This is a genomic window from Nocardia grenadensis (assembly GCF_050942415.1).
GTDB classification, from domain to species: Bacteria; Actinomycetota; Actinomycetes; order Mycobacteriales; family Mycobacteriaceae; genus Nocardia; species Nocardia grenadensis.
Map to the genome: position 1 here is coordinate 3,720,569 of NZ_CP192054.1, position 57,671 is coordinate 3,778,239.

The 57,671-nt window shown below is 68.5% G+C and carries 41 protein-coding genes and 1 pseudogene (2 of these 42 running past the window's edge); 14 read left to right on the forward strand and 28 right to left on the reverse strand.

The window, feature by feature from the left end:
• Nucleotides 1–10,526: the 3' portion of an amino acid adenylation domain-containing protein gene (locus tag ACQPYS_RS16985; protein ID WP_433490133.1), read on the forward strand. The gene continues 6,688 nt to the left of window position 1, outside the view; 10,526 of the gene's 17,214 nt are visible here — the last part of the coding sequence; the start codon falls outside the window, past its left edge; it ends in the stop codon at nt 10,524–10,526.
• On the forward strand, nt 10,523–11,245 hold the full coding sequence (locus ACQPYS_RS16990) for a DUF6875 domain-containing protein (RefSeq protein ID WP_063034878.1): 723 nt from the start codon (nt 10,523–10,525) through the stop codon (nt 11,243–11,245). Before ACQPYS_RS16985 ends, ACQPYS_RS16990 begins: the two co-directional genes overlap by 4 nt.
• A 33-nt stretch (nt 11,246–11,278) precedes the next feature.
• Here ACQPYS_RS16990 and ACQPYS_RS16995 read toward each other — a convergent pair whose 3' ends face one another.
• Nucleotides 11,279–12,184 carry an SAM-dependent methyltransferase gene (locus tag ACQPYS_RS16995; protein ID WP_433490134.1) on the reverse strand — a complete coding sequence of 302 codons (906 nt, stop codon included), beginning with the start codon at nt 12,182–12,184 and terminating at the stop codon, nt 11,279–11,281.
• A 260-nt stretch (nt 12,185–12,444) separates the two neighbouring features.
• Complete coding sequence (locus tag ACQPYS_RS17000; protein ID WP_433490135.1) at nt 12,445–13,860, reverse strand: bifunctional lysylphosphatidylglycerol flippase/synthetase MprF; 1,416 nt, start codon at nt 13,858–13,860, stop codon at nt 12,445–12,447.
• Between the two features lie 499 nt (nt 13,861–14,359).
• On the opposite strand from ACQPYS_RS17000, the gene ACQPYS_RS17005 reads away from it, so the two are divergent.
• Both ACQPYS_RS17005 and ACQPYS_RS17010 read left to right on the forward strand, forming a co-directional pair.
• Nucleotides 14,360–14,536: a hypothetical protein gene (locus ACQPYS_RS17005; protein WP_157107112.1), complete on the forward strand. Its 177-nt coding sequence runs from the start codon at nt 14,360–14,362 to the stop codon at nt 14,534–14,536.
• Nucleotides 14,536–15,696, forward strand: a complete 1,161-nt coding sequence (locus ACQPYS_RS17010) for an AI-2E family transporter (RefSeq protein ID WP_433490136.1) — start codon at nt 14,536–14,538, stop codon at nt 15,694–15,696. Before ACQPYS_RS17005 ends, ACQPYS_RS17010 begins: the two co-directional genes overlap by 1 nt.
• Nucleotides 15,697–15,741: 45 nt before the next feature.
• On the opposite strand, the gene ACQPYS_RS17015 is transcribed toward ACQPYS_RS17010, so the two are convergent.
• The 3 genes and pseudogenes from ACQPYS_RS17015 to ACQPYS_RS17025 all read right to left on the reverse strand — a co-directional run.
• Nucleotides 15,742–16,437 carry a cupin domain-containing protein gene (locus ACQPYS_RS17015; RefSeq protein ID WP_063034882.1) on the reverse strand — a complete coding sequence of 232 codons (696 nt, stop codon included), beginning with the start codon at nt 16,435–16,437 and terminating at the stop codon, nt 15,742–15,744.
• Nucleotides 16,438–16,454: 17 nt separating this feature from the next.
• Nucleotides 16,455–16,838 carry a hypothetical protein gene (locus ACQPYS_RS17020; RefSeq protein ID WP_431937769.1) on the reverse strand — a complete coding sequence of 128 codons (384 nt, stop codon included), beginning with the start codon at nt 16,836–16,838 and terminating at the stop codon, nt 16,455–16,457.
• Between the two features lie 160 nt (nt 16,839–16,998).
• Nucleotides 16,999–21,630 (reverse strand): annotated as a pseudogene (locus ACQPYS_RS17025) (HAD-IC family P-type ATPase); the annotation flags it as partial.
• Nucleotides 21,631–21,812: 182 nt separating this feature from the next.
• On the opposite strand from ACQPYS_RS17025, the gene ACQPYS_RS17030 reads away from it, so the two are divergent.
• From ACQPYS_RS17030 to ACQPYS_RS17040, 3 genes are all read left to right on the forward strand, one after another.
• Nucleotides 21,813–21,944, forward strand: coding sequence for a hypothetical protein (locus tag ACQPYS_RS17030; RefSeq protein WP_433490137.1), 132 nt, complete (start codon nt 21,813–21,815; stop codon nt 21,942–21,944).
• Nucleotides 21,945–22,178: 234 nt separating this feature from the next.
• Nucleotides 22,179–22,610, forward strand: coding sequence for an SRPBCC domain-containing protein (locus ACQPYS_RS17035; RefSeq protein ID WP_063034885.1), 432 nt, complete (start codon nt 22,179–22,181; stop codon nt 22,608–22,610).
• On the forward strand, nt 22,600–22,938 hold the full coding sequence (locus ACQPYS_RS17040) for an ArsR/SmtB family transcription factor (protein ID WP_063034886.1): 339 nt from the start codon (nt 22,600–22,602) through the stop codon (nt 22,936–22,938). The genes ACQPYS_RS17035 and ACQPYS_RS17040 overlap by 11 nt, the downstream gene beginning before the upstream one ends.
• A gap of 140 nt (nt 22,939–23,078) precedes the next feature.
• Here ACQPYS_RS17040 and ACQPYS_RS17045 read toward each other — a convergent pair whose 3' ends face one another.
• The 7 genes from ACQPYS_RS17045 to mvaD form a co-directional block, all read right to left on the reverse strand.
• Nucleotides 23,079–24,173, reverse strand: coding sequence for a phosphomevalonate kinase (locus ACQPYS_RS17045; protein ID WP_433490138.1), 1,095 nt, complete (start codon nt 24,171–24,173; stop codon nt 23,079–23,081).
• Nucleotides 24,174–24,289: 116 nt separating this feature from the next.
• Nucleotides 24,290–24,517 (reverse strand): acyl carrier protein, encoded by a 228-nt coding sequence (locus ACQPYS_RS17050; RefSeq protein ID WP_063034888.1) that lies wholly within the window; start codon nt 24,515–24,517, stop codon nt 24,290–24,292.
• The gene (locus ACQPYS_RS17055; protein ID WP_433490139.1) at nt 24,518–25,480 is read right to left on the reverse strand and encodes a ketoacyl-ACP synthase III; all 963 of its coding nucleotides are present in this window, start codon (nt 25,478–25,480) and stop codon (nt 24,518–24,520) included.
• 26 nt (nt 25,481–25,506) lie between these two features.
• Nucleotides 25,507–26,679: a hydroxymethylglutaryl-CoA synthase gene (locus ACQPYS_RS17060; protein WP_433490140.1), complete on the reverse strand. Its 1,173-nt coding sequence runs from the start codon at nt 26,677–26,679 to the stop codon at nt 25,507–25,509.
• A gap of 20 nt (nt 26,680–26,699) precedes the next feature.
• The gene (locus tag ACQPYS_RS17065; protein ID WP_063034891.1) at nt 26,700–27,740 is read right to left on the reverse strand and encodes a hydroxymethylglutaryl-CoA reductase; all 1,041 of its coding nucleotides are present in this window, start codon (nt 27,738–27,740) and stop codon (nt 26,700–26,702) included.
• An 8-nt stretch (nt 27,741–27,748) separates the two neighbouring features.
• Nucleotides 27,749–28,909 (reverse strand): type 2 isopentenyl-diphosphate Delta-isomerase, encoded by a 1,161-nt coding sequence (gene fni / locus ACQPYS_RS17070; protein ID WP_433490141.1) that lies wholly within the window; start codon nt 28,907–28,909, stop codon nt 27,749–27,751.
• A 39-nt stretch (nt 28,910–28,948) separates the two neighbouring features.
• Nucleotides 28,949–29,992: a diphosphomevalonate decarboxylase gene (mvaD, locus tag ACQPYS_RS17075; protein ID WP_433490142.1), complete on the reverse strand. Its 1,044-nt coding sequence runs from the start codon at nt 29,990–29,992 to the stop codon at nt 28,949–28,951.
• 534 nt (nt 29,993–30,526) lie between these two features.
• On the opposite strand from mvaD, the gene ACQPYS_RS17080 reads away from it, so the two are divergent.
• A complete protein-coding gene (locus ACQPYS_RS17080; protein ID WP_431937761.1) occupies nt 30,527–31,546 on the forward strand; it encodes a polyprenyl synthetase family protein in 1,020 nt (339 codons plus the stop codon).
• A 5-nt stretch (nt 31,547–31,551) separates the two neighbouring features.
• On the opposite strand, the gene ribA is transcribed toward ACQPYS_RS17080, so the two are convergent.
• On the reverse strand, nt 31,552–32,163 hold the full coding sequence (ribA, locus tag ACQPYS_RS17085) for a GTP cyclohydrolase II RibA (protein ID WP_433490143.1): 612 nt from the start codon (nt 32,161–32,163) through the stop codon (nt 31,552–31,554).
• 530 nt (nt 32,164–32,693) lie between these two features.
• Here ribA and ACQPYS_RS17090 point away from each other — a divergent pair.
• The 5 genes from ACQPYS_RS17090 (at nt 32,694) to ACQPYS_RS17110 (ending at nt 38,995) form a co-directional block, all read left to right on the forward strand.
• Nucleotides 32,694–33,869, forward strand: a complete 1,176-nt coding sequence (locus tag ACQPYS_RS17090; protein WP_433490144.1) for a hypothetical protein — start codon at nt 32,694–32,696, stop codon at nt 33,867–33,869.
• Nucleotides 33,870–34,357: 488 nt separating this feature from the next.
• A complete protein-coding gene (locus ACQPYS_RS17095; RefSeq protein ID WP_433490145.1) occupies nt 34,358–35,557 on the forward strand; it encodes a hypothetical protein in 1,200 nt (399 codons plus the stop codon).
• A gap of 164 nt (nt 35,558–35,721) precedes the next feature.
• Complete coding sequence (gene mvk / locus ACQPYS_RS17100) at nt 35,722–36,702, forward strand: mevalonate kinase (RefSeq protein ID WP_433490146.1); 981 nt, start codon at nt 35,722–35,724, stop codon at nt 36,700–36,702.
• 357 nt (nt 36,703–37,059) lie between these two features.
• On the forward strand, nt 37,060–37,821 hold the full coding sequence (locus ACQPYS_RS17105; protein WP_431937756.1) for a squalene/phytoene synthase family protein: 762 nt from the start codon (nt 37,060–37,062) through the stop codon (nt 37,819–37,821).
• 73 nt (nt 37,822–37,894) lie between these two features.
• Nucleotides 37,895–38,995: a terpene synthase family protein gene (locus tag ACQPYS_RS17110; RefSeq protein WP_431937755.1), complete on the forward strand. Its 1,101-nt coding sequence runs from the start codon at nt 37,895–37,897 to the stop codon at nt 38,993–38,995.
• Between the two features lie 199 nt (nt 38,996–39,194).
• Here the strand turns inward: ACQPYS_RS17110 and ACQPYS_RS17115 are convergent, their stop codons facing one another.
• The gene (locus ACQPYS_RS17115; protein WP_433490147.1) at nt 39,195–40,217 is read right to left on the reverse strand and encodes a terpene synthase family protein; all 1,023 of its coding nucleotides are present in this window, start codon (nt 40,215–40,217) and stop codon (nt 39,195–39,197) included.
• A 726-nt stretch (nt 40,218–40,943) separates the two neighbouring features.
• Here ACQPYS_RS17115 and ACQPYS_RS17120 point away from each other — a divergent pair.
• On the forward strand, nt 40,944–42,326 hold the full coding sequence (locus tag ACQPYS_RS17120; RefSeq protein WP_433490148.1) for a lipase family protein: 1,383 nt from the start codon (nt 40,944–40,946) through the stop codon (nt 42,324–42,326).
• Nucleotides 42,327–42,334: 8 nt separating this feature from the next.
• Here ACQPYS_RS17120 and ACQPYS_RS17125 read toward each other — a convergent pair whose 3' ends face one another.
• The 14 genes from ACQPYS_RS17125 to ACQPYS_RS17190 all read right to left on the reverse strand — a co-directional run.
• Nucleotides 42,335–43,243: an IS5 family transposase gene (locus ACQPYS_RS17125; protein ID WP_433490149.1), complete on the reverse strand. Its 909-nt coding sequence runs from the start codon at nt 43,241–43,243 to the stop codon at nt 42,335–42,337.
• 223 nt (nt 43,244–43,466) lie between these two features.
• On the reverse strand, nt 43,467–44,621 hold the full coding sequence (locus tag ACQPYS_RS17130) for a branched-chain amino acid ABC transporter permease (protein WP_433490150.1): 1,155 nt from the start codon (nt 44,619–44,621) through the stop codon (nt 43,467–43,469).
• Entirely contained in the window at nt 44,618–45,502 is an 885-nt protein-coding gene (locus ACQPYS_RS17135; RefSeq protein ID WP_063035003.1) for a branched-chain amino acid ABC transporter permease, read from the reverse strand. The genes ACQPYS_RS17130 and ACQPYS_RS17135 overlap by 4 nt, the downstream gene beginning before the upstream one ends.
• A 17-nt stretch (nt 45,503–45,519) precedes the next feature.
• Nucleotides 45,520–46,227, reverse strand: a complete 708-nt coding sequence (locus ACQPYS_RS17140) for an ABC transporter ATP-binding protein (protein WP_431937750.1) — start codon at nt 46,225–46,227, stop codon at nt 45,520–45,522.
• Nucleotides 46,224–47,024, reverse strand: a complete 801-nt coding sequence (locus ACQPYS_RS17145; RefSeq protein ID WP_063034904.1) for an ABC transporter ATP-binding protein — start codon at nt 47,022–47,024, stop codon at nt 46,224–46,226. The genes ACQPYS_RS17140 and ACQPYS_RS17145 overlap by 4 nt, the downstream gene beginning before the upstream one ends.
• On the reverse strand, nt 47,021–48,256 hold the full coding sequence (locus tag ACQPYS_RS17150) for an ABC transporter substrate-binding protein (RefSeq protein WP_433490151.1): 1,236 nt from the start codon (nt 48,254–48,256) through the stop codon (nt 47,021–47,023). The genes ACQPYS_RS17145 and ACQPYS_RS17150 overlap by 4 nt, the downstream gene beginning before the upstream one ends.
• A gap of 1,017 nt (nt 48,257–49,273) precedes the next feature.
• Nucleotides 49,274–50,326, reverse strand: a complete 1,053-nt coding sequence (locus ACQPYS_RS17155; protein WP_433490152.1) for an alpha/beta hydrolase — start codon at nt 50,324–50,326, stop codon at nt 49,274–49,276.
• Between the two features lie 999 nt (nt 50,327–51,325).
• Nucleotides 51,326–52,903, reverse strand: coding sequence for an MFS transporter (locus ACQPYS_RS17160; protein WP_433490153.1), 1,578 nt, complete (start codon nt 52,901–52,903; stop codon nt 51,326–51,328).
• Nucleotides 52,900–53,970, reverse strand: coding sequence for an ABC transporter substrate-binding protein (locus ACQPYS_RS17165; RefSeq protein ID WP_433490154.1), 1,071 nt, complete (start codon nt 53,968–53,970; stop codon nt 52,900–52,902). Before ACQPYS_RS17165 ends, ACQPYS_RS17160 begins: the two co-directional genes overlap by 4 nt.
• A 28-nt stretch (nt 53,971–53,998) precedes the next feature.
• Nucleotides 53,999–54,727, reverse strand: coding sequence for an ABC transporter ATP-binding protein (locus ACQPYS_RS17170; protein ID WP_433490155.1), 729 nt, complete (start codon nt 54,725–54,727; stop codon nt 53,999–54,001).
• The gene (locus ACQPYS_RS17175) at nt 54,724–55,569 is read right to left on the reverse strand and encodes an ABC transporter permease (RefSeq protein ID WP_433490156.1); all 846 of its coding nucleotides are present in this window, start codon (nt 55,567–55,569) and stop codon (nt 54,724–54,726) included. The genes ACQPYS_RS17170 and ACQPYS_RS17175 overlap by 4 nt, the downstream gene beginning before the upstream one ends.
• Nucleotides 55,570–55,717: 148 nt before the next feature.
• Complete coding sequence (locus ACQPYS_RS17180) at nt 55,718–56,182, reverse strand: MarR family winged helix-turn-helix transcriptional regulator (protein WP_433490157.1); 465 nt, start codon at nt 56,180–56,182, stop codon at nt 55,718–55,720.
• A 407-nt stretch (nt 56,183–56,589) separates the two neighbouring features.
• On the reverse strand, nt 56,590–57,561 hold the full coding sequence (locus ACQPYS_RS17185) for an acyl-ACP desaturase (RefSeq protein WP_433490158.1): 972 nt from the start codon (nt 57,559–57,561) through the stop codon (nt 56,590–56,592).
• Nucleotides 57,562–57,655: 94 nt separating this feature from the next.
• Nucleotides 57,656–57,671, reverse strand: partial view of a sigma 54 modulation/S30EA ribosomal C-terminal domain-containing protein gene (locus tag ACQPYS_RS17190; protein ID WP_433490159.1) — the 3' end only. It continues 767 nt past the right edge of the window; the window shows 16 of its 783 coding nt (coding positions 768–783); its start codon lies off the right edge, out of view; the stop codon is at nt 57,656–57,658.

A 57,671-nucleotide genomic window follows, 5' to 3' on the forward strand; every position in this document is an offset into this window, starting at 1 on the left:
CCGCGCCGGACCGTTCGATCGATATCGGCCGGCTGCAGGATTTCCTCGGCGATCGTCTGCCGTCCTATATGATCCCGCCGTCCATCACCGTGCTCGAACACATTCCGCTCACACCGGCGGGCAAACTGGACCGAAAAGCGCTGCCGGATCCGGTCCGCGCGGACAGTGCGCCCTTCCGGGCGCCGCGGACACCGCTCGAACGCGCCATTGCCGGGGCATTCGTCGATGTACTCGGCGTCGACACCGTGGGTCTCGACGACTCGTTCTTCGCGCTCGGCGGCGACAGCATCATGTCGATCATGCTGGTGACGCGGGCCCGCACAGCGGGCGTGCTGTTCTCCGCGCGTGATGTGTTCGACCACCGGACGGTCGCCGGGCTGGCCCGGGTCGCCGTCCGCGACGACGAGGCCGCACGCGCGTCCGGTGCGGTGGAACCACCGGGCGGGGGCGTGGGACCGATTCCGCTGACGCCGGTGATGCACTGGTTCACCGAACACGCGTCCTCCGGGGGGTCGGGCCGCATCGCCCAGGCCGTGATGCTGGCCCTGCCCGCCGGAACAGAGCGGCGGCGGCTGGCCGAGACCGTGCAGGCGGTCCTCGATCGGCACGATATGCTGCGCTCCCGGTTGCGGCCGGCCGGCGACGGTGGCCGGACCTGGGAGACGTTGCCGGTCGGCGCGATCCGATCCGACGAGATCATCCACCGGGTGGTTACGGACGCGGCGCCGGGCAGCCCCGGCTTCCGCACCGTGACCGCCGCGGAATCCGTGGCCGCGGCGAACCGGCTCGATCCGGGTACGGGCCCCGTGGTGCAGGTGGTCTGGTTCGACGCGGTGGACCCCGCGGTGCCGGACCGGATGCTGATGCTGGTGCATCATTCGGCGATCGACGGTGTCTCCTGGCGGGTGCTGGTACCGGATCTCGCGATCGCCTGGGCGCGGGCGGAATCCGGCGAACCACCCGATCTCGCCCCGGTGGGGACATCGATGCGCGCCTGGGCACACGGACTCGTCGAGGCGGCCCACCGTCCGGAGCGGACCGCGGAACTGGGCCGGTGGCAGGCCGCGGCCGTGGAACCCGATCCGGTGCTCGGGTCCCGTCACCTGGACCCCGCGATCGATGTGGCCGATACGGTGCGCACGGTCGAGGTGGAGCTTCCGGCCGAGGTCACCGCGGCGCTGGCGACCGATGTGCCCGCCGCGTTCCACGGCACCGTGGCCGACGGTCTGCTGACCGCGCTGGCGCTGGCGACGACGATGTGGCGCCGCGAACGCGCGGCCACCGGTGACCGGTCCGCGACAACGGTGATCGGCCTCGAGGGTCACGGTCGCGAGGAAGAGGTCGTCCCGGGCGCGGATCTGACGCGGACGGTCGGCTGGTTCACCACGAGTTTTCCGATGCGACTGAATCTTTCCGATATCGACGTCGACGACGCGTGCACCGGTGGACCGGCGCTCGGGGCGGCGGTCAAAGCCGTCAAGGAACAGCTGCGGGCCCTCCCGGACCACGGCATCGGCTACGGGCTGCTGCGCTACCTGAACGAGGACACCGCGCCGGCACTGCGCGCCCTGCCCGCGCCGCAGATCGGGTTCAACTATCTCGGCCGCATCATCGCCGGGCCCCGCGGGCAAGCGCAGCCATGGCAGCCGGTGGACGACGGTGGCGACTTCTCCGGCGCCGAACTCGCCCGGGCCCTGAACCCGGATATGCCGGTGACAGCGGCGCTCGATATCACCGCCCGGATCGTCGACGACGGGGCCCGGCAGCGCCTGCGGGCGATCTGGTCGTATCCCGCCGGAGTACTGGATGCCGCGGAGGTCCGCCGGGTCGCGCACTCGTGGGTGGACATACTGACCGCGCTGGCGGCATACGCCCGGGGTCCCGGCACCGGGGGATGGACGCCGTCGGATCTGGATCTGGTCCGGCTGCGACAGTCCGAGATCGAGCGGCTCGAGCAGAGATACCCGGCGGTACAGGACATCTGGCCGTTGACCCCGTTGCAGGAGGGTCTGCTGTTCCACGCGCTGGCCGCCGAGGAAGCGACGGACGCGTATGTGGTGCAGTTGGTCCTCGAGCTGCGGGGGCGGGTGGATCGGGAGCGGCTGCGGCGCGCCGGACAACTGTTGCTCGACCGCCATGCGAACCTGCGCACCGCATTCGTCACCGATATCGGACCGGTTCAGGTGGTCGACAGCGGTGTGTCGGCGCCCTGGTCGGAGGTCGATCTGTCCGGGCTGGACGATGCTGCGCGGGCTCGGGAATGGGAGCTGCTCACGGCCGCGGACCGGGCGACCCGGTTCGACCCGGCGCGCCCCCCACTGCTGCGCTGGATGCTGGTCACCACGGGGCCGGACAGCTACCGGCTGGTACTCACCCAGCATCATCTGCTGCTCGACGGCTGGTCCACCCCGCTGCTCCTGCGCGAGTTGCTGGTGCTCTACGCCACCGACGGTGACGTCGCGGTGCTCCCCCCGGTACGGCCCTACCGGGACTTCCTGGCATGGCTCGGCGCGCAGGACCGGGCCGCGGCGCTCGAGGCCTGGGCCCGCGCATTCGACGGCGCCGACGAGCCGACCCTGGTGGCTCCCGCGGACCCCGGGCGCGGCTACACCGGATCCCGTGATGTGACCGGCGAACTCACCGAGGAGCAGACCGTGCGGCTGACCGGCCTCGCACAGACCCGGGGAGTCACTTTCAATACGGTGCTCCAGGGGGCCTGGGCGATCGTGCTGGGCCTGCTGGCATCCCGCGACGATGTGACATTCGGGACGACGGTCTCCGGGCGTTCCCCGCAGCTTCCGGATGTCGAATCGATGATCGGGTTGTTCGTCAACACTCTGCCGGTGCGGGTCCGTCTCGACCCCGCCGAGAGCGTGGGGCACCTGCTGGAACGGATCCAGGCGGAGCAGGCGGCCCTGCTCGATCACCACCACGTCGGCCTGACCGATATCGAACACGCGGCCGGGCCGGGGGCGGTGTTCGACACCATGACGGTGTTCGAGTCCTATCCGGTCGACCGCGGCGGGCTGACCGCGGAGACCGATATCGCCGGCCTGCGGGTCGCCGACGTGACCGGTACCGACGCCGCCCACTATCCGCTGGGCGTGGTCGCGCACCTCGACACCCGGCTCCATCTGCGCGTCAAATACCTGCCCGAACTCTTCGATCGCGACGCGCCGGCCGCGATACTGCGCCGGACACTGCGCGTACTGGACCTCTTCGCCGCGGATCCCGATCGGCCGCTGGGCCGTCTGGATCCGCTCTTCCCCGCGGAGTACCGGGAGCTGCTGTCGGTATCGGGTGATCCGGCGGTGCCCGAGCGGGTCCTCCCGGACCTGCTGGCCGCCGGCCGGGACCCGGCAGCGGTGGCGGTGGTGTGCGGAGATCGGCGGTGGACCTACCGCGAACTCGACGCGGAATCGAACCGGCTGGCACGGTGCCTGATCGCCCGCGGTGCCGGACCGGAAACCGGTGTCGCGGTGGGGTTGCCGCGGTCGGTCGAGTCGGTGCTGGCGATCTGGGCGGTGGCCAGATCAGGGGCGGCGTTCGTTCCGGTCGACCCCGCGTACCCCGCGGGCCGGATCGACCACATGCTCGCCGATTCCGGTGTGACGGTGGGAATCACCTCGGCGCAGTGGCGGGACAGGCTACCCGGACGGGCGCGCTGGCTGGTCCTCGACGAACCGGTGACGGCCGCGGAGATCGCGGCCACGGCGGCGGCGCCGGTGACCGACGCGGAGCGCACCCTGCCGGTGCGGGCCGATCAGGTGGCGTATGTGATCTACACGTCCGGTTCCACCGGGGTGCCGAAGGGTGTGATGGTCTCGCATCGAGGGTTGGCCAATCTGGTCGCCGAACAGCAGTCGCGTTTCGGTATCGGGCCGGCCACCCGGGTACTGCACGCCGCCTCGCCCAGTTTCGACGCGGCGGTCCTGGAACAGTTGTGCGCGTTCGCGTCCGGCGGGCAGCTCGTGATCGCGCCGCCCGACGCCTACGGCGGTGCCGAACTGTCCCGGATCCTGCGCCGAGAGCGCGTGACCCATGCCGCGCTCACCCCCACGGTGCTGGGAACGATCGACCCGGCCGGGCTGGAATGCCTGGAAACCGTCGCGCTGGGCGGCGAGGTGCCCTCGCCGGAACTGGTATCGCAATGGGCACCGGGCCGGACCCTGGTCAACACCTACGGTCCCGCGGAGGCCACGGTCGAAACCGATGCCACCGCGCCGCTGGCGGCGGATGCGGCGGTGACCATCGGTGGACCGATCCGCGGGGTCGGGCAGGTCGTCCTCGACACCTGGTTGCGGCCGGTACCGGTCGGGATCGTGGGCGAGTTGTACCTGGCCGGTCCGGGCCTGGCCCGCGGCTACCGCAACCGGACGGGTACGACCGCGGCGCGGTTCGTCGCCGATCCGTTCGCGGGGCCGGGGCGGCGGATGTATCGCACCGGCGATCTGGTGCGCTGGTCGCGGCAACCGGACGGGCGCCTGGCACTCGAGTATGTGGGCCGAGCCGATTCGCAGGTGAAGATTCGCGGTTTCCGCATCGAACTCGGCGAAGTCGAAGCGGCGCTGCGGGCCTGCCCGGGTGTGGCGCGCGCCGCGGCGGCCGTGCACCGCGACCCGGCCACCGGGGACCGGTTGATCGGATATCTGGTCCCCGAGCGCGGGGCCGAGATCGATCCCGCCACGATTCTCGCCGGGGCCGGCGAGCGGTTGGCCTCGCATATGGTTCCCGCGCATGCGATGGCGCTCGACGCACTGCCGCTCACCGCGACCGGCAAACTCGATCGCGCCGCGCTCCCCGCGCCGGACTTCGCCGCGGCCCGGACCGTCTCCCGGCCCCCGGTCACCGAGGCGGAGCAGACGCTGGCGCGCCTGTTCGAGGAGGTACTCGGACTCGACGAGGTCGGTGCGGACGATTCTTTCTTCGCGCTCGGCGGGGACAGCATCATGGCCATCCAGCTGGTGACCCGGGCACGGGCGGCGGGACTGGTGTTCTCGGCGGGTGCGGTGTTCGATCACCGCACGGTCGCCGGACTGGCCAGGATCGCGGTACCCGGCAGCGATCCCGCGGCACCCGCGCGTCCGGCGGAACTACCGGGCGGGGGCGTGGGACCGGTGCCACTCACCCCGATCATGGGCTGGATGTTCGAACGCGGCGGCTTCGACCGTTTCTGCCAATGGGTCGAGCTGAACCTGCCGGCCGGTATCGACGCCGCCGGTATCGGCGCCACCGTGCAAGCGGTACTCGATCACCACGACATGCTGCGGGCCCGGCTGCACCCCGACCCGGCGCACCCGTCGGGGTGGGCGCTGCGCGTAGAACCGGCCGCGGTATCGGCCGCCGCACTCATCCGGCACGTGCCGGCGGACTCGGCCCCCGGCAGCAGCGCGTTCGCCGCGCTCGCCGCGGCCGAGGCCGATGCGGCGGCCGACCGTCTCGATCCCGCGGCGGGTGTGGTGCTGCAACTGGTCTGGCTGGATCCGGCCGGCGAGCCGGGCCGGCTGCTCGTCGTCGCGCACCACCTCGTGGTCGACGGTGTGTCGTGGCAGATCCTCGTCCCCGACCTCGCCGCCGCGTGGGCCCAGGTCCGGGCCCGACAGCGGCCGCGCCTGGCACCCGTCGGCACCTCGATGCGCCGCTGGGCGGACGCGCTGCGCACCGCCGCCGGTGATCACAGCGAACTCGATCGGTGGCGGTCCGTCCTGGACGCCGACGATCCGCCGCTCGGCCCCCGGCCGATCGATCCGGCCGTGGATACGCAGGCCACCGTCGCCACCGCCGAGATCACGCTGTCTCCCGCGGTCACCCACGAGGTGCTCACCACGCTCCCCCGGGCATTCCGCGGCAATGTGGACGACGCGCTCCTGACCGGACTCGCGCTGGCCCTCGTCCGGTGGCGGCACCGTCGCGGTGTCACCGGCACCGGCACACTCCTCACCCTGGAGAGCCACGGCCGCCACGACACCGTGCTCCCCGGGGCCGACCTCACCCGCACTGTCGGATGGTTCACCACCACCTATCCGGTGTCACTCGACCTGTCCGGGATCGATATCGGCGACGCGTTCGCCGCCGGCGCCGCCGCCGGAGCGGCGATCAAATCGGTCAAAGAACAGCTGCGACAGGTGCCCCGCCACGGAACCGGCTTCGGATTGCTGCGCTATCTCGACCCCGAAACCGCCCGCGTGCTGCGCGCGCTGCCTGCCCCGCAGGTGAGTTTCAACTATCTCGGCCGGTTCGACACACTGCCCGCGGCAATATCGCAGGCCGAGTGGATGCCGGCCGGCGCGAGAGCCGCCGGCGGCGCACAGGATCCGGAAGCACCCGTGGCCGCCCTGCTGGGTATCAACGCGGCCACCACCGATGAACCGGGCGGGCCGGCGCTCACCGCGGCCTGGGAATACCCCACCGGCATTCTCGGCGAGGCCGAGGTCACCGAGCTCATGGAACTGTGGCGCGACGCGGTGACCGCGCTGGCCACGCACGCGGCCCGCCCCGGCAGCGGTGGCCCGACCCCGTCGGATATCGATCTGCTCGACCTGGACCAGGCCGCGATCGACCGGCTCACGGCCCGGCATCCGGGGCTGGACGATATCTGGCCCCCCACCCCGCTGCAGTCCGGACTGCTGTTCCACGCCCAGCTGGCGGCCGGCGACCTCGACGCCTATGTGGTGCAGCTCTGCCTCGAACTCGGCGGCACCATCGATGTGGACCGGCTCCGGCGCGCCGTGCGGGATCTTCTCGGGCGGCACCCGAACCTGCGAACCTCTTTCGACCGTGACGGTGCCGGGAGACCGGTCCAGGTGGTGCACCGGCACGTCGACGTCCCGTTCGGCCGGATCGGACTGCCGGGCCGGGACGCGGCGGCGACCGAGCTCGAACGAATCATGGCGGCCGACCGCCGCGCCGGTTTCGACCCGGCCGTCGCACCGCTGCTGCGGCTGACGCTGATCGACCTGGCGCCGCAGCGGTACCGGCTGCTGGTGAGCATGCACCACCTCCTGATCGACGGCTGGTCGACGCCCCTGCTCATCCGGGAACTACTGCAGCTCTACGTCGGCGACGGCGACCCCGCCCTGCTGCCGCCCCCGGTACGCCCCTACCGCGACTATCTGAGCTGGTTGCGGGACCAGGACCGGGACGCCGCGGTCGACGCGTGGGCCCGGGCGTTCGACGGCGCGGTCGAGCCGACGCTGCTGGCACCCGCCGACCGCGGACGCCGGCAGCGGGCCGCCGGGCGCGAGGTCCACCGGCTTTTGAGCGAGGATCGCACCGCGGCGCTGGTCGCAGTGGCCCGGCAGCAGGAGACCACGCTCAACACCATCGTCCAGGCCGCCTGGGCCATAGTGCTCGCGGCCGAGACCGGCCGTGCGGATGTGGTGTTCGGCGCCACCGTTTCCGGCCGGCCCCCACAGCTCGCGGGCATCGAATCGATGGTCGGGCTGTTCGTCGACACGGTGCCGGTCCGGGTACGGGTCGCCCCCGCGGACACCCTGGCCCGGCTGCTCCGGCGTATCCGAGACGAACAGACCGCGCTGCTGGACCACCATCACCTCGGGCTGGCGCGAATCCAGAATGTGGCGGGCCCCGGCGCGATCTTCGACACCGTGACCGTCTTCGAGTCCTACCCGATCGATCGGACCGGTTTGTCCGAGGCCGCCGATATCGCGGGGCTGCGTGTCCTGGATATCCACGGACGCGACGCCGCGCACTATCCACTCGGGCTGATCGTCGAACACGGCACCCGGCTGCGCCTCGGCTTCGAATACCTGCCCGAACTCTTCACCCCGGAGCGGATCGAAACGCTCGCCGATCGGGTCCTGCGGGTGCTCGACGCCGTCGCCGAACGTGTCGACCTCCCGGTCACCCGGCTCCGGCTACTGTCGCCCGACGAGCAGGCCGCCCTGGTACCGGTCCGGGGCCGCACCGGTGCGGCGCCGAAGGTGTTACCGCAGGTGCTGATGTCGGCGATGGCACCCGGCGCCGACGCGGTGGCCGGCGACGGCGTACACCTGACCTACCGCGAACTCGACGAGCTCTCCAACCGCTGGGCGCGGGTAATGCTGGATGCCGGGGTCGGGCCGGAGTCCTTTGTGGCGCTGGTGCTGCCGCGGTCGGTCGACGCCGTCGTCGCCGTATGGGCGGTCGCGAAAACCGGTGCCGCGTTCGTACAACTCGACCCGGCGGATCCGGACGAGCGCCTCGCGCGCACGCTGACCGATGCCGGCGCCGCCCTCGGTCTTGCCTCGGCGGACGTCCGGCACCGGCTGCCGGACACGATCCTCTGGCTCACCCCTGGCAGCCCGGCCTTCGCGAGGGCCGTCGCCGCGGCGGCACCCGCCGCGATCACCGATGCCGAGCGCACGACCGCGCTCCGCCCGGAGCATCCGGCCTATCTCATCTACACCTCGGGCTCCACCGGCACCCCGAAAGGCGTGGTGGTCACCCATGCCGGGATCGCGAATCTGGCCGCCGAAGCACGGGATCGGTTCGGTCTCACCCCCGCGTCCCGGTTACTGGGCGCCGCCGCCCCCGGCTTCGACGTCTCCATTCTGGAATGGCTCGGCGCCGCGTCCGCCGGAGCCACCGCCGTCCTCGCCCCCGCCCGCGTGGTCGCCGGCGCCGAACTGGCCGCGGCGATCGATGCCGGACACATCACCCATGCGGCGCTCACGCCGACCGTGCTGGCCTCGCTGGATCCGGGCGCACTCGGCACGCTCGAGACCCTGGTGCTCGGCGGCGAGACGTGTCCACCCGAGCTGGCGGCCCGATGGACGACGGACCACACAGTGATCAACACCTACGGCGCCACCGAGACCACAATCATGAGCTGCGCCGCCGCACCGCTGCGCACCGTGCCGGACGGCCCGCTCCCCATCGGCGGCCCGGTACGGGGTTTCACCGCCGTGGTGCTCGACAGCGGCCTGCGTCCTGTCCCGCCCGGAGCGGTCGGCGAACTGTACCTGTCCGGACCGGGTCTCGCCCGGTGTTACCACCGGCGCCCCGCCACCACCGCGGCCGCGTTCGTCCCGGATCCATACGGACCGCCCGGCACCCGGATGTACCGGACCGGCGATCTGGTCGCCTGGAACGCCGACCGCTCGCTCCGCTACGCGGGTCGCAGCGACCGGCAGCTCGAGGTCGCGGGCAATCGTGTCGAACCCGGTGAGGTCGAAGCCGCCCTGCGCAGCGGCACGGATATCGCCCAGGCCGCCGTCACGGTCCACAACCGCGGTGACGGTACCGGCAGGCTCGTCGGATACGTCGTCCCCGCCCCCGGCACCACCCCCGATATCCCGGCGCTGACCACCCACCTCGCGACACGGCTGCCCACCCAGATGATCCCGTCCGCCGTCATCGCCCTCGACCGGCTACCGCTCACCGCCACCGGCAAACTGGACTACCGGGCACTCCCCGCACCCGACCGGCCGTCCGCGGTGTACCGGCCGCCGTCCACACCGCTCGAGGTCACCGTGTGCGATGCCTTCGCCGGCATCCTCGAACTGGAACGGGCCGGTGCCGACGACAACTTCTTCGATCTCGGTGGCAATTCACTGGACGCGGCAAGGTTGGCGGCACGGCTGGGTGAGACGACCGGCACCGAGGTGCCGCTCCACTGGGTGTTCACCGATCCGACTCCGCAGTCGCTGGCCCACCACATCGAGTTCCGTCACCTCGGTGACGACGAACCGGCACCCGAGGACGCGCTGGCGGTGCTGCTCCCCCTGCGCGGCACCGGGCACTGGCCGCCGCTGTTCTGTGTCCACCCGGCCATCGGTCTGGCCTGGGGGTTCAGCGGACTGGTGCGCTACCTCGACGCCGACCGCCCAGTCCACGGGCTGCAATCACCCGCGCTCACCGAACCCGATACGCAATTCGCCACCCTGGACGAGCTCGCGGACCGCTATGTCCGGGAGATCAGGGCGGTACAGCCACACGGTCCGTATCATCTGCTCGGCTACTCACTCGGCGGCACCATCGCCCATGCGATCGCCGCCCGATTGCGCCGGGACGGCGAGCCGGTGGCGACGCTGGCCATGATGGACACCCGCGTCGTCACCGCGGACAGCGTCCGCGCGCCCACACCCACCATCGGAGAAATGCTGACCGAGGCCGGTGCCGCCGACCCGGACTCCGCCGAACTCACCATGGCGGCCGCGGCCGAACTACTACACCGGCAGGGGGGACTCGGCACCCTCCTGACCGCCGAACACCTCACGCGACTGCACCGCGACTACACCCGGCTGGTCGATCTGACCTGGCACCACCGGCCCGGGCTCTTCGACGGTGACCTGATCTATTTCAGCGCCGCCCCGGAGGAGACGGACGACGGCGCCACCCCGGCTCGCGCCTGGGCCGACCACATCACCGGCCGGATCACCGAGCACCGGGTCCCCGTCCGGCACGAACAGATGACCGCGCCCGACGCACTCCGCGCAATCGGGCTCGCCCTCACCCAGCACCTCCACTCCGTCCGGACCACCTCGTCGCCCGGCCCCGACTCCAGCAAGGACACCGAATCATGACCACCGACCGAGTCATAGGTAGACGCTCCGGAATCGAACCTGCCAGCCTGTTCGCGCCCGACCCGGTGAGTGCCGCCCTCGAGCACCCCCGCACCTCCGAACTCCGGCGATGGACTCTGGAATATCTGTGCCGACCGCATCCGGATCTCGGCCGCCACGGTCCCGTCTGTCCGTATATGAGCCACGCCGTCGAGCGCCGGTTCCTGTGGGCGGCGTTCTTCGACGGTCCCGGGATCGGTATCGAGCGTATCGCCGCCATTGTCGACGATCTCTACGAACTGTTCCCCATTCTGCAACCCACCGAAGAGCCCGATGCCCGTTTCAAAGCCGTCCTCGCGGTCTTCCCCGATCTCACCGACTACAGCGGTATCGAAGCCGTCCAGCGAGATCAGAAGACCCGTTTCGTCCACGACGGACTGATGCTCGGGCAGTTCTACCCGGGCTGCACTGTCGCCGGACTGCACAACCCGGACTTCCCGGCTCTCGATTCACCACTCCCCCTGCTCGCCGTGCGGCGTATGGTGGCCACCGATTTCCTGTTCCTCGACACCAGCCACGAGTGGATCGATATCTACCTCCGGATCTTCGCCCCGGCCATTCCCGAGTTCATCACCTCGGCCATGGCCGATCGGCTTGTGCACGAACCCGCTGTCCCGGCGAACGATCCGGCGGCGTCGAAACCGGTGGGTGTGCACGGCGGTGCACCGCGGCCCCCGTGATCACCGGCCGCCCGGGCGGCCGGCCGACCCGGCCTACGTCGCCCGGTCCGGATTCCGCACCGCGGCCAGGTACCGCGGTCGTTCCCAGTGCTGTTCGAGTTCTTCGGGGAGTTCCGGAAGAACCAGACCATAGGTGGCGGCCAATTCGGCGGGTGCCGCGGCCTGCACCGACCAGCCGTGCCCGCTCAGCCACTCCTCCGGGTCCGTTCGGTCGTCGGTGTAGAACAGTTCGGCCGGGTCGATACCGCCGAACGGGTTCTTGTCCAAGTACTTCGTTTCGATCTTGGCGAAACTACCGCTCGCCACCCCGTCCGGGATGCTCTCCACCGCGACCCGGCTGCCCACCGGGCTCAGACCACCGATACGCGTGAACAAGGCGTCCTGCGCCGCCCCGGGCAGGTACGGCAGCAGCCCTTCGGCAGACCATGCCGTGGCCGCGGCCGGATCCGCTCCGGCCACCGCCAGCGCTGCCGGCCAGTCGGACCGCAGATCCACGGCCACCGGGCGCCGTTCGGCGCGCGGGGTCGCCCCGTGTTCGGCCAGCACCCGGTTCTTGAACTCGAGCACATCGGGTTGGTCGATCTCGTAGACCACTGTCCCCGCCGGCCAGTCGAGCCGATACGCGCGCGCGTCCAATCCGGCGGCCAATATCACCATCTGGGCGATTCCGTCCGCGGCGGCCGACAGAAAGAAATCATCGAAGAATTTGGTCCGCAGCCCCATGAATCCCGGTACGAGCGGAGTGCCCACAAGGGTCGGCGGATCGGCCAGTATGTCCAGAAAATGCGGCTCACCGGCGGCGCGCACGAACAGCTCCGCGTACTCGTCGCGGATCAGCGGCTCCGGCAGAGCGGTTTCCAGCGCTCGGAAAGTCGCCACCCCCAGTGCGGTGAGTCCGACACCGGTGACGATATCCCAGACATCTCCTTCGGTTCGCATAACGGAACCTCCCGATCGGTGGATACGGACAAGATGATCAGACGCGAAAACTACACACTGTTTCTGCCGAAGCCCCGAAAAGAAAGGCGAGCCGAGGGGCCGGTCACCGACGATTCTACGTCCGGAAAGGGCGGTCGCGCGGTCTGAACAGGTAGTACGGCGGCACGGCCCCCGGTGTGCCACGACCGGACAACACCGCGTGTTTCGTGAAGCGCCGGCCCGGCCCCCATGTCCCGAGTCCTACCGCGGCAGGGCCGGCATCAGCGTTCCCGGTGGCGCGGCACGAATTCCAGGGCGAGCAGCGCCGCGGCTGCCACCACTATCTCCCGGCGGCGGATCAAGACATATCGTTGCTCGGACAGGGCATGGAATTTGCACAAGAACCGGTAGAGCGATTCCAGCCGTATCAGTGGATCGCCCAGATGTGCCAGCAGCCGGGCCACCCGGGCGCCGCGTGATGTGTTCCGCCGAGCGAACAACTCCGGAAAAGGCGCGAAGGCCAGGGCGATCCGGTGGATACCGTGGCCCCGCGCATAGTCGACCAGATCGACGATCATGCGCTCGTTGACACCGTTGTACGCGTCTCGGCGCCGCCATGGGACATCGAGACTGAGTTCTTTTCCTTTTCCGGAGATGCCGTAGCGCTGAAAGCCGACCGCCCGCCCGTCCATGCCGTCGGCGATGACGACAAGCATGTTCGGATGACGGCCGTCGAGTAGATGATCGAGAATCATCGAGAAGCCGCGGACCTGCCTGCCCCGCCTCCATTGGTCGACAATGGCGAGCAGTTCGGCCCGCCGCGCCTCGGTCAGCGACGACTCGTAACGCACCTCCGTGCCGACGCCCGCGTTCACGGTGTGGTTCACCGCCTGACGCAGATTGCGGAACTTGCGGCCGCTCAGGTCGAATCGGTCGACGTCGATGACCACGTCGTTGCCGATCGACACCGGGTACAGTCCGCGGTGCCGCCCGGCGCGCACCTGCCACAGCTCGGCCAGGCCCGGACTCGCGCCCAGTACCGCGATCCGCCAGCCACGACCGGCGGCGAACTCGGAGAATGCCGAGATCAGGTCCGGGAACGCGGCGCGATCACCGACCGGGTCACCGCCGACGACGGCCACACCGAAGCGGGTGCGATAGCCGATGGCCGCGGTGGATCGCCGATCGAAGAAGTACGCCTTGGCCGAGTGCATGGCGAACGGTGCGAGCGGGTCGCCTTCCGTGCGGCCGACCAGTTCGGCCACCCGATCGATCCGGTAGGGCTGCGACCCGGCCCGCTGCGGCAGCACCAGGACAAAGCCGGTTGCGGCGAGCAGGGCGAAGCCCACGCCGGGATGGTGGATGCGGTAGGCGACACTCGCGATGGCGAGCACCAGGACCGCGACCGTGATGTGCGGGTAGGTGATCGGACGGCGCAGGTATACGCCGCGGGCCACCAGCAGCCCGGACAGCGCGAGCGCGGTCGCCCAGGAACGGGCGGCGCCGCCGCGGGAGGTGACCTCCGCTTCGTATACCAGGACCAGGGCGATCAGCAGGATCGCGATGACCGCCACCACCCGCGCCGCGGGGGTGGCGGGTGCGGTTATTCGGCGATCGACGAGAGGTGCGCGGCCGCCGGGCGCACCCACGGAATCGTCCCCGTGGTGGCGTTCCCCCTGCCATGACCGTTCTGCCATGGTAGTGCTCCCGCTGTTCGCGTACCCGCACCTGCGATATCCGTTTCGGCCGTCGGCCGACTGCAATTCTAGTCATTCGACTCGATCATCGACAGTCGTGTGCGGGCACCGCCCCGGCGGATAGTGCCGATGCCCCGGTGTGCCAGATGAATTACCGCGCCCCGCCCGCGGCGGTCCGCGCGCCGAGTTCACTGCGCCGGCGCTGCCGGTACTTCCGCGGGGTCTCCCGTCGCTTCGCGGGTCAGTATGCCGTTCCGGCCCGGTGGCCGTGGCGCCTTCCGCCGGCAGGGCCGCCGTGACCATTGGATCTCCCACGGCGGGCAGCGGAATCGGCTTCCGCGGAATGTGGGGAGGGCGGCTGTTCGAGTGGTGGAAGCAGCGGCGGGAGGTGAGGCCACCACTCCGGGTGGGCCTGCACCACGTGTCGGACACCTCATGCCTTTGCGGATGAAACGTCGGCCCTCTGTTCGTCGGCGTAGTGCAGATCTATGCTCCACATGTGGCCGTGGTCGGCATTGTCGAGCTGCTGCTGGTAGGGCCCGCGTTGCGCACGGAGCGCGAGCGCGGGCAGCCGCTGCCCACCGGCCCACCCCGCCGCATCGGCCTCTCGACATCTTCGCCACACGACATCGCCCGCCGACCGATCCGCCGGCCCGCGACGGATGAGGTGCGGTGATGAGCACGCCCGACGACGAGCCCGGACCGGACCGGGCACCGGGGTACGCCCCCGGCACCGATCCGATCGGCGAGGCCGAGCGCACCGCGGCCGCGCTGAGCAGCGGCTCGCAGCCGCGCGGCGGACTCGGCCCTCGATTCGACCGGAACTCCCCCTTCTTCGTCGGGATGACGGCGGCCGCCGGAGTGTTCACGACGATCATCGCCGTGGCGGCGCTGCGGGCGGTGGAATCCGTACTGGTGATGATCGGAGTCGCGTTCTTCCTGGCCCTCGGTCTCGAACCTGTCGTCCAGTGGGCGACCGCGCGCCGGGTACCGCGCTGGGCCGCGGTGACCGTGGTGTTCGTCGTCGGGGGCGCCGCGCTCGCCGGATTGGTGGCCGCGGCGGTCCCCCCACTGACCCAGCAGGCGTCGCAGTTCATCGACGCGGTCCCCCGGTATCTCGATCAGCTCACCGATCCCACGTCCTGGACCGGCCGGCTCAACGACCGGTTCGACCTGCAGAATCGATTGACGCAGGCGTGGAACGGCGCCGGATCGTCGGTGGTCGGGGAGATCGCCACGGCCGGGGAGGCAGTGTTCACCGCGTTGACCGATACCGTCATCGTCACGGTCCTGACCGTCTACTTCCTGGCCGGACTGCCTCGTTTGCGGGCCGCGCTGTACCGGTTCGTGCCCCATTCCCGCCGGCCGCGGGCGATCCTGCTGGGCGACGAGATCTTCGCCAAGGTCGGCGCCTATGTGGCCGGCAATATTTTGATTTCGGTGATCGCGGGGGCGGCGACCTTTCTGTGGCTGGTCGCGTTCTCGGTGCCGTATGCGCTGCTGCTGGCCCTGTTCGTGGCAGTACTCGATCTGGTACCGGTGGTCGGGTCGACCATCGCCGGGATCGCGGTGGCGGCCGTGGCATTGACGGTATCGGTTCCGGTCTGTGTGACCACCGTCGTCTTCTTCGTCACCTTCCGCCTCGCGGAGGATTACCTGCTCGTTCCCAAGATCATCGGAAGGTCGGTGAAGGTCCCCGCGCTGAGCACTCTCCTCGCGGTCCTGCTGGGCGGGGCACTGCTCGGGCTGGTCGGCGCACTGGTGGCGATCCCCGTCGCGGCCGCCCTGCACCTGATCGCCCAGGAGGTACTCTTTCCACGCCTCGACAAGGCGTGACGCGCGGACCGCCGCTTCCTCGGCGACCGGGTCGAACCGGTGGATTCAGTGTCGTCTGGTGATCACGACCGGATCGACCCCGGCCGGGATATCGGCCAGGGCCGAGACCGGGACGCCCAGAACCGAGGCGGTGATCTCGCGGGGGATCGCATTCAGGGCAGCACGCAGGCCGATATCGTCGCTGGTCTCCGGAGCGCTGGTATTGAAGACGATGAGCAGTTCGAGCGGCGCGTCGCTACGGGCGTTCTCGAAATAGTGGAAGAACCCCTGTGGCGCGAAGACCAGATCTCCCGCGTGCGCTTCGAACACGTCGGTGTGATAGCTGCCGTCCGGGTGGGTCCCGAGCACGGTCCATTTCGCGGTGCCCGAGATGTGGTAATTCAGTTCCCAGGCCGTGGGATGCCAATGCGGTTCCCGGATACCGCCGGGCTCGAGCCGCACGAAATACGCGGCACCGTGCTGGCCGGCCAATACCGGGAAGTTCTGCTCGTGCGCACCCCGGAGGGTGCCGCCGTCGTAGCGGCTCGGTTCGGCGTCGGCGAGATGGAACAGATGCGCCGAAGTGTTCAGGTTGGCGTCGATCTCGCTCGCGCTCGGCAGTCCGGCGTCCCCGGGCTCCGCGCACGCGGTCACCGAGGCCGCTGCCGCACCGAATGCCGCACCGCCCAGGGCCGCCGCGCCGGTACCGAGCACGGCCCGGCGATTCACAGTCGTGGGTTCGTCGGGGCGATCACTCGACATGGGGCTCCCCCGGGCCGCTATGTGGTGGCCGTGTCGGCGCCCACGGGCTCGGGCCGGGAGGATTTCCGCAAGCGGCCGACGATCAACCCGGTCGCCGCGAGCGCACCCGCGATGGGCCACTCGACCGCTCCCGCGACGGTGAGCGCACCGAGCCCGCCGTAGTACAGATAGCGGGTGGGCAGGGACAGTTCGACCGGTCCTGCCTTCATCTTGATGCCCTGGCCGGGAATCGCGATCTTCGCATCGAGAAAGGGCAGTGCCAGCGTCGCCGCGGGTGCGGTGTCGGCGCCGGGCTGCCCGTCCGGTTTCTCCGGGGACCCGGAGGTTTTCTCGCGGGCCGCTTCGCCGGCGTCGGCCGCGGCGGCCGAGCCGGTACTGTTCGCTTTACTTTGTGCGGGCACGGGACACGATCCTCTCGTCATCGAGAACTACCGGTTCTGTCCGCTCCGGCGTGCGCGGAGCGGTATGACAGCGAGCGTGACGATATCGATGATCTCGCTCCGGAGGGGTGGAAGGCAACCGGTCGACACGATCGATCAGTTCCTCGGTGCGCCGGGCGAACCATGCCGGGGAGAGCACGACCAGCGCGGTGGCCCCGGTGACCGCCGTGAGCACTCCGGCCCAGGCCACCGGGCCCAGCGGCGTGCACCCGAAGAACTGGCTGACGCCGGGTATTTCGACGACGGCCACGAGCACCGCCGCGCTACCGACCGCCGTGGCCACTACGACCGGATCGTCGTGCCGCAGCACCAGCGTCTGGGCGAGTTGAGCGCCGACCAGCGCCGTCAACCCCATGGTCGCGGAGCGCCGCCGGGTACCCGGCGTCCATCGGCCGATCATCCACGCGGTGGTCGCCGCGGCGGCGGTGGCCGCACCACGACGGACAATCGCCTCGATCAGCGGACGGCCGAGCGAGGGAGCGGGTGCGGCCAGGACCGAATCCGGATAGCCGGCGCCCGCCGCGGCCGGCGCCCCCGTGGCCGAAGGACTCGGCGGTGACACAGCGATGGCGAGCGCCGGGAACATATCGGTGAGCAGGTTGACCAGTAGGAGCTGCCGGGTACTCACCGGAGCGCCGCCGCGACCGAGGGCGGTGCCGAGAACGGTGAACACCACTTCGCCCGCATTACCGCCGAGCAAGAGGGTCAGGGCATCGCGGACACCGATCCACATATTGCGGCCTTCGACAAGAGCGTCGAGCAGTGCGGTGAGGTTCTCACCGGTCAAGACCAGATCGGCGGCTTCGCGGGCGGGTGAGGAACCGCGCCCGGTGACCCCGATACCGGCATCGGCCATCCGGATCGCCGCGGCGTCGTTGGCGCCGTCACCGACCATGGCGACCACCCGCCCACACTGCTGCAGGGCCGCGATCACCTGCACCTTCTGTTCCGGACCGACCCGTGCGAAAACCTGGGCCGAGGCCGCCAGTTCGGCGCGGCCGTTCTCGTCGGCGGTGGCCAGTTCGGCACCGGTGACGACCCGGGCGTCGGCCGGGAAACCGAGTTGGCGCGCGATGGCCCGGGCGGTGACGGGGTGATCCCCGGTGATCAGCGCGACGGCGCAGCGGGCAGTGGCCAACTGCTGCAGGAGGGGGCGCGCCGAATCGCGGACGGTATCGGCGAGACCGACGTAGCCGGTGATGGTCAGATCGATGGCCAGTTCCTCGATCCGATCCTGATCGAAACTTGTCCCGTCCCGCCCGGAGTCGAGTTCGCACTGGGCGACGGCGAGCACCCGCAGGCCCTGATCCGCCAGGTGATGCACAAGCGCATCCGCCGCGGCCCGGCCGGCGGATCCGTTGTCGAACCGGCAGCGTGGCACGATCACCTCCGGAGCCCCCTTGAGCACCAACCGCGCCGAGGTGCCGGGTCCGCCGTCGCCGTCGACGATGACGGCCGCGGCGTAACCGCGGCAGGATTCGAAGGGCAGCTCGGCGAGCACGATCGGGTCGGGACCGGCACCCGGCAGGCGGGCGGCCGCGGTGAGGACGGCCTCGTCCGTGGCATGGGTGTGCCCCTCACCTGTATGCGGCCGGGGGCACGCCCATCCGGCCGCCCGCACCACCGCGGCGGCGGGTGGGTCGGTAATCGCCGGATAGTCGCCACCCGGTGGGAAATCCGGTGGTACCGCCGTCACGACGGCGAGCCGGTTCAGTGTCAGCGTGCCCGTCTTGTCGAAGCAGACGGTGTCGACGCGGCCGATGGCCTCCAGCGCCCGAGGCGCCCGGACCAGCACCCCCAGTTTCGACAGCCGGCGGGCGGCAGCCAGCTGGGCCATGGTCGCCACCAGCGGTAGCCCCTCCGGGACCGCCGCCACGGCGATGGCCACCCCGTCGGCCACCGCCCGGCGCAGCGGTCCCCGGCGCACCAGCGACAACCCGGTGACCACCGCGCCACCGGCCAGCGTGAGCGGCAGCACCCGGCCGGTGAGATCACGCAGCCTGCCCTGGACCCCGGTGGCCGGTGCCACGCCGGACACCGTGGAGATCGCGCGATTCGCGACCGTGGCCGGACCGGTGGCCACGACGATGGCGCGAGCCCTGCCGGCGACTATCGTGCTGCCCTGGAACAACATGCTGGCGCGTTCCGCGGCGTGGCCGGCCACCGGCTCGACGTGTTTGAGCACCGGCACCGACTCACCGGTCATCGACGACTCGTCGACCTCGAGATCCTGGGCGACCAGCAGCCGGGCATCGGCCGGTACCACCTCTGGTGCCCGCAGCTCCAGGACATCGCCTGGCCGCAGCCGGGTCGCGGAGACGACGGTGACCCGGTCCGAGGTCCGCGCCGCCTCCAGCCGGTTCTCGGCGGCCGCTCGCGGAACGACGACCCGGCGGACAGCCTGTTCCTGTTCGGCGAACAGGGCCGCCGCGGCATCCTCGGCCCGCAGCCGCTGGATACCGCTGACCAGTGCGTTGACACTCATCACGCCCGCGACCAGCAGCGCATCGATATTGCTGCCCAGGATCGCGGCGGCCGCGGCCCCGATGGCGAGAACCGGGGTGAGCGGATCGCTCAGTTCCCGGCGGGCCGCCCCGGCCAGCCGGCCCAGCAGTGCCGCGGGTACGCGCAGTCGTTCGCCCACCACGCTGTGCGACAGGACGACAACCTTCCGCCGCCAACCCGGCGCGGGGTTCGGAATCGCGGCCCGCCGGCCGCGGAGGACGCGCGCGTACACGATGGCGGGGTCGAGCGCATGCCAGGCGGTGAGTGGTTGCGGCGGCGGGTCCGGTGATCGCACCACCCGCTGCGCGGCCAGCCCGCACAAGATCCAGGCGGTCGCGCCTGCCGCGTCGACCGGAGCGATCCACTGTCCCAGCGCGAGTCGGCTCCGCCGGCCGGTCTCCCCGGTCACCACGAGCAGGCCCGCCAATGTGCTGCCCGCCTTGGCCAGGCGCACGGCGGTGTCGATCGCCGGGCGCGCGGCCACGACGGCCGCGAGCACTCGGACCGCATCGGCGAGGTCGGCGCCGGTGACGAGGTCGGCGGTCCACGGTGCCGCGGCCGCGGGATCGTCGACGGCGACCCCGATATCGGCGAGCGCCAGCGCGGCCAGGGTGTCCACCGCATCGGCGTCCGGATGCAGCGACGAGATCAGCAGTACCGGGCCACGGTCGGCGCGCAGTTCCCGGACGAGGTCGAGCAGGCCGGTGCCGGGGTCGTACGCGGCGGTGACCGAAGCGCCGAGTTCTTCGGTGCCACCTGTATTGCGCAGCACCACCCGCGCACCGGTACGCCGGGCGGTCTCGATCAGCGGAACGGCGCAGGGGTCGAGCTCCCATCCGATCGTCACGGTGGCGACCATCGCGCCATCCGCGAGCAGGTCGGCGCGGTCGGTCCCCGGCATGGTGGCAGCCGCAGGTTCGTGCCATCGCAGAGTGACACTGTCGAAACCGATCTCGTCGGCGGAGGCGGGGATCTGTTCACCGTGCAGCAGGGCGTCGGCGATCTCGAAGATCCGTCCCCGGTGCCATCCCGGTGCGCAGACTTCGACATCGAGCACGGCCCGGGTATCGCCACGCAATGCCGCACCGTCGATGACGACCACCCGCACCCGATCGAGCCGGCGCAACACCCCCGGGTCCAGCACCAATGAGCCCGCCTTGGCCAATCCACGGCCGAGGACGAGTGCGTACGCCTCCCGGCCCATATGCGCCGCTTTCGGTATGCCGGCCAGCAGCGTATCGGCGATATCGTCGGCGGTACCGCCCCCGAGCAGGGTGCCCGCGGCCGCCATTAGCGATCCGTTCGCGGCTTGTTCGGCGTACTCCTCGACCGGACCGGCGGCGGCCGTGTCCTCGGGCGCGGGGCGGGGTTCGGAACCGGCCTGCTCCGCCGCGAAGATCGTCGCGGGCGCCGGCCCGCGCGGCCGGGTAGCGGCCGCGAGGCCGGGTTCGCGCTCACACCAGGTCTGCCGGCGCGCCAGTGCCTCGGAGATCTGGGCGGTTCGCGCGACGAGATCCAGTAGCGGCGCGGCGGGCGCCAGGCCGAGCCCGTGCGCGGTAGCGGAGAACATACTGGTCAGCAGATCGGTACCGGCCCGTCCGAGCTTCGACTCCAGCAGCGCGACGATCCGTGGCTGATGGTTGATCACCGCCGCGGCGGCCCGAGCGGCCCGTGGTGCCGGGGGAAACCGGCCCAGCCGGCCGATCACCGAGGTACCGATCGCCAGAACATCGGCCACCGCGGCCACCACCGGAACCGCGACCGCCAATGGGTCCCCGGGATCGGTGACCAGCCCGCGGTATCGCGTTCCCGGTTCCTCCTGCCCGGCACTCGGCAGGTCGGCCGCGGGGCGGATGGTCGCGCGGACCTCGTCCGGATCCGCCGTCTCCGCCAGTTCGATCACCAACCGTCCGAGTACGGCCTCGACGTGCGCGGATACGACACCGGGCCTCCCGGCGACCAGCCGTGCGAGCTCCGCGGGCCCGGCAGTGCCGTTCGTCCCCAGCAAGGTCCGGTCGAGATCGATGTGCAGCCTGCGTCCGGACGCCCACGCCGGGTCGACGCCCACCTCGTCGGTGCCCCTGCGCGGTGGACCGCCGAGTACGACCCGGGCCCAGTCGCGTACCGGCCCGACCGCCGGGCCCACGAGCGCTGGGGCGACCAGCGCGGTGGCGGATCCGATACGGACGGTCGACGCCATCGCCCCTGTCGCGAGCCGCGCGAACCCACCGAAGTCGATGCCCCGCATGCGCTCAGGCTTCCCGAGTGATCGGTCGATGCATTCGGGCGAGTGTAGGCGCGGAGAAGGGCGGTCGAGGATGCGCGCGCCGCGCGTTGCGGTATCGGAACCCAACTGTGCGCCGGCGCGCGGTTCACCCGTGCAGAATCGTCTCTCCCCCGCGATGGTCCCGGGCCGTAACAATCGGCGATGTGATCGAAGTGGACGATCAGATGCCGGGGTCCGGGGAAGATCTGGCTGCGCCGGTAGGGCGGCGGATCGACGACCGGACCGGGAGCGGCGACGCGGCGTACGACGGCTCACAGATCACCGGCACCGGGTAGGCGTAGTCGTCGAGCACGTCCAGCAGTTCGAGTACCCCCGGCCGGCGGAAGACTGGTCGATCTGCTGTTCCCCCGGCCACAGAGTGCCCGCGACAGGCCCTGGGCGCAGTGCGCTGCCCGGGCGGCATACCGAAGTCAGTACTCGGTTCATGGAGAACCGAGCAGCCCTTGACGCAACCGACCAGTTGCAATAGTATTTATCGCAATCAACTGGTTGCTATAAAGGAGTACGCAATGGGATTCCCCGATCAGATCGCCCGCACCATGGAACTCGCACATCCGCCCGCCAAGGTCTGGGCCGCACTCACCACCGCCGAAGGGCTCGGTTCCTGGTTCGGCAATACGGCGACGATCGACCTGCGTCCCGGTGGCGCGGCTTGGATGACGTGGGAGGGCGGGCATACCGCGAATATGCGAGTGGAGCGGGTGGAGGAGCCGAGCATCTTCGGATTCACCTGGCAGATCTTCGGATTGTCCGAGGACGATCCGCGACGCACCTATGTCGAGTTCACTCTCGAACCCGTCGGCGCGGGCACGCGGCTCACCGTGGTGGAGACCGGCTTCGCGCAACTGCCCGAGGACGAACACCGCATCGCCTTCGGCGGCAACACCGACGGCTGGGCCAGCGAACTCGCCGAACTCGTCCAGTACCTCGATGCAGCCTGACCAGGAAATCATCGCGGAACGGGTCTTCGTCGCGCTCGCCGATCCCAGCAGGCGCTCGGTCCTTGCCACTCTGGCCGCCGGCGGCCCGGCCACCGCGACCGATCTCGCCGATCGACTGCCCATCAGCCGACAGGCGATCGCCAAACACCTGGCCCTGCTGTCGGAGGCGGGCCTGGTGATCGCGGAACCCGGGGAGCGGCGGCGCATCCGGTACCGCCTCGATTCCGCGCCCATGCAGGTTGCGCAGCAATTCCTGGCCGCGATGGCGCGGGACTGGGACGGCCCGCTCGACGCGTTACGTAGACACCTGGACAACCGGGAACAATGAGGCCGTGGCACTCCCGGCGATGGACATCCTTATCGCCGGGTGTCCGTGATCTGAATTCTCTCGATTCGCCGCCGCGCCCATGCCCGAGTCCCACCAGGACAGGCATGGGCCCGGACGGCCCCCGGGACCGCGGCAAAGGCTCACCGCTCGTATTCCGCACCGGGGTGGACCCCTACCGGCACGGGCCGGATACCGGCGGCAAGCCAGCGACGGGTCACCTCGGCGGCCACCGCGGGGCGCTCGCTGTCCAGGACAGCAATGCCGCAGTCGCCGCCACCGGCGCCCGATGGCTTCGCGGCCGCCCCGGCGCGCTCCGCTTCGGTGCACAGCACATCAAGGTGACCTGTCCGGATGCCGAGGCCGGTCGTCGCGTCGAGCGCGTAGAGAAGTTCTCGTGCCCGGCGTATTCCGTGGCCGACGGCATACACATCGTCGTCAGCCAATGCGTTCACCAGGTGTTCGACGGCGTTCCTGCTATCCGAGAGGAATCCGGGGCAGGCGTCGATCCGGTGGTGCCGGTCCCCGGTTCGTGCGGTGAGCGCCGGTGTCGAAGCGGGCCGGCCGGTCCACCCGACCAGCAGGCCGACCCGTTCGGGCGGCGGTATCGTGCGCACCGAGAAACCCGGCCACGGTGCGCGCAATGCCGCGGTGACCGATCCACCCCGAACGAATTCCCGTACGCGGTGCCGGTCCGGACTGCGGTAGGCGACCCACCCGCCCCAGGTGGACGCGGCGATATCGCCACCGGAACCGTTCGGGCCGACCGCGAGAGAGGCCAGCATTGCCAGCCGGTACCGGTCGGTGCGGCCGAGGTGTAGTCGATAGAACGCGGCCAGCGCGTCGACCGTGGCCACCGTCACCGCGGCGCTGGAACCGAAGCCCAGCTTGTGCCCGCCTTCGGTCATGCCCTCTCCCCTGGCGGTCAGCCGGAAAGAGCTCGGTTGCCCACCCGATTCGGCCAGGAGCCGTTCGACCACCCCCACGGCCGCGAGGACGAACCCGAAAAGTCCCGGGTCTCGGCCGGATACGGGTACGAGGCGCCCGGAACGGCGCGTGCACCGCATCGTGCTCCCGCCGCCGAGATCCGAAGAAAGCACCGTCGTATCGGACGGACTCTCGGCGATCGTGACGGCCACATAGCGGTCCACGGCGACGAGGACCGCCGGATTGGCGGGCCGGAGCACGGCGTATTCACCGGCGACGAACAGTTTGCCCGGCGCACGGCGGGTAATCATCGCCGGCTCCCGCGACCGGCCCGGGAATGCGGTGGGCGCACGAGTGCTTCGGCACTGTTCACGGCCGACCTCCGTGTTCGAGCGGCCGGATCGCTGCGCGCGCCCGGCCTGAACGGTCAGGAACGATCGTGGTTCACCCGCATCGCCAGATCGTCCAGTGACCGCAGACTTTCGGCCTCGGCGTCGGAGATCTCGACGTGGAAGGCGCGTTCGATACGGACCAGCAGCGCGCTCATATCCATCGAGTCGACACCCTGGTCTTCGAGGGGGAGATCGGCGCGCAGCGCGTCGAGATCCACATCGAAATCCGTCATCAGTTCGGCGATATCTCGTGCGGTGGTCATCTACTTCTCCTTTTCGGTGGCACGGATCAGACAGGTCCCCCAGGAAAAGCCCACCCCGAAACCGCTGAGCACGATGTCGGTAGGCGGCCGCTGCCCGAGGCGGGCGGCGAGCATCAGGGGGATGGAAGACGAGACCGTGTTGCCGTATTCGGCGATCTCGAAGGGAAGCCGGCTCTCGTCGACTTCGAGGTCGTCACGCAGCGTGTCGACAATGCGTTTGGAACCCGGGTGTACGAGGAACACGCGGATATCACCGATCGTGAGATCGTTGCGCTCGAGCACCCGGCGGATGCTCGCAGGACCTTCCCGGGCCGCGTTCAGGAATACGCCGCGACCCTGCATCGCCAGGCGATCGGTATCGGACCTGATCAACGACGAGGTGCCCGGGACGGTACCGAAATCGGCATCGACAATCCGGTATCCCCCGGCGCCGGTGGCGCAGTATGAGACGGTGGCGCCGTCGCCGAACAACAGGGCCGTGTCCCGGTCGTGCGGGTCGACGATTTCGCTGTACGGATCACAGGTGAACAGCAGCGCGTGGTCGAAGCCGAAGCGGTCGGCGAGGGCGGTCACCACGGCCAGCCCGTGGGTGTATCCGGCGCAGCCCTGGGACAGATCGAAGGTCATGCACTGTTTCGCCAGTCCGAGTTTCTCGTGCAGGATCGCGGCGGTATGTGGTATTGGCATATCCGGGTTCTGGGTGACGACGCAGCAGAGTTGGATCGCGGCGGGGGCGATCCGGATACGGCCGCACAAATCGGCGAATGCCGCGGCGCACAGGTCACTGGCCCGTTGGCCGGGTTCCTTCACGGCACGGGCCGTGATGCCGATCTTGGTGTTCAAGAACTCCTCGGTCACGGCCAGCGATGGCGCGGCCTCCGCGTTCCGCAGCCGCTTACCGGGGAGGTGGGTGCCGATGGCGGTCAGGGCGATCGGCCCGGGCCCGGCGGTGTGGTGCCGCATGGAATCCTCCTTCCGGGTTCCCGGGTTCACCGGGCCTCGTAGATCCGCTGGTGACCGTCGATCGCGGCCAAGCGGAACGGTGCGCCGGTCTCCACCGGTAGCGTGCGATCGCCGCCCTTCCCGAGCGCCGAATAGGCGTGGTACAGCTCGCGATACCGGTGGTAGCCGACGGGTTTGCGGGCGTCGATGGTCTGCCGGTTATCCGTGGTGCGCAGCTGCCGCCGATAGCCCGGGACCGGTACCGCGGAGAAGAATTCGGCGACCGCGCCCGATCCGTAGCTGAGCATTGCCACCGGTTTCCCGGTGAGGTCGCCGCCGTGGTCGAGTACGGAGGCCAGGGCCAGGTAGAGGGAGGCTGTGTAGCTGTTGCCGATCACCCGGTTGTAGTGGGTGGTGGGCGCGAGTTTCTCGGCGAGCGCTTCACGAGTCGCGACCTCGCCCTGACTCTCCAGCAGATGCCGGTGCGCTTTGTACGCCATCTCGGTGAACGGCTGGTGGTAGCAGAACGCGGCGAACCGGTCGAGGTCGCGGCCACCGCCGCTGCGGTAGTGGGCGAACGCGTGCTCGGTCGCGGTGAGATAGGCATGAACCGAGAGCTTCCCGTCCACGATCGGCGTGCCGCGGTAGTTCGGTCGCCAGAAGTCGTTCACATCGTCGGAATAGAGGCCCGAGACCGGGTCCAGTGCGGCGATGGCGGGATCGGCGGCGACCAGGAACGCGACGGCGCCGGCCCCCTGGGTGGCCTCGGCGGGTGTATCGAGGTCGTAGCGGGCGATATCGGTGGCGATGACGAGTATCTGCTGCGCCGGGTCCCGCGCGACGAGCCCCACGGCGAACTGGAGTGCCGCGGTGGCCGCATAACAGGCCTGTTTGAGTTCGACCATCCGGGTACAGCGCGGCAGATCCAATAGCGAATGCAGATACAATCCCGCCGATTTCGACTGATCGACCCCCGACTCGGTCGCGAGCAGCACGGTGCTCGGTTCCGCCCGGCCGTGCCGGGCGAGAATCGGGGCCGCGGCACTCGCCGCGAGGGTGACGATATCCTCGTCGAGAGCGGGAATGCTCATCGCCTCCTGCCCGATACCGCTCCGGTACTTGGCACCGTCCGTACCCTGGGCCTCGGCCAAGGCGGCGTGCTCGAGGACGTAATGCGTGGTGGCGAGGGACAGATCGTGGATCCCGATCGCTGTGGTCATTGTTCCTCCTGTCGCTGCGCTCATGCGCTGTGGCGTTCGAGCCGGGTATGCGCTCGCATGAGCTCGCCAGGGCTGGTCAGGGCGGCGAGCAGCGACAATTCACCGCACAGCACCACCGCCGCCGCGATCGCGGCCAACCGGCGCGCGTTCTCCCCCGCGGGCCGGGGTTCGCGGCAGCCGAGACGGCGCAGGGCATCGTCGACGAACGGGTGATGTTTCCCATTGCCCACGGTCCCGACGACGAGATTGGGCACGGTGCAGGAGAAATAGAGGTCGCCGTCGCGGTCCTCGGCGTAGGTGATCCCCTGCGACCCTTCGACGATATTCGCCGCGTCCTGACCGGTGGCCAGGTAGAAGGCGAGCAGCATATTCGCGTAATGGGCGTTGGCGGTGCGGACGCCGCCGGCCAGTACGGTGCCGAGCAGATTCTTCCGGGTGTTGAGGGTGGCGATTCGCTCGGCGGTGGTGTGTAATCGCCGGTCCACCTCGCGCCGCGGCACGATGATCTCGGCGACCGCGTTCTTACCCCGGCCGAGGATCCCGTTCACGGCGCTGGTCTTCTTGTCGGTACAGAAGTTCCCTGATACCGAGCCGTAGTGGAGCTCGGGGTACTCGGCGAGGATCCAGGTGAGGAGCCGGTCCCCGGCCTGCGTCGTCATATTGTGCCCGGCGGCGTCGCCGGTGGTGAATTCGAAACGGAGGAATAACAGGTTCCCGGCGACCTGGTGGTGCATATCGATCAGATCCGCGTAACGGCTGGTCATCGTGACCGCGTTGCGTAGTTCCTCGAAGCGGCCGTGCAGCTGCTGTGTCACCCGGTACGCGGCGCCGGCGTGATCGGCTTCGAGTAGCACCGATCGGCTCATCCGATCGTCGATAACGGTGACCCGGATGCCCTGTTCGACGGAGCGCGACAGCCGCGCGCCGCGGCGCACCGACGGCCACAGCGGTGTTTCGAACGTGGCCAGGGGTACGTCGAGTTCATCCGTCGCGGCATTGCCGGTGATCCGGACGGGCCCCACCCAGGCGAGTGGGATGGTCGCGTGTTCGTCGATGTCCATAGCGGAACTCACCGTCTTCCGGTCGGGGTGTCGAGCGCAGTGGCCACGTACTCGGGCGGCGCGGCGGAACGAGGGCCGGCGTGCTGTTCTGTGCACGGTGCCACGCTGCGGCGGCCGTATGCCGTCGGGCGGATTCCCATCGCGCGGCAGAATTGCGCCACGTCTCCCGTGATGGCGAGATCTGCGCGGGTGAGGTCCTGCGGCGTACGCGCCCCGAGTACGGTCATGATCGAGGTGAGCTGGTCCAGCCAGCCACGGATGGCTGTGATCAACGCATCCGGCCCGCGGTCCAGCAGGATCGTCAGGAAGGCGCCGGCCACACCGGTCGCGCGCGCCCCCAACGCCAGGGCCCTGGCGGTATCCAGAGCGGACCGGATACCGCCCGAAGCGATGATATCGATCCCGTGCAGTGGGGCGGCATCGAGGAGACAGCACGGCGTCGACTGGCCCCAGCCCGCGAGGAAGTCGAAGTCCTCGCCGGCACGGCGTTTGTTCTCGATCCGGGCGAAGTCGGTTCCGCCGCGGCCACCGACATCGGCCACCGCGACCCCCAGATCTCTGAGTAGCGCTATGGTTTTCGCGCTGAGGCCGAACCCCACCTCCTTCACGATCACCGGCACGTCGATACGTGTGGCGACGGCCTCGATCTGCCGCGGCCATCCCGAGAAGTCCCGGTCCCCCTCGGGCATCACGATCTCCTGCACGGAGTTGAGATGTATCTGTACGGCGTCGGCTTCGAGCAGGTCCACGGCACGGCGTACTTCGTCGACGGGCGTCGCCGCGTTGACGTTCGCCATAACGATGCCGCGCGGATTCTCCTGCCGTAGCGCGAGGTACGTATCGGCGACCGACTCGTCGCGAAGATAAGCACTCATCGAACCCGATCCGATGGGTAGCCCGGTTTCGGCGGCCGCGACGGCCAACCGGCGGTTGATCGATCCGGTCCGGCTGCTCCCACCCGTCATTCCGTTGATGTACAACGGTGCGGGCCAGCGCATTCCGGCGACTTCACAGGTCAGGTCCACATCGGCGCGGTCGATGCCGGCCAAGGCGTGATGGAGGAAGTTGACGCGGTCGAAGTCATTCCCGGCGAACCCTCGACGATGCTGTTCGGTCGCATACCGTACGTGCTCGTCTTTGCGGTCGCCGATCGACGGTGGTTCGTTCATGATGTCCTTTCGGTGGCGCGGATCGGGGACGGACCGGAGTCATCGGTCCGGACCGGAGACCGTGACGCCCGGACCCCGGTGCGCGACGCGTAATGCCGCCACACCGTCCACATCACTCAAGGCCGCCACCACTCGGTCGGAGTCCTGCCGGGAGCACAGCACCGCGACATTCGGGCCGGCGTCGATCGTGGCGTACGCGGGAATGCCCTCCGCCCGTAGCCGGTCGACGCGATCCAGAATGCTCAGCGATCGGGGTGCCACGTAGCGGATGGACGGTCGCGCGGCCAGCATGGTGGCGTGTAACCCGAGGGCGTTCTGTTCGGCGATCGCGCCCATCTCGGTCAGGTCGCCCGCACACAGTGCGGCCTGTATCTGCTCGAGTGCGGCGCTGTTGGCCCGGGCCCAGGACCGGTACAGCGGTGAGGTCGCGATGGTCTGACGCATCGCCGTACGACTGGGCAGGGCTTTCGGTCCCGCGTCGACGATGGCGACGACCATGGCGGGATCGATGGCGGAGCGCAACGGTTCGGCGTAGCAACTCTCGTCACCCACCGCCCCGAACCCGGTTCCCGCGTGCCAGAGGACGAATCCGCCGAAGATCGACCGGCAGGCCGACCCGGAGCCACGGCGCGCCAACCGGGACAGCGTCCGCCGGTCGAGCCGCAATCCGTACGCGGCCGACGCGGCCGCCGCGAGTGCGGCGAAACCACTGGCCGAGGACGCCAGGCCGGCGCCGGTGGGGACGGTGTTCTCGGTGATCACCCGGGCGCGTTCGGAGCGTCCGGCCAGGTCCCGGACAAGGTCGAGAAACCGTTCGACTCGTACCCGGGCCCCTGCCTCGGCGCGCCGGCCGTTGAGCCGCACGGAATCCGTCGCGGCGCGCGGCCGGAGCGTCACCCGCGTGGTGGTGGGAAAAATGTCGAGCGTCATCGACAGGCTGCCGGTCACCGGCAGGACCAGCTCTTCGTCGCGTTTACCCCAGTATTTGACCAGCGCCATGTTCGGGTATGCCACCGCGAGGGCACCCGTGCCAGGGCAGCCGCGGTCTTCGCCGCGCACCGGCGCTTGTTCGTCTCTGCTCATCTCGGGCACTCCTCGGCAGTGCGGTCCGGGCCCCACCCATCCCGGTTCCGCTCAACACCACGGTCGGTGGCGCCGATATCGCCCGGCGGAGTCACCCGATCGGAGGCGGTTTCGATGAAGCGCATGGCTCGGATTCCTCTGCGTGCGGGTGCCGTCGGACTCGGGATTGCCACTGCCGCAACGTCACTCGTAGGTGTGGATCGGTCCTCTCCAGGCTCACTCGCAATGGGCCGGCTCGGAAGACCACATGACGCATGATGGGAATGCACACCGGGAATGCGGCACCCCGGCCGGCAGGATCCTACGGTTCGTAGGGGCCCGCGGCGCGGGACGATCATGTGCCCGGCGCATGGGAAGCATGCGCGCGTCGCCGTTCCTTACCCGGACCCGAGCGGTAACCCTCGATAGCGATACCGGTTCCGCGCCCGGAGCGGATACGGAGATACTCCGGTTCCGCTCCCGGCGACCAGCGCGCGCCCAGCCGAACCCTTTTCGGGCGCATCGAGAAAGGTACGGCCGCCGATGACCCAGTCCATGACAAGTGCCGCACGCGCCACCGCGGTCCTCACCCGAGCCCGCCGGCTCACCGAGCCGGGTCTGCGGACCGCGCTGGATATGCTTCCCGCTCCGCTGGACCGGATGGCGAACTACCATTTCGGCTGGTGTGATACCGAGGGAAACGCGACGGATACCGGCTGGGGCAAAGGGTTGCGGGCCGGCCTCACGACAGCCGCGGCCGAGGCCTGTGGTGCCGCCCCGGATGCCGCCGCACCGATGGCGGTGGCCATCGAGCTGATGCACAACTTCAGCCTGGTGCACGACGACGTACTGGATACCGATCGCATCCGGCGGGGGCGACCCACCGTATGGGCCCGGTGGGGGATTCCGGCGGCGATCTGTCTGGGCGACGCATTACACGCCGGCGGTATCCAGGTGCTGGCCCGTGAACTACCGGGAGATCAGGCCGCCGCCGCGGTGACGCGGCTGGAGTCGGTGATGGCCGAACTGTGTCGGGGACAGTGCGTCGACTGCGCGTTCGACGGCCGCACCACGGTGAAAGTATCGGAATACCTGGCGATGGCGACCGGAAAAACCGGAGCCCTGATGGGCGCCGCCTGCGCGCTGGGCGCGTCGGTCGCGGAGGCGGACCCCGCGACGATGGCCGCCTTCGACGCCTTCGGTAGCACTCTCGGCCTGGCCTTCCAGGTCGTCGATGATCTACTCGGCATCTGGGGCGATCCCGCGGTCACCGGTAAAACGGCCGGCAACGACCTGATCGCCCGGAAATGGTCGTATCCGGTCGCCGCCGCGCTCGAGTCCGGTACCTCCACCGCCGCAGCCCGGGAGCTGACCCGGCTCTACCGCTCCGACACCACGATCACTTCGGCGGACGCGGCGCGGATCGCGGCGCTCATGTCCGACGCCGGGATCGAACAGCAGGCGCGCCGGTTCGCCGCACGGCAGGCGGAGGCCGCCATCGCGGCCCTGCCTGATCAGGTGATCGCCGACGACCTCATAGCGCTGACCGACCTCGTTGTCCGACGCGACCGCTGAGTACCTCACCCCGCTGCGGCGCGATCGTCGCTGCCGCACGACAGCGCGGCCACGGACCGCACCACATCGACGATTTCGATGCCCTGAGCACCGAGCTGCTCCACCTTGTCGACATTGTTCGTCAGCAGTTCCGCAGCGGAGATTCCCAGGGCGAAGAGCATTTGCGCCGCCACGCGATAGTCGCGCTCGTCGGCACCACGGCCGAGTAGCCGATTCGCCCGGTAGGTGTCCACGTTCGCGTCCTGCAGCAGATAAGCGTCCAGTTTGAGATAGAGGCCTATCCCCCGGCCTTCCTGGCGCAGATACAGCAGCACGCCGCCGCGTTCGGAGAGCAGGCCGATCGCCTCGTCCAGCTGCGGCCCGCATCGGCACCGGCAGCAGCCGAGCGAGTCGCCGGTCAAACATTCGCTGTGCACCCTGACCAGCGGCGGCACGGATCTCGGCGCTGTCGGTCCGGGGAAGACGACAGCCAGGTGCTCGCGTCCGTCGATGAGTCCGTCGAACGAGACCAGGTCCGCACAGACCGGAACGCCGCGCTCCAGGTGGACAGGCACCCGCGCCCGCACCGCGGCCGCCGGCAAACCCTTCTCTTTCGAGAAAACTGTGGATATCAGCAATCACCCTCCTCAGCCGAATACCCCGAGCAGAAGTCCGGCCTGACAATCCCGGACAAATACAGTTCCCATCAGCAAATATCAGAGAATTCCAATCTTCGGAACACACTCGCCGAAGCGTGGACAGGATTTCGCTTTTCGTACCACCCCGTTGAACTGCCCTCGTTCCGGAACCGGGCGCCCCCTCACCGCGTCGGCGCCGGGTCACAAGAGGTGAACTTCCTGATACGCCTTGCTGCGGCGACTGTGGGGAGGACGCCTCGGCGGCGTGCACGAACAAATGTGCTTGAATTCGTAAACGCGTGCCAGAGAATAGCTTTCTCCCTCGAGCAAGATCGAGCACATCGCTCACGGAAGGGTATCGATGCCGTTCATAATGATCTTTCCGAAGATTTGCGACGACCGAGCCGAGGCGACTCAGCACCACTTCGTTCGCGTCCGCTCGCCGAGCGATGGAGAATGCCGTGCGACCGGAAACCGCAGCCCCTCACACGCCCCGGCATCGCCCGCTCACGGTCGGCGAGCGGATCGAGATGCGCAGGCGGCTACACCGGATGCCCCGCCGCCTGCTCGCCGAAATGGTCGGCCGCAGCGAGGAGTGGCTCCGACTGATCGAAACCGGACGATTACGGCTCGACAGTGTCGAGATGATCCTCCGCTTGGCCGAAGTCCTTCAGATACCCGATTTCCGAGACCTGATCGAACTACCCGTGCGCGAGACAGGACACCACACCGATCCGGCCGGACAGCTCATCGAGGCACTCGAACCGATAGTTCTCGCACACCCCGTCACCGCCGCCGACACCGCGGCCGGACCGAGCGCGGACCGGAGGAACCATCACTGGCTGGCGGACGAGGTCGCCGACTGCGCGGCGATATGGGCGGATTCGCCCCGTCGTTACTCGCAACTGGCCCTGCGGCTACCGCATCTTCTCGCGGCCGGGCGCTGCTGGAACCAGCGCCTGGGAACCGGGTCCGCGGAGTTGTCCCTGCCCCGCGCCTATCATCTGACCCGCGAGGTACTCACCCAGCTGGGAGCGCACCACCTCGCGGCGATTGCCGCCGACCGGGCGCGCCTACTCGCCCGCACGATCGGGCATCCGCATCTTCTCGCCGCAGGCGGCTGGCACTGGGCCAGCGCGCTACTACAGATGGGAGAGGACCGCCATGCACACACCTTCGCACTGGCGACCGCGCGGCGCGACCTACCGGACGACGGCACGCTCGATACCGATGTCGTGCGTGGCGCGCTCGAGCTCCTGGCGGCCGAGGCCGCCGCACGAACCGATCTCGCCGAAGCCGCGCGACTGCTCGCGGCTGCCCAGGAGCGCGCCCGGCGGGTGGGCGACGACCGACGGATACTGGGCATCGGATTCGGCACCTGTGAAGTCGAGCTGACCCGGATGGAGATCGCGCTGTCCCGTCGCGATATCCAGCAGGTGATGGACTCCGCAGCCACCGTCCATCGGCTCGACGTGCTGCCGATCGGGCGGCGAACCCGCTATTTCATCATTCTGGCCACCGCGTACACCCTGCAGGGAGATATCGCCGCGGCCACCCTGGCACTCGGGCGGGCGGCCGAATCGAGCCCGGAAGATCTTCGATTCGACGGCGATGTCCATGCCATCCTGCGGACGCTGCTCCGACACCAGAACCAGCTCGTGCGGGACAAGATCGCGCACCTGGTGAACGTGGCCGGAATCGCCTGATCCACGACACGGCGTATCCCGGCGTTCCGCCACACCTGATCACGCATCGACGCCCGCGGGCCGGCGGCCGAACCGGACACTCGAGGAAGTATCGGGTCGGCGATCTTCCAAATATCGATGGAAATTTTGGTTCCCAACGGTTTTGATTCACCAGGCGATCGGCTCTGCCATGCTCGACTAGTACGCTGGTGCCACATTCCCGGCCGCGGCTCGGTCCCGGCCATTCGGGTTACACCGGACAATCCATCGAAGTCTGTGAGTGTTCGTCTATGAAAGTGTCTCCTGCAACCGGCAAGAACGAGACCCGTCGTCGGGGCAGCGAATCCGCCGGAGAGTCCGATCGGGACCCATCCGGCCGCCCAGTTCGCCTCTGCATCAGATGCGGCGCCCGGATCGCCGCGTACCACGACGACGAGATCTGCACACCGTGCGGACGGCAGCGCGGACGGCCGCCATTGCTGCCGCCCGCCGAGTGGCGGACGCGGACGATGCGTGCCGCATTGGCGAGCCGGGATATGGCCGCCGTGGTCCGCTGCTATCGACACCACCCGGCGCACGGCGCCCGGCCGATACCGCAAGCCGAAATGGCGCAGTGGCTCGGGATCACGCAGGGTCAGCTCAGTCGTCTCGAGAACGGCCGCAGTCGAATACATGATCTGGACAAACTGACCCACTACGCACGAGTGCTCGCCGTACCGTCCGCACTGCTCTGGTTCGACACCGAGAAGGATCCGGAGGATCGGCCGACGCCCGGACGGGTGCGACTGCCCAGTGGAAGGTTCGTCGATATCACGGCCCTGGGGCCCGACCCCGGCCTGGCCGATTCGCTGCTGATCAATCTCGAGCAGTACGTCCGGGCCGACGTGGGCTTCGGCCCGCGTACGCTGCTGCCGGTGGTCGAAGCGCAGGTCCGGGTGATCGAGGAACTCCACCGATCCGGCGACGGCCCGGCGCGCCGGAAGTTCCGGCACGTACACGCCAGGTACGCCGAGTTCCTCGGCTGGCTGCACCAGGACGCGGGAAACTTCCGGCAGGCCACCGACTGGTCGAATATCGCGTTCACCCTCGCGCACGAACTCGACGACGCTCGGTTGAAGTCCTACGTGCGAATGCGGCAGAGCAACCTCGCGGAAGACCTCGGTGCCGCACGGTCGGTACTCGAGCTGGCGGAACAGGCGCGACGCCACTCGGATTCGTCGATGCCTCGACTACGCGCCCTCGCGCTACGCCAGCACGCCCGCGGCCAGGCCCGCCTGGGCCGGCCGCAGGAGTGCGCCCGGAGCATCGACCTGGCCGCGGAATACGCCGAGGATGCCGGCGACGAGGACACCGATCTGGCCGGATACTGCACCGCCGAGTTCCTCGCCGTGGAGGCCGCGGACTGCTGGATAGAGCTCGGCCGTACCGACAGGGCGATCGAATCACTCGAAACCGCGCTGACACACTGGCAATCGACGAACCGACGCGATTTCGGCCGCGGGCTGGCGCTGCTCGCCTGCGCGCAGGCCCGGACCGCACAGCACGACGAGGCGCTCGCCACCGCCCGGCAGGCGCTGGTGATCGCGACCGAAACCGGATCGGAACGAATCGGCTACCAGATTCGTCGCGCCGCGAAGGAGCTGACCGCCGCCGGCGCTACCGAACACGGCACAGCATTGCGCTCGGCACTGCGCACCGCGATGTCGTAGCGGTGCGCGAATGGTATGCCGGGCGCGCATTTCCGGTATGCCGCACACGAGCTTCAGCGGGCAGTGGAAGTGCGCGACGGTGAGATCCGAAGACAATCGCAATCGAGATCGGCACCGGCCCGTCGGCACCGGTCCGCGCATCGGCTACCCCGGAGGGACAGGTCATGCCCACCACGAGAAGTACGCATCGGGGCGTATCCGGATCGGGCCGTGCGCACGCGAAAGCGATCTTGATCGGTGAACACACCGTGGTCTACGGACTACCCGCGGTCGCGGTGCCATTGCGCGATCTCACCGTCGAGGTGGTCGTCACACCGACGGACACCCGGCAGCGCCCACCACCCGACGACGGCGGCAGCGACGACATATTCGACAGTCGATTCACCGCCTCCGCCGACACCGAGACAACGGACGACCCCGGTTCCGCCGTGGTGGCGGCTTCGCTGCGCCGTTGGGGTCGTCCCGGCGAAAGCGTCGAGGTACGGGTGCGCAGTCGTATCCCGCCTGCCCGCGGACTCGGGTCCAGCGCGGCGACCGCTGCCGCGACCGTCCGCGCGGTCGCCGACCTGCACGGCGTCACCCCCGACGCACGCTCTCTCTACGAGCTCGTGCAAATCGGTGAGCATGTCTCGCACGGCCGGGCCAGTGGCGTCGACGCCGTCACTGTGACAGCGTGCCGGCCCCTCCGCTTCGCGGCAGGCAGTATCCGGCCGATCACCACACCGGCCGACGCGGTTCTCGTCATCGCCGATACCGGCGCCCCAGGCCGGACCGACCGTGCGGTGGCCGCCGCACGGACCACGCTGCACCGCGACCGGACACTGGCGCGGCGTCTACTCGCGCGAGCGAACGAACTCACCGAGTCGGCGGTACAGGAGCTGGCAGCCGGCCGCATGCGCGCACTGGGGCAGAGCATGAACGATTTCCATTCGCTCCTGCGCGAACTGAGCGTCAGCACCCCGGGAATCGACCGCTTGACCACGTCCGCGCGACGCGCGGGCGCGTACGGCGCCAAACTCACCGGCGGGGGTCTCGGTGGCTGCGTGATCGCCCTGACCGATGCCGACTCGGCGGCAGCCATCGGTGCGGCGATGCTGGCGGCCGGCGCACAGCGGACCTGGCTCGCCGATATACCCAAAGGCTGATAAGAGCCCGCGCAACAGATCCACCCCGACCGATACCCGCGGCGATGAACAGCTCCGTGTCCCGATCACCGGGCTCGACGATGCCTGTTCGCGACCAATATTCCCCTGCCGCGCCACCGCTATGCGGCCCGCGCATCCGGCACATGCGCGCAGGCACCTTCCGCCGGTGTGCCGACCGCCCCAAACTGAGACCACGCTCCGCTTCGACGACCGGAAACGCAGCGCCGAGGACGAGCCCCGCGGACACATCCCGCCGAAGCCACGGCGACCACCCGATGGCCGCATCTGCGGTACCCGCCTCGGAGTATGCCGAGATGGTCTTCCACTCTCCACAATTCACCCCGGGAGGTATCGGTAATGACAGATCTGAACAGTGCACTGGACGAGGTCCGGCGCTGGTCGACCACCTACCACCGGCCGCTCTCGCAAATGCCGCCCGGCCTACAGGAGGCGAAGGTCTCGTTCTACCTGCTCTTCCGGGGCATCGACGAGATCGAGGACCATCCGGAGCTGGACGCATCCGTGAAGGAGATGCTGCTGACCGATGTGGCCTGCGCGTTGCAGACCCGCAATATCGACGGTCGTCTCCGCATCGCCTTCGCGGACCACCACGATGCCCTGCCCGAGGTGTCCTTGCGGCTCGCGGACTGGTGCGAGCTCGCGCCCGCCTTCATCGCGCCACGGATCGTGGACGCCGCCATAGCGATGGCCAACCGGATGGCGGTGTGGTCCACCAAGGAGTGGCGCCTGCACGATGTGGACGACCTCGACCACTACACGTTCTCGGTCGCCGGAGTGGTGGCCACACTGTTGTGCGATATGTGGGCATGGCACGACGGCACCCAGGTCGACCGCAGCCAGATGATGAGCTACGCCCGCGGCGTCCAGGCCGCGAATATCCTCGCCGGCCTGGCTGTCGACCGGGAACGCGGCATCGACTTCCTCCCCGACGGTTGGGCGGTCACCGATCTGATGTCCTACGCCGGCACCGAGCTCGCCCTCGCCGACCGCATGGTCGCCGCATTACCCACCCCGGGGCCGGCCCACACCTGGTGCAGTCGCGCCATGGAGGTGGCCCGCGCCCAGCTCGACCACGCTCGAGCTATTCAGCGATCCTGAGCCGCTGCGGCGGTCACCGAACGATTTCATCCACGCCTCCCTACGCGCGAGGCCGATTGCAAAGGACCAGGTCGTGCAACAGAACAATCGAACACCGATCGACGTCATCGGCCCAGATTTTCCGGGGTTCTACTGTCCCTTCGAGACGAAGCGGAACCCGGCCGCAGATGTAGTGCAGCTCGACACGATCGAGTGGGCACGTCGCGTCGAGCTGGGCGGCAACAATCCGCAACACAGCGACATGTACGCCCGCGCGGGAAGTTTGCTGGCGTCCCTCTTCTATCCAGATGCACCGCGAGAACGCATGCAGACCATGGCCTATTGCTCCGCTTGGGCCATAATGGTCGACGACCTCACCGACACGGCCGTGCCGACCGGAAGAATCGGCCGCAATCCGACCGACATGCTGGCTCGACTGGTCCGCGTCGCGGAGGAACCTTCCAGTGCCCTGCTGCCCGGCGAGGGTATTGCCGAAGCCCTCGCCGATATCGTTCACCGCATGCGGATTTGGGCCGACCCGACTCAGATGCGATGGTTTTCAGAGTCGATCCGGCAGTGGTTACTCGGTATCCTCTGGGAACAAGACATTCAGCACAACGACCTACCGCTCACCCTGAACGACTATCTGACGCTCAGATACTGGTCGATGGCCACCGGATTGGCCGCGGGTGCAGCGGCCATGCTCGCCAACCGCAGCAGTAGGGACCTACCCGACTACGTTCTGGACTCGCCCGCCGTGCGCGCCGCCACCGAGGCCGCCATGACGATCCTTGTCATCGATAACGAACGATATTCCCATGCCAAGACCATGGCCCAGGGCGACTCGCATATCGACCTCTTTCACCTCGTCCGCAACGAGCACCAGGAAATGTCGTTCACCGACGCCGTCGTCCAGGTCATCGCGCTCCGCGACCGAATCATGCACCTTTATAGCCGATTACGTGCTCAGATGTGGCCCGGCGCCGGCAGCGGCCTGCGGAGATATTTGACAAACCTCGAATATATCGTCTCCGGCAATATCGAATTCGGCAGAGAGGCTGCCCGCTTCCGCACAGCCGGAACCACCACCACGCCGCACATCACCACTACCCCGTCCGACGACAGCTCCGACCCGGCGCCGCTCCCGAGTGTGCGATGGTGGTGGGATCAGCTCGATACCGACCATGATCGTTAGGCCGGACGAGGCGCGAGAACCGCTTCGTTCCGGGAAAGAGAGATCGGTGGCGGAGATCGCTACCGGGATGCCCCACAGCGGGTGGACGAGCGGAAGCGCGGTGTGCGCGACCGCTCGATCGGACGGAGCACGCGGCGAGCCTGCGGGCGACAGAGCACCGAATGACCGTCGTCTCGGGGCCGGCGATCGAGGTGGAGTTCTATGAGATCAATCGCCGCGTGCCCACATCGCCGAGGAAGCCCGGCTGTTCTTCCCGGGGGCGGGCCGAGGATGTGTACCGGTTCGAATTACGCGTCCATTCGTACGCTGCCGCGAAGTTGGCTCTCATATTGTCCACCAGGAAGTAGGTCGCCTTTCTGTCCTCGACCGACGCGCCCAGCCGGTCGAGCATCCGAGGGATTCGCGCCTCGGCCCGCAGGAAGTCGTCGGTGATCTCGCGAACGAGCGCCACAGCGGCACGATAGGATTCGCTTCGGGTCAATGTGTTCTGATTACCGAGAACGAACACTATGTTGTTCGGATCATCCTGAATCTCCTCTTTATTCACCGAGAACAAGTCTTGAATGTAGTTACACCCCCGGACCGTTGCCAAACGCATACGCTGAAGTTCGGGACTCTTCTGTACAGCGAGCGACACCTTGCAATCGCAGATCAACTCGGAGGCATCCAGCAGGACATACATGAGCCCGGAATCGTCCCGTATCCGGTCGTACTCCACCTTATCCGGTATCCGGCTCCCAACCCGATTCTTCGTTTCGGCAACTACGGATTCGAAGAGTTTCGACCAGTTGAGCGCAGCTCGGCGTTGCCAGTGCGGGAGCATATCGGCACGTTCGCGATCCCAAACATCCTTGAAGGCCGCGGCTGCCGGCGAAGCATATCCGGGTAGTGGATCCTCCGGGTGCCGGGCAATGTGCACGAGCTCGTTCACGAACTCCGTAGCATGGTCGATATCGGTTCCGCGACTCCGGTCGAACTGCCCATCGAATATGACCAGCCACCCGAAGATATCGAGCCCGAGTCGCAGTTGTTCATCCTCGGCGTTCGGCCACCACCAGGCGGAGAGCGACGGAAAATCCCAGTCGAGATATTCCTCTTCTGCGCCTACTGCAGGCAAAAGGTCGAAGGCGCGAAGCCAATCCATATGGGATGGCAAAACCCGAGCCAATCGAGGGTTGATGTAGGCCGCGAACGGCACGTCGAACTCGAGGTCCTGCTTCATATCGAATCCTCATGATCGTTTCCGTGATGAATCGTAAAAATCTCGTACACGCATTCCCGGGGACGGCCTCCCCGGGGAATCTCGACTTCAGTGTTCGGCAGCTCGGCCTTTCACGGAACCTTCCGTCCCACATACGGCCTATGCTCGACGCGAATATCTCCATCCCAGAGAGTTGCCGGTCCGGCGATCCCGAACAGCCGCGACCGGCAGCAGCCCCGAGGTGCGGGCAGTCCTCGAACGAACAGGCGTTATCGCCTGTCCGTAGCCGTTGATCCGACGGTGCCGAATCTCCGAGTGCGCCGCTGATAGATCTCGAGGGTCCGGTTGTAGTGTTCGGCACGGAAATCCGGCCACACGGGATCGGCCGGCGACCAGCAGATCGAAGGTCCACAGCCAGGGCACGAGGAGCCCGGTCAGCGCGGCGCGAAGCACCGCCGTATAGCCATAACGCGGCCGCTCGCACACCACGCGGGTGGAACGAACGAGTTTCTGGCGCCCGGCGAGGCGTTTGTGGCGGATTCACACGGAATCGCGCGACCGTGCTGAAAAGTCCGGATCCGACGCTCGATGACCGGGCCTCCGACCGGACCGTATACTCTCGAGTCACCCGACCAGCGTGCACACAAACGCTTTTCGCCGAGACGAACGGCGGGCACGCGGCGGGTTTCTGCGTGTCTTCGATGGCGATGACCCGAGGACATATCACCGATCTCGAGAGGTAGCTCTATGAATTGGGTCCGTGCGCGGACAGGTCTCGTGCGGGCGCTGACAGGTGTGACCACGGCATGCTGCCTGATCCTCGCGGGTCAGCCATCGGCGGTCGCCGAGGAGGTGCCGGGCCCACCGGCCCCCTCCGGCCTACAGCGCGGTATCGACGATGCCCTTCCCCCGCCGCCACTGCCCGACGCCCCCATCCCGCCCATCGTGGATCTGACGCCGGAACTGGCGGCACTGTGGCACGCGGTGCAGTCCCCGCCGACGGGTGACCCGATCTTCGACACCTGGCCGGCCGGATTGGACGGGATGGCCGCCGGTGCGATGATCGAACAGCGTGACATCACCGCGATCGCCGCGTCGCGGATCGAGGCACCGGTAGGCCGGGCCGCGTTGCTGAAGTTCCGATCGACATCCGCGGCGGGCGCCCCCTCGTTCGGCACGGCGACCCTGGTGGTCCCGGCGGCGGCGTGGACGGGTCCCGGCGGCCGGCCGGTCCTGGTGGACAACAAGCCGATCAACTCGCTCGGCCTGCGGTGTACGCCCGGTTATGCGATGGCGCACGGCGAAGACGGCGCCAGCAGCAGTGCCATCGACGCGTTGACCCCCACGACCGAGTCGGCAGTGAACCGTGGGTACGCGGTACTGATTCCCGATCACGAAGGCCCGTTCATGGCCTATGCGGAACCGAATGTCGCCGCACATGTCATCCTCGACAGCATTCGCGCCGTGCGCTCGCTGCCCGAATCGGAGTTCGGTGGCAGCCGTTTCGCGCTGACCGGATACTCCGGGGGCGCGATCGCCTCCTACTCGGCGGCCATGCTGCTCGACGACTACGCGCCGGAATTGGCCGAGGCGGTGGTGGGCGCGTCGATGGGCGGGCTCGTCACCGACAACCGGGTCGTCGCGAACAGTTTCGACGGTAAGTTCGCCTCCGGCGTGCTGCTCGCGGTCGTGCTCGCCTACGCCCGCGAGCACCCCGAGATCCTCGCCAATATGAACCATTTGGCACAGTGGGTGGCCACGTCGCCGATCAACAATGTGTGTGGTGAGGCGCTCGGCCCGCTGGGTGTGGTCGGGATACCGCTCGAAATCGCCGCGAATATTCCCCACCCGCTCGACAGCGCCGTCGCCGACGATATCTTCGCGCGTACGGATCTCAGTGACCGGACGTCGGCGGTGCCGCTGTACATTTACCATGCCGCCCACGATCTCTGGATTCCGCTCGAGGGGGCGCAGCAGCTGTATCGCACGCAGTGCGACCGCGGCGTCCCCGCGGTCTTCCGGAGCGAGCCGGGTGAACATGTCACCGGACTGACCACGGGATTCCCCGGCGCCTTCGACTGGCTCGACGCGCGTCTACGCGGCGAGCCGGCCCCGAACGAGTGCTCCTAGCGCGTGTTTCATAAGCCTGGGCCTGATAACCACAGGTTGATCGCGGCGACACGGACGGTGGCCAGGTAGCGGACGGCGAGTTTGTCATACCGGGTGGCCACTGCCCGGTGCTGTTTCAGGCGGTTGATCGTGCATTCCACGGCGTGCCGCAGGGCGTAGAGACCGAGATCGAACGCGGGCGGTCGCCCACCGGCATGGCCTTTGGCCGCGCGATTCGCGGCCTGATCCGCCTTGATCGGGATAGTCGCTTTTATCCCGCGTCGCCGCAGGTAAGCACGGTTGGCCGCCGAAGAATAGGCTTTGTCGGCCAGAACCCGATCCGGACGCGACCGGGTACCACCGACCCCGAGCCGCGGCACCCGGATCTCGCCGAGCACGGTCGTGAACTGCGGGCAATCGGCCCACTGACCAGGCGTGACCAGCAGAGCCAACGGCCGCTGCCCCTGGTCGGCGGCCAAGTGCAGCTTCGTGGTGAACCCGCCCCGCGACCGTCCGAGACCATGGTCGGCGGGTTCGTCATCGAATCCGCCCGCCGGCTCGGCCTGGCGGTGCGGGTCGCGGCGGGCACCGGCCGCATGCTGGTGCGCTCGGGCGACGGTGGAGTCCACGCTCACCGTCCACTCGATCTCGCCTGCAGCGTCGGCGTGGGCTTGCAGCGCGGTCAGCATCGATTCCCACGTCCCGTCGCGCTGCCAGCGGCGGAACAACCCATACACCGTCTGCCACGGTCCATACATCGCCGGGATGTCACGCCATGGGCTACCGGTGCGGATCCGCCAGCGGATCCCGTCGATCAACCGTCGTTTCGACCACCGCGGTGGCCGGCCCGGTTTCATACCGGCAGGTAATAGCGGTTTCAGTTTTGCCCACTGGGCATCGGTCAGATCCGCACGGCAGGTTGCCGTTACGCTGTTCAAGAGGTCTCCGGTTGGTCTCCGGTTGTGCTTGGTCGTTCAACCAACTACCGGAGACCTCGCCATATCACCAACTTCTCAACCCGGACAACGGGTTCGGCCCCACACCATCGGGCTTATGAAACACGCTCTAGTCCGGAGTGCTGACCATCATCGCCCGCGTGCGGGCTGCCGAGACAACCCGGGTCGGGTAGCCGAGGGCACGACCGAGCACCGGGGCTCCGCATCACCGGCTGCGGAGCCCCGGTGGGCGCGGTGCCGGTGGCGAAACCGCTACCGGCACACCGGGTCCCGACCCGCGGGTACTTCCCGAGGTGGCCGTACTCCCCTGTTCGAGGTGGGCAGCCGACGGCACACCCGCCGCGGCGGGGCCGCCGTGCCGTCGGCCGGGGATACGCGCGACCACCGGTCCGAGTCCTCGCCGGATGAGACTGATCACCCCGTAGGGCAGCACGAAGATGAACAGGATCAACGCCACCCCGTAGGTGATTCCGGCGGCCGACTGGTTGATATCGGCGGTCCACTGCGGGACGTACACGACGAAGAAGGCGCCGAACACCACCCCGGGCACCGTGCCGAGTCCGCCGACGACGATCATCGTGATGAAGGCGATCGCGAGCGGCAGCCCGAAGGCCTCCGGGCCCACGTACTGGACCACGAAGCTGTACAGCACACCGCCCACCCCGGCGAGCGCGGCACTGAACGCGAAAATCGTTGTCTTGGTCCGGGTCGCGGGTACACCCAGGGTGGTGGCGACGGCTTCGTAATCCCGGATCGCGATCAACGAACGGCCGATCCGGCCGGTCGCGAGGCGGCGCACCACCAGATACGCCACCAGTGCCACGACCAGGCACAGATAGTAGACCCACTGGTCCCGGGCCAGTCCGGTGAACTCGGGGGCCTCGGCACCGAAGATATTGATACCAGCCTGCCCGTCGGTGATGTGTTCGAACCGTTTGATGACCGCGGGCGTCACCAGCGCGAGACCCAGGGTGGCAAGCGCCAGCTGGAGTCCGTGCAACCGCAGCGCCGGCAGCCCGAACAGATAGCCCACGAGGTAGCCGGCCGCGAACGCGATCGGGATCAGCAGCAGATACGGCACCCCGTTGTTCTCCACCAGCACGGCGCTCAGGTACGCGCCGAGCGCGAAGAAGAAGCCGTGGCCCAGCGAGATCTGGCCGGTATTACCGGTCAACAGGTTCAGTCCCAGCCCGACGACGATGTACACCAGCACCATGGAGCGGTCGAAGTTCACATACGGCGCCGACACCAGCGGCGCCATCGCGGCGACGACCACGACCAGGATCATCGTGGCACGCGATAGCCACACCGGCGCGTCGAGTTCGGCGCGGGGGCGGCGGAGTAGTTCGAAGACTCTCATACCCGTGCCACCTTCCGGGCGCCGAACAACCCTTCCGGCTTCAGCAAGAGCACACCGAGGATGAGGACGAGGGCGACCGCCTGCTTGAAATCGTGGCCGATCCAGGAGATATACGTACCGGCGAGGTTCTCGGCCACCCCCACACACAGGCCGCCGACGATCGCGCCGACCGGACTGTCGAGCCCGCCCAGGACCGCGGCCGCGAACGAGTAGATCAGCGACGCCACAAGCATATTCGGTTGCAGGAACAGCTGCGGCGCGGCCAGGGACGCGGCGAGCGCGCCGATGGCGGCGGCCAACCCCCAGCCGATCATCAGCATCCGGCCGACCGGCACGCCGATCAGTTGCGCGGAGTCCGGGTTACCGGCCGCCGCCCGCATCGCCAGCCCCACCCGCGTCCGCTGGAACAGCACGAACAGCAGTGCGGCGACCACCACGACCGCGCCTACGATCACCACGGACTGCCGGGACATCACGACCGGGCCCAGCGTGAGCACCGGCCCCGACACCATCGCCGGGAACTCCCGGCTCTGCACTCCCCAAATCCAGCCGGCGGCACTGTTGAGCACGAGCATCAGACCGAGCGTGATGATGACGAGCGGCATATGGTCGCGCGATCCGGCGAGCGGCCGGATAAGCACCCGTTCGGCGGCGGCGCCGGCAAGGAACGCCACCCCCATGGCACCCAGGATCGCGAGGTACAGCGGGGCACCCCACTGGTGGAACTGCCACGCGAAGAACGCCGAGAACATCGCCATCTCGCCCTGGGCGAAATTGACGATCCCGGACGCCCGGTAGACCAGGACGATACTGAGCGCGAACGCGGCGTACAGCGCACCCCACGTCAGCCCGTCCACCACTTGTTGCGCAAAGACTTGCATGAACAGATCTCCTGTGCTCAATAGCCTAGGTAGGCGCGCCGCACCGATTCGTCGCGCGCGAGGCTGTCCGCGGGACGCTGGGCGACGACGCGACCGGCGTCGACGAGTACCGCCGATGTGCCGATGTCGAGCGCGAGGTGGGCGTTCTGCTCGACAACGAGAATCGTGGTGCCGGTGTCCGCGTTGATCCGGGCGAGCGCCCGGAACACCTCCTGTGTGATGCGGGGCGCCAGTCCGAGCGAGGGCTCGTCGAGCAACAGCAGTCGCGGTCCGGCCACCAGGGCCCGGGCGATGGCGAGCATCTGCTGTTCGCCACCGCTGAGTCCGGCCGCGGGCTGCCGCCGCCGCTCCCGCAGCCGCGGGAAGAAGTCGTACCACCGCTCGATCGCCCGGTCGGTCGCCGCGGTGGACGTGGTGTATCCACCGATCCGCAGGTTCTCCTCGACCGTCAGGTCGCCGAATGTCCCGCGTCCCTGCGGTACGTGCGCGACGCCGAGGCGGGCGATCCGATCGGTGCGCAGTCCGGAGATATCGCGCCCGTCGAACACGATCCGCCCGGTGGTGTGCACCATCGCGCAGATCGATCGCAGGATGGTGGTCTTCCCGGCACCGTTCGCGCCGAGCACCACCGTCACCTCACCGGCGGGTACCGCGAAGTCGATGCCGTGCAGCACTTCCGCGCTGCCGTAGCGGGCGTGCAGCCCCTCGACGTCGAGCAGGTTCACGCCGCACCTCCCAGGTACGCTTCGACGACCTCGGGATGCGCTGCCACCTCGGCGGGTTCGCCCTCGGTGACCTTCTGGCCGAAGTTGAGCACCACCACTCGGTCGGAGATCGACATCACCATGGCCATGTGATGCTCGACGAGCAGCACCGAGAATCCCCGTTCATCGCACAGGGCGCGAACGGTGGCGGCGAGCTCGAGCACTTCCTCGTGGATGAGCCCGTTCGCCGGTTCGTCGAGCATGAGCAGCCGCGGTCGCTGCATCAGTGCCCGGGCGAGTTCGATCCGCTTGAGGGTGCCGTAGGGCAGGTTCCCCGCCGGCTCCGGTCCGACGTGCGCGAGCTGCATCGAATCGAGCAGCGACCACGCCTGTTCGCGTTCACGACGCTCCTCTCGCCGGGTCGGCGGCAGTCCGAGGGCGGTGCGGACGAATCCGGCCCGGGTGCGGGAGTACGCGCCGGTGAGCACGTTCTCCACCACCGACATCGTGGGGAACAGCCCGATGTTCTGGAAGGTGCGCGCGATCCCGGCCTCCGCGATCCCGGCCGCGGGCAGGGCCAGCAGATCGGTGTCGCCGAAGGTGATACGTCCCGAATCCGGTTGGTAGAGGCGGCTGATGCAGTTGAACAGCGTCGTCTTACCCGCGCCGTTGGGGCCGATGAGCCCGACGATGCGGCCGGGTTCGATCGTGAACGAGGGCCCGTCGAGTGCGACGACGCCCCCGAAGCGCAGGCGCACCTCCTCGACGCGCAGTGCGGGTACCGCCCCGGCGGCAGCTACATCCGGCACGGTTGTCATCCCTCGGTACCGCGCGTGACCACGGCGTCGTAGTGCCAGCTGCCGTCGCGGAACGTCATCGGCGCCATGGAGGTGATCACGTACGGGTAGTCCGGTGTGGTGTCGAAGGTGACACCCTCGATGGACAGGTCGGTGGTCACGCCCCGCATGTTCCCAACGGCGTCGAGGAGGTCGGCGCGCGTGCAGCCCTTCATCTGTTCGAGGGCGGTCACGAGCAGCTGCGCGGTGTTGTAGCCGGTGGCCGCGATGGTGTCGGTCGTTTTCACTTTCCCCGCATTGCGCTCGGCGAAGGCCCGCCAGTTCCGCACACCCGGATGGGTGTCGTGCTCGGTGCTGCTGACGTCGTAGATCCAGTAGAAGGAGTGAATGCCCTCCGCGGCACCGGGTCCGGCCGGCGCGAGCACGAAGTTGGTGTCGGTGGCGCCCGAGTAGATGTAGGTGTCGGGCTTCCAGCTCAGTTCGTTCGCCTTCTTCAGCGACTGGGTCACGAAGCTCGCGGTCGCGAAGTTGACGAATACGTCGGCGCCGGAACTGGCGAGGTTGACGATCTGCGAGTCCACCGACGGTGTCGTCTGCTCGTACGACTGCTCGGCGACGATCCGGGTGCCACTGCCCTCGAGTGCGGACTTCAGCGCGTCGCGGCTCCCGACCCCGAGGCTGTCGTTCGGGTAGAGCACCGCGATCTTCGCCTGCGGATGGTCACGCAGGATCTGCGCGGCTCGTTCCGAGACCTCCCATCCGGTCTGCGGATTCACCGCGCCGGCGACGACGGGACGTTTGTCGTGTGTCGCGAGGAGCTCGTCGGTGCCGGTCATCGGGAACACCAGCGGCACGTTCTTCTGGGTCAGGTAGTCGACGACGGCCAGGGTCGAGGCGGTGCCGATCAGATTCTGGATGGCGAACACCTGGTCCTGCTCGACCAGCGACCGCACATTACCGACGGTGCGCGCGGGGTCGTAGCCGTCGTCCATGGCGGTGTACACGATCTTGCGGGACTTACCGTCGCCCATCGCGACTCCGCCCGCCGCGTTGATCTCGTCGAACAGCGCGGTCGCCGCGGTGGCCTGCGCGCCGGCGACGGACTGCATGAGGCTGGTGCCGAACCTGATCTCGGTATCGGTGATGCCGGGATCGCAGTCGCCGGACGCGGTCGCGGTGTCGCGACCCGAGCAGGCGGTGAGGGCGGCGGTGGCGCACAGGGCTGTCAGGCCCACGGCGAGAGTACGTTTCATGGTCGCTCCCAGGGTGTGAGGAGATGCGGAGGACAGGAGAAGATCGCCGCCTCGCGGGCGGCGTGGTCGAAAAGATCGGTGCGGGTTGTGCGGCGGGAGTGCTTCAGCGAAGTGCGATCCGGCGCGGGTTTCCGGGCGCACCGCACTCGGCGATGTGGCCGGGCGCCATCCGGCCGCACGCGGCCGCGGTGCTCATCGGATCGCGGACGAAGCGATCCGGACTCCGCAGCACTGTGGGTCGTGACCGTCCAGTGGTGTGCCCGGCTCGATGACCTGTCCGGTCCGGATTCGCGAGGCGGCGGTCGCCGTTCCTTCCGGCGTGCTCGCTGTCGCGCTCCCCCGGCCGACCCGATCGCCCGCTCGCCGACCCGGCTCGCCTATGTCGGTTACGGATGCGGTCATGCTGCCTCCTCGGCACTTCCCTATCTGACGTGACAGTCATGTCAACTTGAGGAAGTGTGACCGGTAACACGAGAACTGTCAACAGGACAAAATGGACAGCAATGTGCGCATAGTCGGCCGGACCGGGGCGATACGGTCGTTCATCTGCGGTTTCGCGGCGCGGACGAATCGCCCGGAGCGGGCCGGGCACGCCAGTTTCCGCGAACTTCCCGACCGGGCCGGAAGCATGCGCGGCCCTGGGCACTCACCTCGACGGCAGATTCGGCAGCCTCGAGATTTCCTCCTGTACGCGTTCGAGATGGGAGACGTCGAGTCTTTCCGAGTGCGGGCCGCTACGGTCTCAGGGCGTCGGCCGGTCCGGATGCCCCGGCAACAACGAGCAGGCGCCGAAGGAGAGCCGGCGGTAATGTCGCCGAGATCGAAGCGGCCGACTCGCGTCGGCCGGGCGACCAGGTCGAAGATGCCGAGCGGAGGACGGCACGACCGGTGCCGCCGCCGTCCCGGAGTCGGGTGAGGTCACTCGCCGCCCGGCGAGCGCGGCGGCTTCGCGCGGTATACCGGAGTCCGGGTGCGGTCGCGGTCCGCCGCCACTTCGTGGCGAAACCCGCATATGTCCTACTCGGGTATTCCGAGTCCTTCGGCGAGGAGCGGCCAGGAGCGATAGAACGCGTCACGCCAGTAACCCCAGGAGTGTGTGCCCGACGGCACGTAGTCGAAGGTGGCCGGGATCCGCAACTGGGCGAGCCGGTCCTGGAGGTTGCGGGTGCACCAACCGGTGGCGGCCTCGATGACGCCGCCGACCAGGAGCTGATTGGCCAGGCCCTGGGGCCCCGGTAGCGCGTAGTCGCCGTCGACGGTATCCCACTGCCCGGGCAGTCCGTTGCCGGTCGAGACGAACAACCTCGTACCGCGCAGTGCCTCGGCGTTCACCACCGGATCATTGGCGACCCAGGCCGGATCGTCGTCCTCGCCGTACATATTGCGGACATCGCCGCCACCGTAGAGTTCGACGACCAGCTTGGTGAACTGTCGCCCGACCGGATCCGCGATCTGGGCGCATCCGCTGTACCCGGCGACGCTCCGATAGAAGCCGGGGGCGGCCTCGGCCATCTGCAGAATCGCGGTCGCGGTCATGGAGTTCGCCGCGATGGCATTGATCCCGTTGGTGCCCAGTGCTCCGTCTACCAGCGGCGGCAACTCCTCGAGGAAGAAGGTGCGCCATTTGTTGCGGCCGAGCACCGGATCATCACGTTTCCAGTCGGTGTAGTAGGCGAACGCGCCACCGACCGGCATCACGACATTCACGTCCTTGGTGGCCAGGAAATCGCCGATATCGGTATTGGCCCACCAGGTCGCCGCGTCGGTACCCCCGCCGGCCCCGTTGACGAGGTAGAGCACCGGCCGGGGTTGTGCGGCGTCGCGGGGGCGCTGGACCCGGACGGTGATGTTCTCGTCCATCGCCGCGGAGTGCACCAGCATGGTCAGGCTGCGGCCATCGACCCGGCTCGCGACAATTCGCGAGCCGTTCGGCGAGACCGGATCGGCGAGAAGTTTTCTGGAGTCGGCGATCGGATCGCCGCTGTCGGCGGGGGCGACCCCGGCGCCGAACACCGTGCCGGACGCGGCCAACATCGCAGCGGCAACAGCGACCAGCAGTGCGGGCCTCATACGTCGGCGTATCACATCGAACCCCAGGTCTCGACTCACGACAGACGGTGCGTCGGTCGGGAATGGGAATCTACCCGATACCGCTGCGGGACAGCCATTCCCGGCCGAAGACGAGCGGGAGGATCCTCCGCTCGGGGCATACGGTCCGCTGCCCGGGGCGGCGCATCACGCGATACACCACCCCGGACACCACCGATTCACAAGGACAGTGCTCGGTTGTCGACCAGTTTCTTGAATTCGGAGCCGGATTCGATCAGACCCCACTTCAGGAGCCAGCGGTAGGTCTGGTCGAACTGTTCGGGCGCGTACGGCTGCGGGTCCGCGAAGCGCAGCCGCCACGTGCTGATATCCGACTCCTCCAGCGTGCCCAGATCTTCCGGGATCTCCGCGGTGAAGTAGTGCAGGTAGGGCGTGACATCGGCATTGATATCGGCGACGGCCCGGCGGACACCGCGGTCGATCGCCGCGTAGACCTCGGGATCGACCTTCTCGTCGGCGATCTCGGCGCCGGTGTAGAACGCTTCGGCGATGAGCCGGTAGCCCTGCTTCAGCGCCAGGCTGATGTACGGCTCCATCAGCGCTACGGCTTCCACGGTGCCGTCACGCAATGCCCGGAACCGGTCGGCCGGACCACCGACGTGCACGACCTTCAATTCGTCGGGCTCGATGAACCCCTCGAGCGTCTGGATCGCGAGGTAGTGGGAGCCGTGGTGGAAGTTCACCGCGACCTGCTTATTGCGCAGACTCTGCGGGTGGAATACCTCGGAGTCGGGGCGGACGAAGATCGCCTGGCTGGCGATGGCCGCCCGCTGGGTCACGATCTGCCCGCCGCGACCCGAATCCTGTGCCCGCCGGACCTGCCCCCATTCGCAGGCACGGTACAGCGAGACATCACCGTCTTCGAAGCCGCGGGAGATGCCACCGAACGAACTCACCAGGTGATGATCTTCGATCGGCTTGACACTGACGTTGTAGGCCCCGGGCGCGACGAGTTCCAGATCAACGCCCTCGTCGAGAAAGTAGCCCTTCTCGAGGCCGACCAGATAGGGCAGGGTGAAAATCGCTCCGGTCCGGACGCTCGTGATCTTCGCCGGGGTGGCTTTCGATTCCTTGGTGGTCATCGGATCGTTCCTTTCGTGGGGTGGTGTCGACCGCGGATGTGGTCGAGTTCGAGGGCGCCGGGAAACAGCGGTGCGCGGCGACGAGCGCGAGGACGGCCACGACTGCGGTGGCCGCGTAGGCGATGCGCATTCCGGAGGTGAAATCGTGCGCGGCGACGGGTTCGGACCGCGCGAAAAGCCCTGCGACGGAAACGGTTACCGCACCCAGGGTGGCCGTACCCAGATTCATACCGACCTGCCGCGAGGTACTGGTGATCGCGCTGGCCGACCCGGCGCGTTCACGTGGGAGAGCGGACACGGCCGACGACGTCGCGGGCGGATTCGCCATACCCATGCCGATGCCGAGGAGCGCGAAGGCCACCAGAATCCAGCCGATCGACGAGGTGGTCGAGGCCGCGAACGCCAGGGACACCATGGCGGTGATCAGGAAGAGATAGGCGAGGAGAACGGGCCTTCGCGGACCGTATCGGCCCAGCAGCCGCCCGGACACCTGTGCGGCGACGAGGGTCCCGGCCGTGAGCGGTAGCGCCATCAACCCCGCTTCCCACGGCGTATACCCGCGCACCTGCTGGAGGTAGAGCGTATTGACGAAGTTCATCCCGGCGAGGCAGAAGTAGGAGAACCCGGCCGTCAGTACCGCACCGCGCAATTGCGGCCGGCGGAAGACGGTCAGGTCGAGGACCGGGTCCGCCGCCCGCCGCTCGACTCGGGCGACGATCGCCATCGACAGCACGGCCGCGACCAGCGCGAGCAGCGTTGTCGCCGACAGCCAGCCGTCGCGGGCACCACCGGACAGTGCGAAGGTCACGAAGAACAGCGTCGCGGCGATGGACAGATGACCGGCCGGGTCGATGCGCCGCCGCAACCGCGGGACCGGGGACTCGGGTACCCAGCGCAGGCTGATCACAACAAGTGCCGCGAACGGCAGGCAGATCAGGAACACGCTGCGCCACCCGACGGTCGCGACGAGCACTCCGCCGATGACCGGTCCCAGGGCCGTGGACACTCCGGCGGTCGCGCTCCAGGAACCCAGCGCCCGGCTGCGCGCGACCGGATCCTGGAAGACTCCGGTGAGCAGCGAGATCGACGCGGGGGTCATGAGCGAACCGCCGATCCCCTGCACGACCCGCCAGACGATCAGTTCGGCGAAACCGGAGGAGACGAAGCACAGCAGCGAGGCCACACCGAACAGGACGACGCCGATCCGGAAGATCCGCCGCGGGCCGTAGCGGTCGGCCAGCGAGCCGGCGAGGAACAACGTGCTGCCGCGAGCCAGGGCATTGGCCACCACGACCCACTGCAGTCCCCCGACGTCCAGGTCGAGATCCGCTTGCAGCGAGGGAAGAGCGACCACGAGCGCCGAGGTGTCGAGCGAGGACAGGAACAGGCTCGCACAGCAGGCCAGCAGGGCGGTCCGGGGATGCCGTACGGCCGGCGCGGCCACCGGATCGCTCAACTCAGGCTTTCGTAGACCGGCCGCTCCGCGCGCCGCGACAGCAAGCCGATATCCAGGGCCACCTGGATCTGACGGTCCATATTCGTGAACACGCTCTGGTCCCAGACGGAGGGGTAGATATCGCGGAGCCGCTCGGGCAACAGTGCGATGGCGGCCTCCTCGTCGGCCGGTATCCCGAAGGCTTCGTGATACCGGGCGAGCAGGGCGGGGTCGCCGGTGATCAGTGTGTTCGCCTCGGTACGCAGGGCGACGAACCGGTCGGCGGTATCCCGGTTCCGCTCGAGCCACGGCCGATTGAACGCCGCACCGTTGAGAAACAGCGGGTTCGCGTCCCCGGTCCCCTTCTGCCACAGCTCCGAAACCGTCGCGACCTGCCGACTGCCCTGGGCGACCAGACGGGTGGCATTGGGTTCGATGGCGATGATCGCGTCCAGGTCGCCGCGCTCGTACAGGGCCAGATTGGCGATGGGCTGGCCGGGGAAGATCTGGAATTCCCGTTCGAAGTCGATCCCGTTGACGGCCAATGCCAGTGCGGCCGCCTTGTAGGTATCGGAACCCGCCGGCTGGACGCCGATACGTTTACCGCGCAGGTCCTCGACCGAGGCGATATCGCTGTCCGCGGGGACGAGCCAGCGGCCGTGATTCCACAGCTGGGGTCCGACAATAACCACGTCGTGGCCGGAGGTATTGGCGTCGGTGGCCCCGAGCGGTCCGAAGGCGAAGGTGTCGAGCAGACCGGTCAGCAGATTCTCCTGTCCCGTGCCGACACCGCCGCCACCGTCGCGCTTCAGATCGAGGCCGTGCTTGGTGTCGAGGCCGAACTGCCCGGTGATCGGATCGATCACCGAACCCGCCGTCCCGGGCTGCACCGCACCGATCTTGATCGGCCGCAACGGATTACCGTTCGCGTCGACCGCGGCGGTGCCGGCGTCCCCACAAGCGACCAGCAGCGCGCCGAGACCGAGTCCGCCGACGAGCGCGGCTCCCGCCCGGAGGGCCTGCCGGCGTGTCACGGCGGGTCCCAGGGTGGCTTCGCGAGTGAAGATAGTGCCGCGTGTGGTGGACACGGGGTCTCCGTTTCTGGATGGGGTCGTCTCAGGCGATATGGGCGATGATGTCGCGGTGCAGGTCGAAGAGCGTGGCGTCCTCGGTGGAACGCGGACGCGACAGGTCGACCCGGAGGTCCTGCACGATGCGGGCCGGCCGGTCGGCGAGCACGACGACCCGGTCGGCCAGGAAGGCCGCTTCGAGCGCGTTGTGGGTGACCAGGAGACCGGTGACCGAGCGTTCGATGAGCAGGGTTTGCAGCAGCAGCCGTAGTTTGCGGCCGGTGAGTTCATCGAGCGCGCTGAACGGTTCGTCGAATAGGACGATGTCGGGATCCACCGCGAACGCCCGGGCGACCGCGGCCCGCTGGCGCTGGCCACCGGACAGGACCGACGGGTAGGCATCGGCGTAGTCGCTCAGACCGACCGCCTCGATGAGTTCGGGGACGGCCGATACGCTCTGTCCGGCCGATTTCGCGGCGATCTCGATATTCTCGGCGACGCTGATCCAGTCCAGCAGCCGCGGCTGCTGGAACACCATTCCGGTCCGTCTCGGCGCGGTGTTCGCACCGACCCGGATCACCCCGGCATCCGCGGTCTCCAGTCCCGCCACCAGATGCAGCAGGGTGGTTTTACCGGTGCCCGAGGCGCCCACGAGGGCGACGAGCTCACCCGGTGCCACGTCGAGCGAGAAGTTCTCGAAAACCGTTTGGACGGTGCCGTCCTTCTTGCTCACGAACGATTTGGCGATATCGCGCAGTTCGATACCGGCGCTCATACCGAGGACTCCTTACGCCAGCGGGAGACCCGCCGCTCCAGTGTTTGCAGGACGCCGTACTCGATCGCGGTCATGACCAGGGCGAAGGCGATGGTCCAGGCGAGTACGCCTGCCACGTTGTGATTGGAGAACTCCAGGTTGAGCTGATATCCGACCCCGCTGGCCAGCCCGAAGATCTCGACCAGGACGATCACCTTCCACGACATCGCGATTCCCAGCCGGGCACCGGTGAACAGCGAGGGCGCCAGGGCGGGCATCCAGATCCGCCGCAGCCGGGTCCACGCGCTGAAGTGGTACACATGGGCCATCTCGTGCAGCTGCGGATCGACCTCGCGGACACCCTGGGTGATGTTGACGATGAGTGCGGGCGCGGCGGCGAGGGCCACTGCCAGGATCGGGTTGATCATGCTGATGCCGAACCAGATAACGCACAGCAGCGCCTTCACCAGGCCCGGCGTCACCAATCCCAGGAGTACGGCAGGCTCGAGGAACCGCCGGACGTATTTGTTGCGGCCCATGGCGATCCCGAGAACCACGGCCACGACGAACGCCACGGCGAAGCCCAGGAGCACCCGCGTCAGCGTCACCTGGAGGTTCGCCCACAGCGCACCGCCGCTGGACAGGGTCACCAGTTCGTCCGCGATCGCGCCGAGCGACGGCACCAGCGGGCTGTCCATGCGGGCGGCCATCACGTTCCAGCCGACCGCCAGCAGGATGATAAGGGCCAGCGGTGGCGCGGCCACGCCGAGGAGGGCGGTGACCCGCGAACCGGTGGCCGGACGGCGGATCGGCGGTGTGCGGCCCACCCGTTCGGCGGTGGGCTCGGCACTCAGCACGGTCATGAGAATCCGTTCGATCGGCCGGCGACGCGCAGGCGCGACCGGCGGAGCAGGGGTGTGGGAACGGGGCCGGCGTAGGACCCCGCGGGTCAGGGGGCCGAAGCGGTGAGAGGACCGGGCGCCGTAAGGGTTCGGCACCCGCACGAGGTCGTCAGGACGGGCGCGGGCCCGTGGCCGCCACCAGCAGTTCCAGCCCGTCGCCGAGTGCGACGATCGCGGCCAGTTGCTCGGGTGGGAGCGTCGCGATCCGGTCCACAATGATCTCGGTGAGCTGCCGGCGACTGCGCAGGAACAGCTCGCGACCGGATTCGGTCACCTCGATCAGATTGACCCGTCCGTCCGCCTCGGAGGTCCGGCGTCGGACATCTTCGGACTCCTCCAGCTTCCGGACGGTGCGCGATACGCCGGCCGGGTCCACGCCCTCGTGGGCCGCGAGTTCGGACATCGACAGCGGCCCGAATTTCACGATCGCCGCGAGGGCGCTGCGCGCGGACTGGTTGATGCCCGCGCGATCCATCGTCCGGAATTGCCGGGCCGCCTGGATGAGTGCCACCTGCACCCGTTCCACGGCCGCCACGAACTCCTCGGTGGTGGTCGACGAATCGGGCAGGGGCATCGGCAGATCCTTCATGCAGTGGCGTCCCGGATGGGGTGACCTGACACATTGTCGTCATCGTGCAGGTTCCCTTCGCTCGCAGGTGGCCGGTCATTCGATCCGTACCGACGACAAAAGGTTAACAACTGTCAAGCATCTACCGGCGGGTGAACGCGCGGCCGGCGCCGCGGAAAATTCGGACCGGCGCTTCGGTGACACCACCATCGCCCCAGGTAGTGGCCGTATCATCGCAACCGGTCGCCCGCCGGCCGGACAATCGAATCGCAAGGATCCGAATGTCGGAACCCCCGGCGCTCCGACCGGATCACCCCGGTGCGTCCCCGGTGGACGAGGCCGGGCGACCGAACACCGGTCGCCGGCACCCGCCGGCCTGTCCGACCGCGACGAAGCGGTGCGTCCGCACCGAGCTACCGGGACGCGCCGGCCCGGGACCGCTCACGGGCCAGCGCCCGATCACGGTGTTCCTCGAACCTGGGGATCTGCACGGTTTCCAGATCGGCCAGATAGGTGGCGAGCCGTTCGCGTGCCCGTTCCCCGCGCGGACCGAACCCGCCGCGACCGAACAGGTTCCATTGCCGCATAACGGGCTGGAGGACTTCTTCGAGATGCTGTCGCAGGTCGTAGATGCCGTGTTTGGCCATCAGCACCCCGTTGCGGCGGAAGTCGGGCATACCGGTGCCGGGCATCCGGAAGTTGCGCACGATCGGATCGATCGCTTCCACGGCCTGATCCGGCACCAGGTCGAGTGCGGCACCGCATATTCCGCGGTAGAAGATCATATGCAGGTTCTCGTCGAGTGCCACGCGCTGCAGCATTCGATCGGCGCCCGGGTCATCGCATACTGCGGCGGTATTGCGGTGACTGATCCGGGTGGCCAATTCTTGAAAGGACACATAGGCGACCGAATACAGGAATCCGGCCCCGCCCGCCGCGCTCACGCGATCCACCGGCGGTGCGAAACCATTGGTCATATGAACCATGCGGGCGTTTTCCAGGGCGACCGGGTCGACGCCGCGGGTGACGACGAGGTAGTCGCGCAGAACCGCGCTGTGGCGTGCCTCTTCCGCGGTCCAGCGGCCGACCCAGGTACCCCAGGCGCCGTCGCGGGAGAAGTTCTCGCTGATCTCTCGGTGATAGGAGGGCAAATTGTCCTCGGTGAGCAGGTTGGTGATCAACGCAGCCTTCGCCACCTCCGACAATCGTGATTGTCCCGGCTCCCAGTCGGTGCCGCCGAGCATCGCGAAATTACGGCCGTCGCCCCATGGCACATAGTCGTGCGGATGCCATTCCTTGACCATGGACAGATGCCGATTCAATGCCGTCTCGGCAACAGGCTCGAGCTCGGTGAGAATTTCCAGTTGTGTGAGATCGCGCGCCAACGCCGCATCCGCCTTTCAATTCTGAATTCGAGGGATCCGCAGGATCGCCGAGGGTGACCGGTCCGAATAGGGCCGGCGGGGGGAATCGACAGGACTACGAGGTGATGATC

Bases quoted from the DNA above. Each gene is read 5' to 3' on its own strand.
- ACQPYS_RS17045 (WP_433490138.1), bottom strand. From the start codon at position 24,173: ATGATTACCCGCCGTGCGCCGGGCAAACTGTTCGTCGCCGGTGAATAC.
- ACQPYS_RS17180 (WP_433490157.1), bottom strand. From the start codon at position 56,182: ATGCCCCTGCCCGATTCGTCGACCACCACCGAGGAGTTCGTGGCGGCC.
- ACQPYS_RS17115 (WP_433490147.1), bottom strand. From the start codon at position 40,217: ATGAAGCAGGACCTCGAGTTCGACGTGCCGTTCGCGGCCTACATCAAC.
- ACQPYS_RS17000 (WP_433490135.1), bottom strand. From the start codon at position 13,860: ATGGCAGAACGGTCATGGCAGGGGGAACGCCACCACGGGGACGATTCC.
- ACQPYS_RS17130 (WP_433490150.1), bottom strand. From the start codon at position 44,621: ATGAGAGTCTTCGAACTACTCCGCCGCCCCCGCGCCGAACTCGACGCG.
- ACQPYS_RS17170 (WP_433490155.1), bottom strand. From the start codon at position 54,727: ATGAGCGCCGGTATCGAACTGCGCGATATCGCCAAATCGTTCGTGAGC.
- ACQPYS_RS17035 (WP_063034885.1), top strand. From the start codon at position 22,179: ATGGGATTCCCCGATCAGATCGCCCGCACCATGGAACTCGCACATCCG.
- mvaD (WP_433490142.1), bottom strand. From the start codon at position 29,992: ATGAGCAGAGACGAACAAGCGCCGGTGCGCGGCGAAGACCGCGGCTGC.
- ACQPYS_RS17155 (WP_433490152.1), bottom strand. From the start codon at position 50,326: ATGAGGCCCGCACTGCTGGTCGCTGTTGCCGCTGCGATGTTGGCCGCG.
- ACQPYS_RS17055 (WP_433490139.1), bottom strand. From the start codon at position 25,480: ATGCGGCACCACACCGCCGGGCCCGGGCCGATCGCCCTGACCGCCATC.
- ACQPYS_RS17095 (WP_433490145.1), top strand. From the start codon at position 34,358: ATGCGTGCCGCATTGGCGAGCCGGGATATGGCCGCCGTGGTCCGCTGC.
- ACQPYS_RS17065 (WP_063034891.1), bottom strand. From the start codon at position 27,740: ATGGACATCGACGAACACGCGACCATCCCACTCGCCTGGGTGGGGCCC.
- ACQPYS_RS17010 (WP_433490136.1), top strand. From the start codon at position 14,536: ATGAGCACGCCCGACGACGAGCCCGGACCGGACCGGGCACCGGGGTAC.
- ACQPYS_RS17040 (WP_063034886.1), top strand. From the start codon at position 22,600: ATGCAGCCTGACCAGGAAATCATCGCGGAACGGGTCTTCGTCGCGCTC.
- ACQPYS_RS17015 (WP_063034882.1), bottom strand. From the start codon at position 16,437: ATGTCGAGTGATCGCCCCGACGAACCCACGACTGTGAATCGCCGGGCC.
- mvk (WP_433490146.1), top strand. From the start codon at position 35,722: ATGCCCACCACGAGAAGTACGCATCGGGGCGTATCCGGATCGGGCCGT.
- ACQPYS_RS17050 (WP_063034888.1), bottom strand. From the start codon at position 24,517: ATGACCACCGCACGAGATATCGCCGAACTGATGACGGATTTCGATGTG.
- ACQPYS_RS16990 (WP_063034878.1), top strand. From the start codon at position 10,523: ATGACCACCGACCGAGTCATAGGTAGACGCTCCGGAATCGAACCTGCC.
- ACQPYS_RS17145 (WP_063034904.1), bottom strand. From the start codon at position 47,024: ATGACAACCGTGCCGGATGTAGCTGCCGCCGGGGCGGTACCCGCACTG.
- ACQPYS_RS17150 (WP_433490151.1), bottom strand. From the start codon at position 48,256: ATGAAACGTACTCTCGCCGTGGGCCTGACAGCCCTGTGCGCCACCGCC.
- ACQPYS_RS17175 (WP_433490156.1), bottom strand. From the start codon at position 55,569: ATGACCGTGCTGAGTGCCGAGCCCACCGCCGAACGGGTGGGCCGCACA.
- ACQPYS_RS17060 (WP_433490140.1), bottom strand. From the start codon at position 26,679: ATGACCACAGCGATCGGGATCCACGATCTGTCCCTCGCCACCACGCAT.
- ACQPYS_RS17090 (WP_433490144.1), top strand. From the start codon at position 32,694: ATGCGCAGGCGGCTACACCGGATGCCCCGCCGCCTGCTCGCCGAAATG.
- ACQPYS_RS17080 (WP_431937761.1), top strand. From the start codon at position 30,527: ATGACAAGTGCCGCACGCGCCACCGCGGTCCTCACCCGAGCCCGCCGG.
- ACQPYS_RS17105 (WP_431937756.1), top strand. From the start codon at position 37,060: ATGACAGATCTGAACAGTGCACTGGACGAGGTCCGGCGCTGGTCGACC.
- ACQPYS_RS17120 (WP_433490148.1), top strand. From the start codon at position 40,944: ATGAATTGGGTCCGTGCGCGGACAGGTCTCGTGCGGGCGCTGACAGGT.
- ACQPYS_RS16995 (WP_433490134.1), bottom strand. From the start codon at position 12,184: ATGCGAACCGAAGGAGATGTCTGGGATATCGTCACCGGTGTCGGACTC.
- ACQPYS_RS17135 (WP_063035003.1), bottom strand. From the start codon at position 45,502: ATGCAAGTCTTTGCGCAACAAGTGGTGGACGGGCTGACGTGGGGTGCG.
- fni (WP_433490141.1), bottom strand. From the start codon at position 28,909: ATGAACGAACCACCGTCGATCGGCGACCGCAAAGACGAGCACGTACGG.